At 45.7% G+C, this 57,671-nt stretch carries 49 protein-coding genes (1 of these 49 running past the window's edge); 22 read left to right on the plus strand and 27 right to left on the minus strand.

Annotated elements, in window-relative coordinates; all coding sequences use genetic code 11:
* Positions 1 to 1,048 precede the first annotated feature (1,048 nt).
* The 5 genes from QUB35_RS16420 to QUB35_RS16440 form a co-directional block, all read right to left on the minus strand.
* The gene (locus tag QUB35_RS16420) at positions 1,049 to 1,456 is read right to left on the minus strand and encodes a transcriptional regulator (RefSeq protein ID WP_333142873.1); all 408 of its coding nucleotides are present in this window, start codon (positions 1,454 to 1,456) and stop codon (positions 1,049 to 1,051) included.
* Complete coding sequence (locus QUB35_RS16425; protein WP_333142874.1) at positions 1,431 to 1,739, minus strand: type II toxin-antitoxin system HigB family toxin; 309 nt, start codon at positions 1,737 to 1,739, stop codon at positions 1,431 to 1,433. The genes QUB35_RS16420 and QUB35_RS16425 overlap by 26 nt, the downstream gene beginning before the upstream one ends.
* 460 nt (positions 1,740 to 2,199) lie before the next feature.
* Positions 2,200 to 2,421 (minus strand): hypothetical protein, encoded by a 222-nt coding sequence (locus tag QUB35_RS16430; RefSeq protein WP_333142875.1) that lies wholly within the window; start codon positions 2,419 to 2,421, stop codon positions 2,200 to 2,202.
* Positions 2,418 to 4,187 carry a S8 family peptidase gene (locus tag QUB35_RS16435; protein ID WP_333142876.1) on the minus strand — a complete coding sequence of 590 codons (1,770 nt, stop codon included), beginning with the start codon at positions 4,185 to 4,187 and terminating at the stop codon, positions 2,418 to 2,420. Before QUB35_RS16435 ends, QUB35_RS16430 begins: the two co-directional genes overlap by 4 nt.
* A 49-nt stretch (positions 4,188 to 4,236) precedes the next feature.
* Entirely contained in the window at positions 4,237 to 4,392 is a 156-nt protein-coding gene (locus tag QUB35_RS16440; protein ID WP_333142877.1) for a hypothetical protein, read from the minus strand.
* A gap of 50 nt (positions 4,393 to 4,442) precedes the next feature.
* On the opposite strand from QUB35_RS16440, the gene QUB35_RS16445 reads away from it, so the two are divergent.
* The 3 genes from QUB35_RS16445 (at position 4,443) to QUB35_RS16455 (ending at position 7,179) form a co-directional block, all read left to right on the plus strand.
* Positions 4,443 to 4,859, plus strand: a complete 417-nt coding sequence (locus tag QUB35_RS16445) for a hypothetical protein (RefSeq protein WP_333035636.1) — start codon at positions 4,443 to 4,445, stop codon at positions 4,857 to 4,859.
* 66 nt (positions 4,860 to 4,925) lie between these two features.
* Positions 4,926 to 5,123, plus strand: a complete 198-nt coding sequence (locus QUB35_RS16450; protein WP_333142878.1) for a hypothetical protein — start codon at positions 4,926 to 4,928, stop codon at positions 5,121 to 5,123.
* A 355-nt stretch (positions 5,124 to 5,478) separates the two neighbouring features.
* Positions 5,479 to 7,179, plus strand: coding sequence for a pentapeptide repeat-containing protein (locus tag QUB35_RS16455; protein WP_333142879.1), 1,701 nt, complete (start codon positions 5,479 to 5,481; stop codon positions 7,177 to 7,179).
* Here QUB35_RS16455 and QUB35_RS16460 read toward each other — a convergent pair.
* Positions 7,176 to 7,397 (minus strand): hypothetical protein, encoded by a 222-nt coding sequence (locus tag QUB35_RS16460; protein ID WP_333142880.1) that lies wholly within the window; start codon positions 7,395 to 7,397, stop codon positions 7,176 to 7,178. The genes QUB35_RS16455 and QUB35_RS16460 overlap by 4 nt on opposite strands.
* Positions 7,398 to 7,514: 117 nt before the next feature.
* On the opposite strand from QUB35_RS16460, the gene QUB35_RS16465 reads away from it, so the two are divergent.
* Positions 7,515 to 9,068, plus strand: a complete 1,554-nt coding sequence (locus QUB35_RS16465) for a DUF3696 domain-containing protein (RefSeq protein ID WP_333142881.1) — start codon at positions 7,515 to 7,517, stop codon at positions 9,066 to 9,068.
* A complete protein-coding gene (locus QUB35_RS16470; protein WP_333142882.1) occupies positions 9,065 to 9,952 on the plus strand; it encodes a hypothetical protein in 888 nt (295 codons plus the stop codon). The genes QUB35_RS16465 and QUB35_RS16470 overlap by 4 nt, the downstream gene beginning before the upstream one ends.
* 88 nt (positions 9,953 to 10,040) lie before the next feature.
* Here the strand turns inward: QUB35_RS16470 and QUB35_RS16475 are convergent, their stop codons facing one another.
* From QUB35_RS16475 to QUB35_RS16490, 4 genes are all read right to left on the minus strand, one after another.
* Positions 10,041 to 12,134, minus strand: a complete 2,094-nt coding sequence (locus QUB35_RS16475) for a HEAT repeat domain-containing protein (protein WP_333142883.1) — start codon at positions 12,132 to 12,134, stop codon at positions 10,041 to 10,043.
* Between the two features lie 217 nt (positions 12,135 to 12,351).
* Entirely contained in the window at positions 12,352 to 12,711 is a 360-nt protein-coding gene (gene nirD / locus QUB35_RS16480; protein ID WP_333057424.1) for a nitrite reductase small subunit NirD, read from the minus strand.
* Between the two features lie 222 nt (positions 12,712 to 12,933).
* Positions 12,934 to 15,498: a nitrite reductase large subunit NirB gene (gene nirB / locus QUB35_RS16485; RefSeq protein ID WP_333142884.1), complete on the minus strand. Its 2,565-nt coding sequence runs from the start codon at positions 15,496 to 15,498 to the stop codon at positions 12,934 to 12,936.
* Between the two features lie 432 nt (positions 15,499 to 15,930).
* Positions 15,931 to 16,719 (minus strand): ABC-2 family transporter protein, encoded by a 789-nt coding sequence (locus tag QUB35_RS16490; RefSeq protein WP_333142885.1) that lies wholly within the window; start codon positions 16,717 to 16,719, stop codon positions 15,931 to 15,933.
* Positions 16,720 to 16,761: 42 nt separating this feature from the next.
* On the opposite strand from QUB35_RS16490, the gene QUB35_RS16495 reads away from it, so the two are divergent.
* A complete protein-coding gene (locus QUB35_RS16495; protein WP_333142886.1) occupies positions 16,762 to 17,118 on the plus strand; it encodes a hypothetical protein in 357 nt (118 codons plus the stop codon).
* Here the strand turns inward: QUB35_RS16495 and QUB35_RS16500 are convergent.
* Entirely contained in the window at positions 17,084 to 18,064 is a 981-nt protein-coding gene (locus QUB35_RS16500; RefSeq protein ID WP_333142887.1) for an ATP-binding cassette domain-containing protein, read from the minus strand. The genes QUB35_RS16495 and QUB35_RS16500 overlap by 35 nt on opposite strands.
* 198 nt (positions 18,065 to 18,262) lie before the next feature.
* Between QUB35_RS16500 and QUB35_RS16505 the strand changes: the two genes are divergently transcribed.
* Positions 18,263 to 19,072, plus strand: a complete 810-nt coding sequence (locus QUB35_RS16505; protein ID WP_333142888.1) for a calcium-binding protein — start codon at positions 18,263 to 18,265, stop codon at positions 19,070 to 19,072.
* Positions 19,073 to 19,132: 60 nt separating this feature from the next.
* Here QUB35_RS16505 and QUB35_RS16510 read toward each other — a convergent pair whose 3' ends face one another.
* From QUB35_RS16510 to QUB35_RS16520, 3 genes are all read right to left on the minus strand, one after another.
* Positions 19,133 to 20,140: an NAD(P)-dependent alcohol dehydrogenase gene (locus tag QUB35_RS16510; protein WP_333142889.1), complete on the minus strand. Its 1,008-nt coding sequence runs from the start codon at positions 20,138 to 20,140 to the stop codon at positions 19,133 to 19,135.
* 184 nt (positions 20,141 to 20,324) lie between these two features.
* Positions 20,325 to 21,128, minus strand: coding sequence for an SDR family oxidoreductase (locus QUB35_RS16515; RefSeq protein ID WP_333142890.1), 804 nt, complete (start codon positions 21,126 to 21,128; stop codon positions 20,325 to 20,327).
* Positions 21,110 to 21,319, minus strand: a complete 210-nt coding sequence (locus QUB35_RS16520; RefSeq protein WP_333142891.1) for a hypothetical protein — start codon at positions 21,317 to 21,319, stop codon at positions 21,110 to 21,112. The genes QUB35_RS16515 and QUB35_RS16520 overlap by 19 nt, the downstream gene beginning before the upstream one ends.
* Before the next feature lie 261 nt (positions 21,320 to 21,580).
* Here QUB35_RS16520 and QUB35_RS16525 point away from each other — a divergent pair, with 261 nt between their 5' ends.
* Together QUB35_RS16525 and QUB35_RS16530 are read left to right on the plus strand one after the other, a co-directional pair.
* Positions 21,581 to 22,507: a DMT family transporter gene (locus QUB35_RS16525; RefSeq protein WP_333142892.1), complete on the plus strand. Its 927-nt coding sequence runs from the start codon at positions 21,581 to 21,583 to the stop codon at positions 22,505 to 22,507.
* 198 nt (positions 22,508 to 22,705) lie between these two features.
* Positions 22,706 to 23,563 (plus strand): Hpt domain-containing protein, encoded by an 858-nt coding sequence (locus tag QUB35_RS16530; RefSeq protein ID WP_333142893.1) that lies wholly within the window; start codon positions 22,706 to 22,708, stop codon positions 23,561 to 23,563.
* Between the two features lie 135 nt (positions 23,564 to 23,698).
* On the opposite strand, the gene QUB35_RS16535 is transcribed toward QUB35_RS16530, so the two are convergent.
* Positions 23,699 to 24,073, minus strand: a complete 375-nt coding sequence (locus tag QUB35_RS16535; protein ID WP_333142894.1) for a hypothetical protein — start codon at positions 24,071 to 24,073, stop codon at positions 23,699 to 23,701.
* Between the two features lie 631 nt (positions 24,074 to 24,704).
* Between QUB35_RS16535 and QUB35_RS16540 the strand changes: the two genes are divergently transcribed.
* The 4 genes from QUB35_RS16540 (at position 24,705) to QUB35_RS16555 (ending at position 30,099) form a co-directional block, all read left to right on the plus strand.
* On the plus strand, positions 24,705 to 27,227 hold the full coding sequence (locus QUB35_RS16540) for an ATP-binding protein (protein ID WP_333142895.1): 2,523 nt from the start codon (positions 24,705 to 24,707) through the stop codon (positions 27,225 to 27,227).
* Positions 27,228 to 27,370: 143 nt separating this feature from the next.
* A complete protein-coding gene (locus QUB35_RS16545; protein WP_333142896.1) occupies positions 27,371 to 28,834 on the plus strand; it encodes a CIA30 family protein in 1,464 nt (487 codons plus the stop codon).
* 139 nt (positions 28,835 to 28,973) lie between these two features.
* Entirely contained in the window at positions 28,974 to 29,852 is an 879-nt protein-coding gene (locus tag QUB35_RS16550; protein ID WP_333142897.1) for a sugar ABC transporter permease, read from the plus strand.
* A 103-nt stretch (positions 29,853 to 29,955) separates the two neighbouring features.
* Positions 29,956 to 30,099, plus strand: coding sequence for a hypothetical protein (locus tag QUB35_RS16555; protein ID WP_333142898.1), 144 nt, complete (start codon positions 29,956 to 29,958; stop codon positions 30,097 to 30,099).
* Between the two features lie 33 nt (positions 30,100 to 30,132).
* Here QUB35_RS16555 and QUB35_RS16560 read toward each other — a convergent pair whose 3' ends face one another.
* On the minus strand, positions 30,133 to 30,834 hold the full coding sequence (locus QUB35_RS16560) for a DUF4079 domain-containing protein (protein WP_333142899.1): 702 nt from the start codon (positions 30,832 to 30,834) through the stop codon (positions 30,133 to 30,135).
* Between the two features lie 602 nt (positions 30,835 to 31,436).
* Between QUB35_RS16560 and QUB35_RS16565 the strand changes: the two genes are divergently transcribed.
* Positions 31,437 to 31,517: a hypothetical protein gene (locus QUB35_RS16565; protein WP_333142918.1), complete on the plus strand. Its 81-nt coding sequence runs from the start codon at positions 31,437 to 31,439 to the stop codon at positions 31,515 to 31,517.
* A gap of 239 nt (positions 31,518 to 31,756) precedes the next feature.
* Here the strand turns inward: QUB35_RS16565 and QUB35_RS16570 are convergent, their stop codons facing one another.
* Complete coding sequence (locus tag QUB35_RS16570) at positions 31,757 to 32,179, minus strand: DUF6335 family protein (RefSeq protein ID WP_333142900.1); 423 nt, start codon at positions 32,177 to 32,179, stop codon at positions 31,757 to 31,759.
* Between the two features lie 238 nt (positions 32,180 to 32,417).
* The gene (locus QUB35_RS16575) at positions 32,418 to 32,624 is read right to left on the minus strand and encodes a hypothetical protein (protein WP_333142901.1); all 207 of its coding nucleotides are present in this window, start codon (positions 32,622 to 32,624) and stop codon (positions 32,418 to 32,420) included.
* Positions 32,625 to 32,789: 165 nt separating this feature from the next.
* On the opposite strand from QUB35_RS16575, the gene QUB35_RS16580 reads away from it, so the two are divergent.
* Positions 32,790 to 33,203 (plus strand): peptide chain release factor 1, encoded by a 414-nt coding sequence (locus tag QUB35_RS16580; protein ID WP_333103423.1) that lies wholly within the window; start codon positions 32,790 to 32,792, stop codon positions 33,201 to 33,203.
* Between the two features lie 240 nt (positions 33,204 to 33,443).
* Here the strand turns inward: QUB35_RS16580 and QUB35_RS16585 are convergent, their stop codons facing one another.
* The 3 genes from QUB35_RS16585 to infC form a co-directional block, all read right to left on the minus strand.
* Positions 33,444 to 33,920 carry a Crp/Fnr family transcriptional regulator gene (locus QUB35_RS16585; RefSeq protein WP_333142902.1) on the minus strand — a complete coding sequence of 159 codons (477 nt, stop codon included), beginning with the start codon at positions 33,918 to 33,920 and terminating at the stop codon, positions 33,444 to 33,446.
* Between the two features lie 193 nt (positions 33,921 to 34,113).
* Positions 34,114 to 37,155 carry a HEAT repeat domain-containing protein gene (locus tag QUB35_RS16590; protein ID WP_333142903.1) on the minus strand — a complete coding sequence of 1,014 codons (3,042 nt, stop codon included), beginning with the start codon at positions 37,153 to 37,155 and terminating at the stop codon, positions 34,114 to 34,116.
* Positions 37,156 to 37,261: 106 nt separating this feature from the next.
* Positions 37,262 to 37,798, minus strand: a complete 537-nt coding sequence (gene infC / locus QUB35_RS16595; protein ID WP_006635262.1) for a translation initiation factor IF-3 — start codon at positions 37,796 to 37,798, stop codon at positions 37,262 to 37,264.
* Positions 37,799 to 38,215: 417 nt separating this feature from the next.
* Here infC and QUB35_RS16600 point away from each other — a divergent pair, with 417 nt between their 5' ends.
* Together QUB35_RS16600 and iscB are read left to right on the plus strand one after the other, a co-directional pair.
* Positions 38,216 to 39,238 carry an alpha/beta fold hydrolase gene (locus QUB35_RS16600; protein WP_333142904.1) on the plus strand — a complete coding sequence of 341 codons (1,023 nt, stop codon included), beginning with the start codon at positions 38,216 to 38,218 and terminating at the stop codon, positions 39,236 to 39,238.
* A gap of 255 nt (positions 39,239 to 39,493) precedes the next feature.
* Entirely contained in the window at positions 39,494 to 40,771 is a 1,278-nt protein-coding gene (gene iscB, locus QUB35_RS16605) for an RNA-guided endonuclease IscB (RefSeq protein WP_333142905.1), read from the plus strand.
* A gap of 31 nt (positions 40,772 to 40,802) precedes the next feature.
* Here the strand turns inward: iscB and QUB35_RS16610 are convergent, their stop codons facing one another.
* Positions 40,803 to 41,006, minus strand: a complete 204-nt coding sequence (locus QUB35_RS16610; RefSeq protein ID WP_333142906.1) for a hypothetical protein — start codon at positions 41,004 to 41,006, stop codon at positions 40,803 to 40,805.
* A gap of 49 nt (positions 41,007 to 41,055) precedes the next feature.
* On the opposite strand from QUB35_RS16610, the gene QUB35_RS16615 reads away from it, so the two are divergent.
* The 4 genes from QUB35_RS16615 (at position 41,056) to QUB35_RS16630 (ending at position 45,566) form a co-directional block, all read left to right on the plus strand.
* Positions 41,056 to 41,430 (plus strand): hypothetical protein, encoded by a 375-nt coding sequence (locus tag QUB35_RS16615; RefSeq protein ID WP_333142907.1) that lies wholly within the window; start codon positions 41,056 to 41,058, stop codon positions 41,428 to 41,430.
* A gap of 575 nt (positions 41,431 to 42,005) precedes the next feature.
* A complete protein-coding gene (locus QUB35_RS16620; protein ID WP_333142908.1) occupies positions 42,006 to 43,793 on the plus strand; it encodes an N-acetylmuramoyl-L-alanine amidase in 1,788 nt (595 codons plus the stop codon).
* A 177-nt stretch (positions 43,794 to 43,970) separates the two neighbouring features.
* Complete coding sequence (gene murI, locus QUB35_RS16625; protein WP_333142909.1) at positions 43,971 to 44,831, plus strand: glutamate racemase; 861 nt, start codon at positions 43,971 to 43,973, stop codon at positions 44,829 to 44,831.
* Positions 44,832 to 45,011: 180 nt separating this feature from the next.
* Positions 45,012 to 45,566 (plus strand): NYN domain-containing protein, encoded by a 555-nt coding sequence (locus QUB35_RS16630; RefSeq protein ID WP_333142910.1) that lies wholly within the window; start codon positions 45,012 to 45,014, stop codon positions 45,564 to 45,566.
* A gap of 574 nt (positions 45,567 to 46,140) precedes the next feature.
* On the opposite strand, the gene QUB35_RS16635 is transcribed toward QUB35_RS16630, so the two are convergent.
* The 3 genes from QUB35_RS16635 to QUB35_RS16645 all read right to left on the minus strand — a co-directional run bounded on the left by QUB35_RS16635 (position 46,141) and on the right by QUB35_RS16645 (position 48,985).
* Positions 46,141 to 47,844, minus strand: coding sequence for an NAD(P)/FAD-dependent oxidoreductase (locus QUB35_RS16635; RefSeq protein ID WP_333142911.1), 1,704 nt, complete (start codon positions 47,842 to 47,844; stop codon positions 46,141 to 46,143).
* Positions 47,845 to 47,949: 105 nt separating this feature from the next.
* Entirely contained in the window at positions 47,950 to 48,174 is a 225-nt protein-coding gene (locus QUB35_RS16640) for a hypothetical protein (RefSeq protein WP_333103435.1), read from the minus strand.
* A gap of 67 nt (positions 48,175 to 48,241) precedes the next feature.
* Positions 48,242 to 48,985: a hypothetical protein gene (locus tag QUB35_RS16645; protein WP_333103436.1), complete on the minus strand. Its 744-nt coding sequence runs from the start codon at positions 48,983 to 48,985 to the stop codon at positions 48,242 to 48,244.
* A 493-nt stretch (positions 48,986 to 49,478) separates the two neighbouring features.
* Between QUB35_RS16645 and QUB35_RS16650 the strand changes: the two genes are divergently transcribed.
* On the plus strand, positions 49,479 to 55,409 hold the full coding sequence (locus tag QUB35_RS16650; protein WP_333142912.1) for an AAA family ATPase: 5,931 nt from the start codon (positions 49,479 to 49,481) through the stop codon (positions 55,407 to 55,409).
* A 248-nt stretch (positions 55,410 to 55,657) separates the two neighbouring features.
* Here QUB35_RS16650 and QUB35_RS16655 read toward each other — a convergent pair whose 3' ends face one another.
* A complete protein-coding gene (locus QUB35_RS16655; protein WP_333142913.1) occupies positions 55,658 to 56,845 on the minus strand; it encodes a glycosyltransferase family 2 protein in 1,188 nt (395 codons plus the stop codon).
* Between the two features lie 688 nt (positions 56,846 to 57,533).
* Positions 57,534 to 57,671, minus strand: the 3' end of a protein-coding gene (locus tag QUB35_RS16660) for a polysaccharide biosynthesis protein (protein ID WP_333142914.1). It continues 1,494 nt past the right edge of the window; the window shows 138 of its 1,632 coding nt (coding positions 1,495-1,632); its start codon lies beyond the right edge, outside the window; its stop codon occupies positions 57,534 to 57,536.

Here is a 57,671-nt window from a genome sequence, read left to right on the forward strand (position 1 = left end):
CTCCTAAATTCTGCCAAAGTGTCCTGAAAGAGGTGCTGTGAAGCCGGAGACTAAATTAGTAGATGCACCCTGATTAATTAACTCCCGACCAATTTTGGCCGGGTTTTTTTTTGCGATCGCCCGCCCTCGCCAGAAATTCTCCTAAATTCTGCCAAAGTGTCCTGAAAGAGGTGCTGTGAAGCCGGAGACTAAATTAGTAGATGCACCCTGATTAAATAACTCCCGACCAATTTTGGCCGGGTTTTTTTTTGCGATCGCCCGCCCTCGCCAGAAATTATCGCAAATTCTGCCAAAGTGTCCTGAAAGAGGTGCTGTGAGACGGGAGACTAAATTAGTAGATGCACCCTGATTAAATAACTCCCGACCAATTTTGGTTTGGGGTTTTTTTTTGCGGTATTGACGGTGATGCTGAATAAAGTTTGAGGTTGTCCGGATTGCGCTCGAATTCTCAGGAAGCTTAATTGGTAGATGCACCCTGATTAATTAACTCCCCGCCAATTTTGGTTTGGGGTTTTTTTTGCGGTATCGACGGTGATGCTGAATAAAGTTTGAGGTTGTCCGGATTGCGCTGGAATTCTCAGGAAGCTTAATTGGTAGATGCACCCTGATTAATTAACTCCCCGCCAATTCTGGTTTGGGGTTTTTTTTTGGCGATCGCACCCCAAACCACGAATTTCCCCAAATTTTCCCAAAATGTCCCGAACAGGTGCACCTCGAACCGGAGACTAAATTAGTAGATGCACCCTGATTAATTAACTCCCGACCAATTTTGGCCGGGTTTTTTTTGGCGTATTACACTCAAAATCGCTAATTCTCAAATATTTTCCCAAAATGTCCCGAACAGGTGCACCTCGAACCGGAGACTAAATTAGTAGATGCACCCTGATTAATTAACTCCCGACCAATTTTGGTTTGGGTTTTTTTTTTGTGATCGCACTCTATACCACAAATCAGCACTAAATCAACGCCTGTCAGTGTTAATCTGCGTGTATCGCGGTTAAAAATCAGATTTGTCCTGAAAAAGGTGCTGTGAGGCTGGAGAAAAGTTTTAGTCCACAAAAGCAGATGGCGAGATGTGAAATAACTCTCCGAGTTTTTTTAATTGACCGACAGTTAGTTCTCTCTTGCTCATCATAACTTCGTTGAAAATCTCTTCACTCTCAAAGATTTCTAACAATTTTTCTGGCGAAACGTTATCTTCATGTATTAATGTTTTCACCAGGCCAATTCCTTTCAATGTAGGCCAAACTTCGTGTTCTTCTTCATAGTCATACACCAGTGTACCCAACACTTTTAAATAATCCCGATCGTCCGAGGTGATACTTGCTCGATCGAGAATTTCATTAATGCGAGTTTGCGTGGCGATTAATTCATCATCATTAGTGATTGGACGCGGTGGAAAGGTGGTAATGAGTTCCATATAGTAGTTGCTAGGAGTTTTTAAACCAACTGTCATTTTTCCAATTCTCCTTGTTATATTCGGCATGAGTTAGTACGCGACGGATGAAAATTAGCTGATATTCATAATCGATAAAGGTAATGAGTCGGTAGTTGTTGCCACTGATATTGAAAATTGTAAAATTTCCTACGATATCGGCCCAGAGAAAAACTTGGCGGACTTCGGCTAGGTTTTTCCATGCTGCCTCGGACGTTCGCTGATACCATTGTAATAAATTGGGTTCTGCATTGGGGTGTTTGTCCCAAAAGTCTCTCAGGGTTCTTTTGCTGATAACTCGCATAAATTTAAAAAAACAATCAGGTATCAATTCATCAAAATAAACTCATTGAGTATATTTTAAACTGTTTTATAAATGATCGCTGTAAAAACGAGAACTAGATTAGTAGATGCACCCTGATTAATTAACTCGCGACCTTCTTAAGGCGGGTTTTTTTTTTTGATCTATCGCACCCCAAACCACGAATTTCCCCAAATTTACCCAAACTGTCCCGAACAGGTGCACCTCGAACCGGAGACTAAATTAGTAGATGCACCCTGATTAATTAACTCCCGACCAATTTTGGCCGGGTTTTTTTTGGCGATCGCACCCCAAACCACAAATTCTCGCAAATTCTGCCAAAGTGTCCTGAAAGAGGTGGTGTGAGGCGGGAGATTAAATTAGTAGATGCACCCTGATTAATAAACCCCAGCCAATTAAGGCCGGGGTTTTTTTTGCTCGAAAGCTGGATTAGTCGATCGACCTACAACACCTCAAAAGACTGCACCTCAAGAACCGGGCCGATCATAGCAAAAGTCATCACATCCTTGCGGACTTCACCTTTGACACTTACTTTCAAACCAGCTTTTTTCAAGTCAGAAGAAGCATCCTTAAGTTCGTAAGTTTCGCCATCTTCGCCCACCAAAGCCCAAGTGCCCGGGCCTAATCCTTTGCGTTCAATTTCACCTTTGACAGTAATACTCATGCCGATCGCACCTCTGTTTTAATTGCTAAACGCGCCAGTCCGAAACACAGAAAAGCATTGACTATCAAGAATGTTTGTGCTACTAAACCAGTTCCCAATCCCCAGACGGCGGGAGACACAAAAGCATTCACCGCTAAACTGCTGGCACAACCGATCGAAATTGCGATCGCGATCCACTTCCACTGTTGATGTCCCAACAGCAAAGCAATCAAAATCCCAGGAACCAAAACGCTAGCAAAAAAGGGATTCAGCATACTGCTGCCATTAATTGCGCCGCCGAGTTCGGGAATAGAACTGCCCATCACCCGCAGCGGCCACTGCGGCAAGTCAAATACAAACAAGTTCCGCAGGAAAAAGAACCCAGAACTACCAGCCATCAAGCCGCCGGAAAAGCCCCAAGTCCACTGGAACGGAAAATAATTCCGCAAAAAGAAAGCCAGCAGGTAAGAACCGAGCACCATTGCAATTTTAGGCAACAGGGCGACTGCACCGCCGTCAATCCAAAAGCGGGGGTTGAGATAGCCGTTATCGCGCAGCCAGCGGAAGAAATCGCGGAAGTTGATTTGTCCGCGTTGGGCTAGCTGAACTGCTGCGGCTGCGTCTAGGTGTCCTGAACCAAAATGGTTTAACGGATCTTCAGTGACAGTTCGCGAGGACTGCAAGAGTACGCTGCGAATTTCGTCTGGTTCTGTGATGCCGGAAGCCTTGACAAGGGCTGCAACGGCTGCAACGTGGGGAGAAGCCATGCTAGTGCCTTGGTAGCCTTCAAATACTTCGGCACCAGTTTCCGGGTCGATCGTACTTTGCAGGATTTTGCCCATTTCAGAACCGCCGGGGGCTGCAATGTCAACCCCTGCGCCGAAATTGGAGTAAGAGGCTTTTTCCTCGTCGGGGCCGAGGGCGGAAACGCCGATGACGTGGGGATAGCGGGCGGGATAGGAAGCGGAACTGTCGCCGGAGTTGCCGGCGGCTGCGATGATGACAACGCCTTTAGAGTGGGCGTAGTCGATCGCCTCTTCCATTAACTGACTTTCACCGCCACCGCCAAGACTCATGTTAATCACATCAGCGCCGTTGTCAGCAGCAAATTTAATTGCTTCGGCGATGTCGGAAACCGTGCCACCACCGCTGCCGCTTAACACTTTTAGCGGCATTAAAGCTGCTTCGTAGGCGATGCCCGCAACGCCGTAATTGTTGTTAGTTGATTGGGCGACAGTACCTGCGACGTGAGTACCGTGGCCGTTGTCATCGTAGGCTTGGGCGCGATCGTTTACAAAGTCGTAGCCCGGTACAAATTTGGTTTCTTTTAAGTCAGCGACTGGAGTAATACCCGTGTCAATTATCGCTACTGTTGTGCCGCTGCCTTTGGTTTCGTTCCAGGCAGATTCTACGTTGATGCTGCGGAGATTCCACTGCTTGGTATACATGGGGTCGTTGGGAATCTCGAAAGCGCTGTAGACAAAGTTCGGTTCAATGTATTCGGTATCTTTAGCCAAATTTGATTTTCTCAGGGCGTTTAGCAAAGTGCGATCGCCCTTAACTACATATACATTGTCCCCCGCTGAGAATTCGCTGTTGAGTTGCGGTGCGACTTGGTACTGTTGGGCGATCGCCTTTACTTGCTTGGCGATCGTGGCATTACCGACATCTTCGCGGAAATCCAGCACAATCGAGTCGTAAGTGCCTTGAGTAGCAAGTCCTGGGAAATTAGAAATCGCCCAGCCGAGACCGATTAAAAATAAGCACAGAAGGAAAAACTTTTTCATTGCCGATCGTCCGTTTAGGGAAGGCGTGTTCACCACAATAACCCACTTTTCACCGCCAGCGCCAGTTTTCCTTGCTGCGACTTGTGGGGCTCTCGCACGCGGGCGTTTGGTAGTTTTCGGCGGTGGCTGTTGCTAGATCAAAAATTGCTCTAATTTCTAGTTGAAATTGCAGAGCAAGTTTTAGGACTTCAATTAATTGTATCATTAGAGAAGATGAGAAACAGAACAAGCGAGTATTTTCAACAAGGGTATTGCATGGAAAGAGGTTTAATGTGGCTGCCGCTGCTGGCAATTTTTATTGGGCTAGCTTGGGCTGGATGGAACGAGTATCAAAAGCTGGAAGCGTATCGCGTCTGGGCCGAACAATTCGCTAAAGCCAAGTACGATATTTATGCTGTACTCGGTCAGCAAGAAGACAGTTTAACTTGGGGAAAACCTACTCGCAGCGGGCCTGTGAATTTGCAAACTTTTTCTTTAAAAGATGTGCAGTCGCTGCGGTTGTTAGTCAACTCTCAGGCAGTTGATTTAGAGTCACCGCCGAATTCGGGAAGTCCAATCGCCCTCGAATTTTTGTTGAAAGATGCTGCTGCGGTGCAGGTTCCTTTTACAGAAATTCCTCTAGCGACTAAATGGGGAAAACACTTGCAGCAAGAATTGCAGCGCTTTAGGTAAAAACACTCTCCGGCTGGGCAGCGTATCAGATAGGAACTCGGCTACTTGAAAGGGAGCATCTCACCTTTGCAGCCCTCCGCTAGAAATTGGAGTTTTGAGGCAGGAGGCAGGAGGCAGGAGGCAGAAGGAAAGAGGCAGAAGGAAAGAAGAAGAAGGAAGGAGCCACAAGAAGGAATGAGCCAGAAGAAGTATTTTTACAAATATGAGATGCTCCCACTTGAAATTACAAAAGTCTGTAAAACTGGTAGTAGAAATAGAACTTAGGCAACAAATCCTTTGAACTGCCATCTATAGGGGTAAAGTACGCACGGATCACCCGGAGGACATGAGTTCTTGCAGTAAGTAATAGGAGTAGTGTTCCCGTGCTTAGCCCGCTCGTGTTCCGCGCGTACCTTACAGTTCAAGTTATTGACCCCCTCGCATCCAGGATACAAGCCCCCGGATTCATTCCTTCGGAGACTCAGGACCTGGGAAATAAAAAACCTGTATCCGATGAAACTTGCCGAACGTATTTATCTGTGGGGTCAATGCTTTAATCTAAAATCTAAAATCTAAAATCTAAAATCGATTGACCCGCGCGTCCTAAAACAGCTAAATTGCCAGCCCCCCAATCTGCGGAATGCAAACACAAGAATTTTTACAGCGCTATCAACAGGGAGAGCGCAACTTTGGTCACATTGACCTCAGTGGCGCTAGTTTAAGCGGTGTTAACCTGCGAGAAATAGACCTCACTGGTGCTAACTTGACCGGTGCTAATTTGAGCTGGTCTTTTTTGAGCAATGCCAAGTTGATAGGGGCTTGTTTGCGGCGCGCGGATCTCCGCAGTGCGGGGCTGGCTGGGGCGAATCTGAGCGGGGCAAATTTGAGCGGGGCAAATCTTGCTAAAGCGGATTTGCGCCTTGCTTGTTTGGAAGCAGCAGAACTCAATTGGGCTGCGTTCCCGGAAGCGGATTTGGGGGGTGCTAATCTTCAAAAAGTTAAATCTGACCAAATTAATTTTGCCGGGGCTAAACTCGACGGCGCGAAGTTGATGGCGGCGGAATTGATGGAGGCGAATCTCAACCGCGCCAGTCTTGTTGGTGCTAATTTAACGGGCGCTAATTTGCGGGAAACGCATTTGGTGGAAGCGAATTTGCGATCGGCAATTTTGAGCGGTGTAAATTTGATTGAAGCTGACTTGAATGGCGCTCAAATGCGATCGACAAATCTGACGGGCGCTGACTTGCACCGAGCTGTGCTGGCGGGGGCGGATTTGACTGAGGCGGTGCTGGATAACGCTGATTTGAGTCGAGCTAATCTGGCGGGTTCTTATTTATTGAAAGCGAGTTTTAAGAAGGCGCTTTTGCTGCGAGCTAACTTGCAAGGAGTGTATTTGCTGCGAGCTGATTTGAGCGAAGCTAATTTGCGAAGTGCTGATTTGCGGAAAGCTGATTTGAGTGGCGCTTATTTGATGGATGCGATTTTGGGTGAGGCGGATTTAAGAGAAGCTTGTTTGATTGAGTGCCGTTTGATTCGGACGAATTTGGAGGGGGCGCAGCTTACGGGTTGCTGTATTCAAAATTGGCAAGTTCAAGATGTCGATCTGTCGAGAGTTGAATGCAGCTATGTTTTTACTGGGTTTGATTATACTGCGAAAGTTGCGGCAAATCGCTTTCCGGTCGATCGCGATTTTGAGTCGGGGGAATTGGGGCGGCAGCATCAAGAGGACAGTTCTACTGTGAAGGTGTTTTTTGATGAATCTCCTAATTGGGAGGCTTTGGTTTTTACGCTGCGTCGCGTGGAGTTGGAAAGCCACGAACTCAAATTCAACGTTCAATTTTTTGAGTCTGCCGGAGAACAAAATTTACTGCGGCTGAGCGCGAACCGTTTGGTGAACGGCAAGATTTTGGGCGATCGCATTTTGGAGCTTTATCCAGATATGTTGGAAAAGGTTTTAGCCAAGGGCGCTGAAATTTTGAGTTTGCTCGACTTGGCTGTTCCTAGTAACAATGCGGAGCCGAGTAACAAGGAAGCGTTGCTCAGAAGACAGGAAATCTACCAGCGAATGGTGCGCCAAATTTCGTTTATTTTGATGTCTCAGACGCCGGATAAATTCTCCGAAAGCGTGCAGCGGCTGTTGGATTATTTGAAGCAGCAAGGTATCCCGACAGAGCAGATTCAAAAGAAAGTCATCAGTCAGGCGATCGTGCAGCGGGCCAAGCAAGACCCGGTTTTTCGGGAACAGTTGCTCACGTGGCAGAAAACGGCATCCGATCGCGTTCGTGGTTCGATGATGGGGGAAGCGGTGCGGTATGCCATCACCCTTTTGATCGATTATTAACAGTTAATTGTTAAAACTTGAAGCCGGCGGCCCGCTAAAGCCCGCACTTGCTCTTCTGCGTCGGAAACTGCAAGCCTCGTGCAGCGGGGCAAGCAATACCAAGTTTTTCGGGAACATTTGCTGGCGTGGGAGAAAACGGCTTCGGATTGCGATCGATGTTCGGTAATGGGGGAAGCGGTGCGGTATGCGATCGGCCTTTTGTGGGAATGAATAGACATAGGAGTGAAAAGCCGCTCTAGGGAGGGCTGGATGCCTGTCCCACAAGAATTGTTGGAGATGTCTTAATGTATAGGATATACTAGACTGAACAGCAAAAAAAATTAAAATTAAAAAAAATGTTAGAAAACATTTCTTTAGAGAACTTCAAAGGGTTTAAAAATTTACAGGACTTGAATGTTAAACCAATCACAATTTTATGTGGAACCAATAGCTGTGGCAAAAGCTCCATCCTCCAAAGCATACTTCTGCTCAAACAAACTCTGGAAAGCCAAGATCCCAACCAAATTCTTTTACTAAATGGAAGGTTCGTAAATTTAGGCTCATTTGAAAACATAATTTTCGAGAAAAACTTGGACAATCGCCTAGTATTTGAATTTACTTTTAAACTGCATAACGAAAACGAAGAATCACCTAACTATATAAATACTATTCAACTAAGAAGGTTGCTTATAGATTTCGCACCAAAAATAGGATTACTCCAGACTGAAGATATTTTGATTTATATCAAACTTGTGGTGAAAACGCCTAAACTTAAAATTAAAAACAGAATTAAAAGTAAAAATCATATAAAACGAATTACTGTTGAGCAGCTCCAATTTAGGATTGAGACAATAGACTCAGATAAACAAAAAATTCCAGGTTCTTCTATTGATATACAACTTGTTGTCGATAAGGATTTATATACAGTTAGCTGGCAGAATATAAAAAATAGAATCAGACGAGATGAGGAAAGTAGTCAAGACGGAAGACTGACTGCAAAAGTTGAATTTACAAATTTATTTTCATTTTTATCATTCTCAGTGAGTGAAACTGACTCTACAAGCCTAACAGGTTTATCAGATATTGCATTTTCATTTGACAGGATAAATAATTTATTTAAAAGACTTTTTTCATCCTATAGCTATATAGGTCCATTAAAAAAAGGACCTTCTAGAAGATACATAAACGAACAAGAAAAGACAGAAATTGGTGTAGAAGGTGAAAATGCTGCATATATTTATTCAACAGACAAAGATCAAACTATTTCCAATCATTATTTTTATGATACTAAAAGTAATTCTTTTAAGCAAAAAAAGGAAATGACCTTATCTAATGCTGTCGAAGAATGGCTAGATTTGATGAATATAAAAGGATTCAAGTCTGAGCTTAGTAATGAAATTGTTTATCTAAACCTTAACTCAAACTCTGCATCCAAAACTCGTGTTAGCATCGCTGATGTAGGTTTTGGAGTAAGTCAAATTTTTCCGATCCTTTTAGAAGGATTAAGGATGCCACAACGGCATACGCTCTTACTTGAGCAACCAGAAATCCATCTACACCCCAATCTTCAAATGCAATTATCTGATTATTTTATTGCACTAGCTCTTTCTGGGAAGAAAGTCATGGTTGAAACTCACAGCGATCACATTATCAATAGGTTAGTGAGAAGAATTGTTGAAGATGACACAGGTACGTTAAAAGATTTAATTGGAATCTATTTTATTAGTGCAACCGATTCGGGATCTGTCTACGAAGAAGTTTGCATTGATGAAAATTTTGGAGTTACTAATTGGCCTGTAGACTTTTTTGATCAAACGGCATTGGAGCAAGAAAAGATTTTAAAGGCCGGCCTAAAAAAAAGACAACTTGCCAGAAGCAGTGCTAGTAAGAATGAACAGGAGAAGCAATGAAAGCTGTCTTCGAGCCTGAAATTCTTTTTATATCTGAATCAGATTGGCAAGATTCTGAAAAAAGAGATACTTTTTTAAAGCATTTGTTAGATAATTTGGAAAATATTAATAACTATCAGATTACAAGGGTATATTGGACAGATGACCTCGAGGGATTACTTTGGGATCATCCTCAATTGCCACCTTGGCGTCAAGATAGAGATTGGAAGTTACAAATTGTTCCTATTATATATAAAGCTTTTAATACCGCCAGACAATTTATACAAAGCCAGGAAAATTTATCTTCATGTCTAATGCAGCCAGTTTTGAAGTGTAGCTGCTTTGAAGGTTTAGCTTTGTGTGCTTTTTTGGAGTTAATGCACATAGTTATAGAGCGAGAAGAAAATGTGTACTTGTGTTTGGGCGTTAATAGGATAAGGGAAGAATTTACCTTTCTTTGTGACTGCCATTCTTTTCAAGTTAATCCTGTGGTGATTGCTAAACCAATTGAATGGCTTGACCAGATTGACTTAACAGAAAGTTACTGGCCTAGTAATATTGATGAGGAGGGAAAATTTAATACAGCTTTAGAGATTGCATTTAAGAAGCTGGATAAACAACCGATCTATGAATACGAATTTTCAAAATCTTTCTTAAAGGATATCATTAAAGTTCAAAATCACAGAACGTCTATTATTGAGCGGACTGCAAAAAGACTAACATTAACTAAGCAAGAAGCAGCTAAAGACTCAAATTTACAAGATGAGTGGCTGACGAATAAAAAAGAGTCTCGTTTTAGGATTACCCAACGACCATCCTCAACCAGGATTCATTACAAGTATGTTAATAAAAAAATGAAATTTTTAAGGTACTACGATGAAGGTGAACACGATGACGGCTTGTAGAGCTTTATTACAGAATACCCGCCGTAGCTACCAAAAAACGGGCTGATATCGCCAATTTTTACTCCTATGTCTAAAAGATTGTTTCTGTTTACCAGTCTTGGCTGCGTAGTCGGCGACCCGCTAAGGCACGCACTTGCTCTTCTGCGTCGGAAACTGCAAGCGATCGCAACAACGGCACAACTCCCGGATTTTCGGGATAATGTTCGATAATCGCTTCGAGCGCTGTAAATCTGGGATTGTAAGGAAAAGAACCGTTTTGATTGTCAGGATCGCTCAAAGCTCGATCGCGCAAAAACTCAAACATTCCCGGCTCGTCTTTCCATCCCCGCATTAACTCTACCAGGGCGATCGCCCGCACCTGCGAATCTTCATCCTTTTGAGATCTACTTTTGAGCCACTCGAAAGTTTGAGACTGATTTGTCCGTGCCCGGGCTAACTTTTGCAAAGCGATTTGCCTGACAGCGGGACTCTCATCGCCCTCTGCTTGAGCCTCCAGCAGCATCCAAGTTTCAGGATTGTCTGGCCAGTTGTAAGCTAGTTCAAGCACCACCGCTTGCCGCACCAGCGCTTCCCCAGAATCGAGCTCAATTTTCAGCCAAGGCAAGGTTTCCGGGTGGTCGGGCCACCCCCGCACGATCGATCGCACTAGCACGCTCAGCAGGTGAGAATCATGCTCCAACTCTACCCGGCTTTTGAGGAAAGGCAGCGTCTCGCCCCGGTGAGACCAGCGTTTTGCGATCTCTTCCACCGCAGTTTCTCGGACGTTGAGGTGTCTGTCTGACGCGGCGAGATTTTGCAACCAGCCAAAGACTTCGAGACTTCCTGACGCCACTGCGGCGACAGCCTCCACTACTACTTGCCGCACAGTCCAGTAATCCTCGGAATCAGCTATTTTTTGCAGCAGGGGCAGGGTTTCTGGGTGGTCGGGCCAACCTGCGGCTATCTGTTGTAGGGCTATTTCGCGCAGGTCGGCGTCGCGATCGCCCAATGCTATATTTTTCAAAAAAGTCAGAGTTTCGGGGTTCCCGCGCCAGCCAGAGGCAATTGCTTGCACTGCTGAGCGCCGGACGCTCGAACTCGCGTCGGACTCGGCTTTAGTCTTCAGCAGCGGGTAAATGTCTGGTTCGTCGGGCCAGTGCGAGGCCAATTCTTCTAAGGCTGCTGTCCGCACTTCTTTGCTGCTGTCGGATTCGGCTAGGGTTTTCAGCAGCAGGCAAACGTCGGCTGCAGCAGGCCAGCCCGCTGCCAACTCCCGCACCGCTACGGTTCGCAGGATAGAACTTCCTGTCTGGGCAAGGTTTTTGAGCAGGGAGGCCGTGCCTAAAAGGCTGTGCCAACCTCTGGCTATTTCTTGCCACGCACAGACTCGCACTCCCAAATTTTCGTCGGATTCGGCGGCCTTTCTCAGCAGCAGCAAGGTATCTGTGCGATCGGGCCAATTAGAGGCCAACTGTTCCAGTGCTGCGGTGCGAACTGCGGGACTTTGATCTGACTGAGCCAGGGCAGTCAGCAGCGGCCAGGTATCGCTCGTGTCTGGCCAACCACAAGCCATTTCTCGCACACAGGTCGATCGCACTGCCCAGCTTGGATCGGATTTGGCGAGTTTTTTGAGCATCAGGTAAATTTCTGGCTGGTCTGGCCAACCACGGGCTATTGCTTCGACTGCTGTGGATCGGACTTCGCCACAGTCGGTGGAGTGAGCGAGTATTTTCAGCCAGGGCAGGGTTTGCGGGTCGTTTTTCCAAGTTTGGGCGATCGCGACGATCGATCGATTACGAATTTGATAAGTTTCCTGCAATTCTTGAGCGCTTTGATAAAGAATCAGGAAACCCGTACCGTATTGCGATAACTTTTTTAAAGCGTTTAACAGTTTTTTTTCGGTTTTTTTATTAACATCATTTTTAACTTTTAACAAGCATTGCGCTGCTAAAAACAAATTAATAAATTTTTCTTGTTGACCGTTTTGATCTGTGAGATATTCTATAATTTGGCTCGCTGTTTCTTTGTCGAGCTTAGCTGCAATTTCTCTGAGGACTTCGTGCAAAGATTCGTCCCGCCAGTGCTGGCCGAAAACTTGTATGTTGAGTTCGCCCCAAGTCAGTTGACCGATTTTGAGTTGGGCATGGATTAACTCTGCTACAGTCTGGGGATTATTTTCGGAAACAAGTTTTTTTAACAACATACTGATACCCTGCCCCTGAAGTTTGTTTGCATTGACAATCCTCGCATCAGCTCCGATATTAGTTGAGATTTTTTTGAGCGAGCGTGGAGTATGGAGCCAATCGACTCTATTTTATACGAAAAATACTGAGTCGGGAGGGCCCCAATGCAAAATCCGCCAGCACCCACAGGAATGTTAGGTGGTGGCGGATGGCGATCGAACAATTAAGCCGCTGAATCTAACTAACAGCTACTTGGACGCGATCGGCTACAACCCGAACCGCAAAAGTAGGAATCTTTACCGTTTCATCATCCAGACATTGCCCGGTAGTGAGACTAAAGTTTTGCTTGTAAATGGGAGAAGCAACTTTGAGAGTGCCGTTGCGATCGCCCACAATTCCCCGCGACAAAACAAAAGCTTTACTAAACGGGTCGTAATTGCTAAGCGCATAAACTTCATCCCCGTTTCCCACTCGGAAAATCGCCACTTGTTCGCCTTTAACTAAAGCGCAAACTCCAGTATAAGGGGCGATCGCATCCAGAGAACACACATCTACCCAAGTAGTCACAGTATCTGAAACTTGTAATGATTGAACCATTTTCTTTTCCTGTTATTTTACTTCAATCTCGTTCCCAGTCTCCGGCTGGGAACGTAGGTTTCGAGGCTCTGCCTCGCCTCGCCGAAGGAGGCAGAGCCTCCCGGAATTCATTCCCAGGCAGAGCCTGGGAACGAGATTCTTGCTCCCTCCCCTTAGCAAGGGGAGGGCTGGGGAGGGGTTATCTTGCTCCCTCCCCTTAGCAAGGGGAGGGCTGGGGAGGGGTTATTCCGAAACTCCAGCCAGAGCCTTTTCATGTTCGTTAGCCGGCCGCGTTTGTCCCCGTTCCGCAACACGAACAATACTCGGATCGGGTAAATCGGAATTCACAAAATGCTGGAACCGCTGCACCTTTTGTGGGTCTTCAATCGTCGTTTTCCACTCACATTGATAAGTATTAACTAAATGTTCCATCTGGGCTTCTAATTCAGCACAAATTCCCAGAGAATCCTCAATTATCACCTGTTTCAAGTATTCAATCCCGCCCTCAAGTTTGTTCAACCAAGTAGCAGTGCGTTCCAATCTGTCTGCCGTGCGGATGTAGAAAACCAAGAATCGATCGATATACTTAATCAGCGTTTCCTTATCGATATCCGTCGCCAGCAAAACCGCGTGCTGTGGCTTAATACCACCGTTGCCACACACGTACAAATTCCAACCATTCTCTGTCGCAATGATCCCAAAATCCTTGCTTTGAGCTTCCGCGCATTCGCGAGTGCAACCAGAGACAGCAGATTTGAGCTTGTGGGGCGATCGCAAACCACGATACCGCAATTCAACTTCGATCGCCAAACTCGTTGAATCCTGCACCCCAAAGCGGCACCAAGTGCTACCAACACAAGATTTGACAGTACGCAGAGCCTTACCGTAAGCGTGTCCCGACTCAAATCCCGCATCAATCAACCGACGCCAAATATGCGGCAATTGATCCACGCGAGCTCCAAACAAATCAATCCGTTGCCCGCCAGTAATCTTAGTATAAAGCCCAAAATCCCTGGCAACTTCACCCAAAACAATCAACTTATCCGGCGTAATTTCTCCCCCCGGTATTCGGGGCACCACCGAATAAGTACCGTCGCGCTGAATGTTTGCCAAAAAGTAATCGTTCGTGTCTTGCAAACCGACGTGAGACTTCTCTAAAATATGGTCATTCCAAGTAGAAGCCAACATCGAACTAACAGCAGGCTTGCAAATTTCGCAGCCCTTACCTTTGCCGTGTCTTTCAATCAACTCCTCAAAGGTTTTAATCTCTTGAGAACGCACTAAATGGTACAATTCTTGACGAGAATATTCAAAATGTTCGCAGAGATTATTTTTGACTGCAAACCCAGCTTTCTTCATCTCCGACTTGAAGATATCTGTCACTAAAGGCACGCAGCCACCGCAACCCGTCCCCGCTTGAGTGCATTTCTTGACGCTGGCAACATCGGTTAAATTATGATCGCGAATCGCTGCACAAATCTGCCCTTTGGTAACATTATTGCAAGAACAAATTTGAGCAGAATCCGGCAAACTGTCTACTCCAAAACCTGCCGGAGCTCCCCCTTCTCGCGGTGGCATCAACAAATCTTCGGGATGCGGCGGCAGAGCAATTTCATTTTGCATGAATTGCAGCAAAGTGCCGTAAGCCGAAGCATCTCCTACGAGAATTCCGCCTAAAATCCGGCTGCCGTCTTGATTTAAAACTAATTTTTTGTAAATGCCTTGGAAGGTGTCAGCAACAACAATTTCTTTAGCATCGCCCGACTTGGGAAAAGGCTCTCCAAAACTAGCAACATCCACCCCCAATAATTTGAGTTTAGTGGACATATCTGCACCTGTAAAAGTGCTTGTGGGACGGGCATCTTGCCCGTCATCCGCTACACTGCTCAAAATATCTGCTGCTACGCTTGCCATTGTATACCCAGGCGCAACTAAGCCGTAGATGCGATTTTGATAAAGGGCGCATTCTCCGATCGCATAAATGTCAGGATCGGAGGTTTGGCAGCTATCATTTATGATGATGCCACCGCGTTCTCCTACTTCTATACCGCAACTTCTGGCAATTTCGTCGCGGGGGCGAATGCCAGCAGAAAACACTATCATATCTGTTGCCAATTCCGAACCGTCAGCAAACAGCATTTTAGTAACTTTGCCATCTTCGCTAACAATTTCTGTTGTAGATTTGCTGGTGTGAACCGAAACCCCCAACTCTTCTATTTTGCTACGGAGAATTGCCCCGCCAATTTCGTCAACTTGCACGGGCATCAGCCGCGATGCAAACTCAACCACGTGAGTTTTTAGACCCATATTTTGCAGAGCATTAGCACACTCTAGACCTAACAAACCGCCGCCAATTACTACGCCAATTTTGCAATTTTTAGCGTAATATGACATCGCTTCCAGGTCGTCAATTGTCCGGTAAACAAAAGTTCCTGTAGCGTCTTTGCCTTTAATTGATGGCACAAATGGATAGGAACCGGTCGCGAGAACAATTTTGTCGTAGGGAACTTCTAAACCGTTGGCTGAAGAAACTATTTTTTTTTCCCGGTTGATGGCGACTGCTTTGTCGCCAATGTGAATCTGGATGCCGTTTTGTTGATAAAATCCCGGTGCAACTAAAGATAAATCTCCCGCTGTTTTGCCAGAGAAAAATCCGCTGAGGTTTACGCGATCGTAAGCAACGCGCGGTTCTTCACAAAAAGTAATTAAATTCCAGTGTTTGGTAGCATCCGAGCTCACCATTAACTCCAGGAACTTGTGACCTACCATGCCATTGCCGATTACAATGAGGTTTTTTTTGGCTGTCATTAGAATCTCTTTTATCCCGTTTATCAGTCGTTGGGTTAATTAATATAAGACTTTATTGTAAACTTTTGTACTTATATATACAAAAAATGGAGATTTATGCAATTGTCGAATACTCCCGATTGCATTTTTGCATGATGTCTGCGATCGACTTAAGTAGGTGCGTCAGTCGATTTTAGATTTTAGATTTTAGATTTTAGATTTTAGATTTATATCATGTCAGGTCGATTACCCGAAATCAGGTAGGGGCGGGTTCACCAACAATATCTGCCAATAATTGACAATCTCAAAAACCCGCCCGGCCGGGATATTATGGTCAATCGATCAGACATGATATTACTCGACAGTTAAGTAGGGTGCGTCACGTCTTTTTGACAAAACAATTAACATTTTTACTGTGACGCAGCTTACAGTTTTCTAATTTTTAATTATTATTTAAGCTCCCATGCCCGAATACTGCTTCAAACCCTGCCGCCAAAGCCAGCGATTCCACACAAAAAACACCGCACTCCAACCCAACATTACCAACAAACCACGGCCTACATCTACGGGTAATCCTATCAAGATTGAAGCGGGAAAATGAATCAAATAAGGAAACGGCGTCCACAAAACTACTTCGCGCACGGGTGCGGGAAACACTTGTAGCGGCGCGATAAGTCCCGATAAAAATAGGTAAATTAAAAGCCAGAATTGTTCGATCGCACTTGCCCTTTCCAGCCAAAAAGCAAACAGCGCAAAGGTATACTGTATCAAGAACCGCAAGCAAAAAGCCAAGACGATAACCAACAAAAACAGCAAAAACCTGCCCAAACTCGGCAGCCAAAAAGCCTGCGGGTAAAGTGCAAAAAACAGCAGCACTAATCCGCATATAAACGGCAGCCTCGCAAACCTTTCGGAAACGTGAGATGCAAAGTGATGCCATACGGGATCGAGAGGCTGCAACAATCTATTAGATAGCTCGCCTTTCACTACTTGCTTTTCAAAATCCCAAATCACCCAAACTACATTTGTTTGCCTGACAATGAAAGCCGCTAAAAAATAACGGGCAAAGTCGATCGAATTCAGCCCAAATTGACCAGTTTCGGCCGCCTGCATCCAGACGCCCATCAAGATAAACGGCAAAGCTCCCGACAGCGCCCACAAAAACAACTCTGCCCGATATTCGAGCATATAAGCGTAGTAGGTAACTAGCAAAGTTTTAGCAATTTTGATGGATTTTGTCATATCAATTGTAGATTTAATTTTTCGGTGTTAGCAACGGGCAAGATGCCCGTTCCACAAAACATTGAAACTTTAGTGGAACAGGCATCTTGCCTGTTCAATTTTTCGGTGTTAGCAACGGGCAAGATGCCCGTTCCACAAAACATTGAAACTTTAGTGGAACAGGCATCTTGCCTGTTCAATTTTTCGGTGTTAGCAACGGGCAAGATGCCCGTTCCACACAACATTGAAACTTTAGTGGAACAGGCATCTTGCCTGTTCAATTTTTCGGTATTAGCAACGGGCAAGATGCCCGTTCCACACAACATTGGAACTCTAGTGGAACAGGCATATTGCCTGTTATGGAGAATGAAGCCAGCCAAAAACATTAAACTTTTCCCGTGCGAAAAACTCTACCAATAACCTCTTCAATGGGCGGATCGGTAACAGTCAAATCTATCACGTCCAAGTCCGCCAAAATCTTCGCCACGCTCACCGTCAGCTCTTCCCTTTTCACCAAAAAACGCACCGATTGTCCCTCAATAGATTCTACCTCCCCGTAAGCAAAAGCACTATCTTTGGCCAGCGGCTTAGCTAATTTTACCTGAACTTCCCGATAAGGTGCAAACCTGTCGAGCAATCCGTCTAAACTGCCATCATAAACTAATTGCCCTTCATGGATTAACAAAACGCGCTTGCACAAAGCAGTAATGTCAGCCATGTAATGGCTCGTCAACAACACCGTTGCTTGATAGCGCTCGTTATATTCTCGCAGAAATTGCCTGACGCTAAACTGTGCGTTTATATCCAAACCTAAAGTCGGTTCATCTAAAAATAATACCTCTGGCTGGTGCATTAGTGCGGCCATCAATTCCGCTTTCATGCGTTCGCCTAAAGACAGCTTTCGCACCGCCTGATTTAACTTGCCTTCTAGTGACAGCATTTCGGTCAATTCTCCGACGCGCCGCCGATAATCTGTATCGGGAATGCCGTAGACAGCGGCATTAATTCGGAGAGAGTCAAGCACAGGTAAATCCCAAATTAACTGCTGTTTCTGCCCCATCACTAAGGTGATTTTTTGCAGAAAATCTGCTTCCCGACGGAAAGGAGTACGATCGCACACACTCACCGTACCCGCAGACGGATAAATCAAACCCGTCAGCATTTTCAGCGTAGTAGTTTTGCCCGCACCGTTAGCACCGAGAAACCCCACGACTTCCCCCGGTTCAATACTGAAAGAAACGCCCTCAACTGCTTTGATATTGCGGTAAGTGCGACTAAAAAAGTGTCGCACTGTTCCTTTAAGCCCCGGTTCTTTAATCGCTACCGGATAAACTTTGCTCAAGTCTTCAACTAAGATAATTGGCATCGGCTCAAATTTTAACTTTTATTTTAATCTAGGGTATTTCCATCAGGCTTGTGCCAAGATGGAGCGATCGAGCTATCTAGTAGGGTGCGCCAGCGATTGCTCGATCGCGAGTGAGGAAGTAACTGTGTTCTGGCGCACCCTAATAAGCTGTAGAATATTGCACAATATCCATGCTCACATCGCATCAAGTTTACAAATATGGTACTCACACCAGATAATTCAGGCATCTCTCGTTTGGTAGGAGACAATTCTCCTGAAAATATTACACTTGCACCAGGACAGCTTGCTAGTTTTCCTGGGGGACTTTGGATGCTGGGCGGCAATGATACTGTCAGGGGCTCGTCAGATGTAGAACGGATTTTCGGCAACGATGGTAAAGACAGTCTGTTAGGCGGTGTCGGCAATGATTCTATTTACGCCGGCAAAGATGATGACGATGTTTTGGGAGAAACTGGCGACGATTTCTTGACAGGAGATAGAAATAGCGATTTCCTAGATGGGGGTGCGGGAAATGATTTGTTGCGCGGAGGACAAGGCGTTGATTTGTTAGTGGGCGGTGACGGTAATGATACTTTAATTGGCGACAGAGATGTGGATATTTACCAAGGTGGTGGGGGGAGCGATGTATTTGTTTTTAGAGTCGATCAAGCGGGAATCCGAGTAGTTGGAATTGAAGTTCCTGACGCGGTAATTGTGGATTTTGATAAGTCTAGCGATTCGATTGGAATTAGTGTGGCATTTACCAGCAGCAATATCTCCTTGGAAGAGGTAAGTTATAGCTTGAACGATCCGAGACTGCTGCTGATCGATCCTGCAAGTATAGCCGGTGGAACTAGCTTATTAGCCAAGGGCGGCATCTCCCAGCGAAGTCTCGATCCCGATGGCAACGGCCGTGTGGAAGCTACTAATATTAGATTCGGTTTTACTAATGCTTTGTTGGGTACTGTTTTGAATGTGACCCCAGCCGATTTAAACGGCCGTTTTATTAATGCTAATTCTTTGCTTTAATTCGTTGCTTATATATCTCTAGTAGGGTGCGCTAGGCGCACCTTACCCATTACCCATTATCTAACTCACCGTCAAAACTGCGCGATAGCGCACTTGATTGTCCCGGACTTTCTGAATTGCTTCATTCGCTTGTGCGATCGCAAAAACTTCGACAATCGGCTCAATCTCAAACTTCTCTGCAATTGCCAGCATTTCATTAATCATAGCGCGACCGCCGATGAGAGAACTCACAATTCGGCGTTGCTTCATCAGCAGCGAAAATAACGGAATGCTCAAAGGTTCGTCGGGAACTCCCACAAAAGCAAGCGCACCGTTAGAATCGAGAAAATCAATGTACGGAACCCAATCTAAAGAAGCAGGAACAGTGCTCAACAAAATATCTAATTTGCTGCTGGGGGCTTGAGGAATTTCGCCTTTTCCTACTACAATAGCTTCGTCCGCCCCCATTTTATGTGCAAATTCTGCCTTATCTTGGGAAGTAGTAAAAACTGTAACGCGGTTTCCTAATTTTTTCGCAAATTGCACCGCCATGTGTCCCAAACCGCCGATGCCGAGAATGCCAATTTCTTGCCCGGAACTCATCCCTGCATTTCGCAAACCGGCGTAAACTGTAATTCCGCCGCACAACAGCGGCCCCGCTACGTTGGAATCGATGCCTTTGGGAATAGGAAAAGCAAAGCGGGAATCTACCATCAAATAATCGGCAAAACCGCCCGGGCCTGTAACAATTAATCCCTGGTTTTCATCGCAGAGATTTTCGTTACCGCGCAAGCAGTCGCGGCACTGCAAACAAGACGACCGTTGCCAGCCGACACCAACGCGATCGCCCACTTTTAAATGAGTCACTTGCGGCCCTATTTCTGCCACTTCTCCGATAACTTCGTGGCCCGGAACGAGGGGATATTTTGATTGACCCCAGTCATTGTCAATCATGTGCAAGTCAGAGTGACAAATGCCGCAGCTTAACACTTTTATAATACATTCATGTACTTTTGGAGGGGCGACATCGAATTTGTATTCTTCAAGCAATCCGCCTGTTTTTGTAACTGCAAGTGCTTTGATTTGCATGGTGTATGTCCTGGTTTGTTTGCCATTATTATAGTGTTCGGGCGGCTTTCACAGTCTCTTTCTTTAGTTGTATATATTCAGGTGAACAGATCCCTAGGACTGATGCGCGTTACTAATAATTTGTCTGGTGCTTATGGCGCACCTTACCAATTAGCAATTACCAATTAGCAATTACCAATAAGTCTCACAGCTTGCCCTTTTCCATTGCCCACTGCATCAAACCGGGGAACAAACGATAAGCTTCCGACGCTACAAAAGCAGGGCCGACGGTAACTTCTGCACGCTGATTTTTCACAGCATCCCAGATAGCTTTAGCAATATCTTCGGGCTGAGTTGCCCACTCAGATTTCAGCATTTTGCTCATTTGCTGGCGGCGCGATTCGACTGCGGGTTCGTCTCGATCGCGAAATTGAGCTCTTTCTAAAAAATCGCTGTTAATCAGGCCCGGATGCACGGCGCAAACGTGAATACCTTGAGGCGCTAATTCCAATCGCAAAGTTTCTGTTAAACCGGTTACTGCATATTTGCTGGCGCAATAAGCAGTCATTTGAGGCAAAGGCATTTTGCCGCCAATGGAACCAACATTGACTATTGTCCCTGTTTTTCGTTCCAAAAAATGTGGCAACATTTCTTGAATTGTGTTAACGCAGCCCCAAAAATTGGTATTCATTAATTGCTGCCAGTCTTCGGAGGTAGTGTGCTCGATCGCCCCCGTGAGACAAATGCCAGCATTGTTAACTAAAACATCGATGTGGCCGCAGGCATCTAGGGCTTTTTGGACGATCGCCCGCACTTGTTGAATGTCGCCCACATCCCCCGGAATAGCTACAGCGGAAGTGCCTTCTCGCTGCACTTGGGCCGCTGCTGCTGCCAATCTCTCTGGCTGGCGAGCTACCATAACTACATCGTAACCTTTACTTGCAAATAAAATTGCTGTTGCTTTGCCGCTTCCTTGAGAAGCGCCTGTAATCAAAACTGTCGGAGCCATAGATAGTTATAAATTGTAATATCAATTCCGGCTGAACCGGAATGAGTGTTGACTGTTGACTGTTGACGGTTGACTGTTAACTGTTTGAATAATACCGATGCAACCGGAAACGAGATGATTCGGACTTGTTTGATGTTGAATTTTGTAGGGCGGGTTCGCAAACAATAATTGCCCGTAATATACAATTTCATAAACCCGCCCTGCCCCTACTATACATTAATATTTCTTGGATATGGGAATTTTTTAAGAAGGGCGATCGGTTTTTTTTTAACGAACCACGAAGACGCGAAGGAAGAGAAGGGAAGAGAAGGGAAGAGAAAGTCTTCAGAAAGTGTTCAGCATTATGTAAAAATTGCTATATAAATTTTCCCAATGCCCAATGCCCTGTTTGGCCAATGCCCTGTTTGGCCAATGCCCAATGCCCTGTTTGGCCAATGCCCAATGTCTAAAAAATGAATCTTCCGAAACAAACGCCGAATTGGTCGATCGCCCTAGTGTTAATTATCGGCGTTTTAGCCGTCTCAACTTCCTCCATCTTAATTCGGCTGGCTAACTTTTCAGCAGGGGCGGGCGGTTTGGGTTTCAGTCTGGTGCTCGCGGCCTCTCGTCTGACTTTATCTGCTTTAATTCTGCTTCCGGCTTGGCGGAAAATTCAGTGGAACGCCCTGCAACCGGGAGCTCGGCGCTATGCTGCTACTGCGGGTTTGTGTCTCGCCCTGCACTTTGCCCTCTGGATAACCTCACTTTCTTATACTTCGATCGCCGCCTCGACTGCTCTCGTCACCACTAATCCTGTCTGGGTAGCGCTTTTGTCGCGCTTCTGGTTCGGGGAAAAACTCAGCAAACTGTCGATCGCTGGCATTACTATAGCCCTGATTGGGGGAATGGCGATCGCTCTGGGAAGTGCGGGCGCAGCTAATGCTGGCAGCAGCCAACTGCTAGGCGATTTCCTTGCTCTGGCTGGTTCCTGGGCTGTTAGCTTGTATTTGCTGCTGGGCCGGGAAGCTCAGCGGCGGGGGCTGGGAATTGGCGGCTATATCGCGATCGCCTATACTGTGGCTGCGATCGTCCTGCTCCCTCTCCCCTTCGCCTTCGGCACTACTTATACTAATTACCCCCACATTGTATATTTTTATATTTTGTTAACGGCCGCTGTGCCTCAGTTAGTCGGCCACACCATTTTGAACTGGGCTGTAATGCAGATTTCCCCAACTCTGGTAACTCTTGCTATCCTGTTTGAACCGGTGGCGGCGAGTTGGTTGGGTTATTTGCTGTTTGGGGAAATGCCGGCGCCGGCGGTACTCGTAGGTGCTGCGGTGCTGCTGTTGGGGGTAGCAACCGCTACCGTCGGAGCCAAAAAAATTACTGTCAACAGTTAAGAGTTAACAGTTTTCGACATTGCCACTACAGTTGCCGTGAGTCAGAATAAAACAAATTAGGGCTTAAAAACAAAAATAACTCGTCAGTTAAATATCGGTTCCCAACTATCAAATGTCTGATTAATGACAACAGTCAACTGACAACAGTCAACTGACAACAGTCAACCGCTCCTAGGGTGCCTTTCGGAGAATAAAATTATGCTGCCAGAACAACTACAGCGGATCATCGGCTACTTTATCGAAGAAGCCACAGAACAGATCCAAATTATCGAACCAGGCTTGCAGGACCTGCAAAACACCGTGCCAGCTCCCCAAAGAATACACCAGCTCATCCGAGCCTCGCACTCGATTAAAGGGGGAGCAGCTATGCTCGGATTTAGCAGCATTCAGCGCATTGCTCATCGTTTGGAGGATTATTTAAAGCTGCTGAGAGAATGTCCGATCGCCATTGATAGCAGGCTACAATCGCTCTTAACCGAAGTTTTTGATATTTTAGCAGCCCTCGTGTCCAAGGTTTCTAAGGGTTTTGGGCTCAACCACGAAGACGCAAGCCAAATGCTCTCCCTCGCCGAACCGGTTTTTGACGAACTCGACGCTTACCTGAGAGTCCGAATTCCCACTCGCCTGACGGTGAGAGCTACTACGGACGAACATATTCACGTTTTCTCCGGTTACTGCACCTCCCTGAGCGAATTTTCCTCGGCTATCGCTTCGCGCGTCGGTTTGCTCGGAGGCACTATTACCCGCCACGAACAGGATAGCCAGGGCCTACGCCTTTGTGTTGACATTTACCTGCCGCCTTACACCAGGATCGAAAACATCCGCCAAGCTGTCGAACTATCCGGTGCTATTATCGGGAATGTTCAGACGCAGCGCGACTTTTCGCTGCTGGCAACTGCGGATTATCCGGTTTACCAAAGTGCGATCGAACCTCCCGCAATTTGCATCGGATGCCGCTACTATTACGGCAGAAGCGACGGCGGCTACCTGCTCAACTGCACGATCCATCCCCGCGGCCCGGAAACAGAAGATTGTCGCGATCGCGAACCGGAATAACCGCTGAAAACTCAGCCCTCGGAAGCACGATTGGCCACCCGAAAAACTATTCAGAAACCAATATTTTCCCTGAAACTTTTCACATTACCCCCTCCAAATTCTTTTTGAGTTGCTAGATAACGAGATATTTGTCTCTTAGACAACTAAATCCTTCTTCCTTCTGAAACCTCCCCTAACCACTGATACCGCAACTCGAATTAATTGCATCATGCTTGCAGGATGAGCGATCGCCCAGACATTGATTGTCAGACAAGTGATTGCCATAACTAGCAAGATGTATGTCGGAGGCATTACTACCCCGATCGCGAACCAGGTAAAAACGTGAAATATCATTGCTGTAGCCCAAAGGCTGGCCACACCCACAGACGCCCAAATTTGCATTCGAGGTCGGTTTAGTCCTGTCAAAATCGCTGTCAGCAAAGTATTCAGCAAGTTTGCCGGAACTAAAAAGGCACAGATAGCTATGCAGTAGGTATGAGAAAATTCAGTAACTGTATTGAAGTCGATCATCAGTCTAATTGTCGGGCCTGTTGGGTATACTTAAAGAGCTTAGCGTGACTTGACTTTCAGATATTGTCACCCTTACCTTAACTTAATATTTCAGTAAGTAGGCCGCTCTGGAGACGCATTTCTCTCGGGAGCATCTCATATTTGTACAAACACTTCTTCTGGCGCCTGACTTCTTCCTTCTGACTCTTTTCTCCTGACTCCTGACTCCTGACTCCTAACTCCAATTTCTAGCGGAGGGCTGCTTTCATTGAGATGCTCCCTTTCTCTCCCCCTTTTCCAGCAGGAAAAATTTTACCACAAATATTAAAGTTTGGGGAAATTATTAAACATACTGGAAGAATGGCAAAAATAGCTGTGATAATTAACATCGGGAAGCGATAGTATAGAAGAGCCAAGTCTGTAAAATTTCTAGAAGGCTGAGGCTGCTAGAACAGCAACACATACGGCAGGCTGATTTTCGACTCAATCATTTTTGATTCGCTGATTCTCGGATGATGGATTCTCAGTGTCCGTCAAGGGAGCGAGCCGTTATGCGATCGAACAATATGAGATTATTATGGAAAAGCCAATTTGCTCTCAAATCTCAAATCAATAGAACCCTCTAGAAATTTTACAGCGGAAGACAAAGAAAATGGATCTACAAATCACAATTCCCGCGCTCGAAGAAGTTGACTTGACAAACTGCGACAGAGAACCGATTCACATATCGGGGCACATTCAGCCACACGGGGTGCTACTTGTTGTACGAGAACCTGAACTAGAAATACTGCAAGTCAGTGAAAATACGCAAGATTTGTTAGGAGTAGAGCCGGAAAGTGCGATCGGTCAAGATTTGAGCTTATTATTCGATAGAGTTCAACTAGAAAAACTCAATGCCTGTTTGCGGAATGAAAACTTAAAAACAGTCAATCCCATTAAACTCTCTGTTCATAAAGCAGGTAAATCTTTAGAATTTGACTGCATCCTTCACAGAGTAGAAGGAGTTTTGATTGTCGAGTTAGAATTAGCTACCAGCCAAGAAAATATTTCGGTTTTTAGCTTTTATCATTCAGTAAGAGCCACTGTTAGCAAAATTCAAAGTGCTAAAAATCTCAAAGAATTATGCCAACTGACTGTAGAAGAAGTCAGGAAAATATCTGGTTTTGATAGAGTTATGGTCTATCAATTTGACCACGAAGGCAACGGGGCTGTGATCGCTGAAGACAAAGCAGAAATGCTGAGTCCTTTCTTAGGATTAAACTACCCCAGCTCAGATATTCCCAAACAAGCCAGACAACTGTATGCGTTAAATTGGCTGAGGTTAATCCCAGATATTAATTATCAACCAGTCCCCCTTGTTTCAGGAAACCATGCTCTTACCACCCAGCCCCTCGACCTGAGTTTCAGCGTGTTGAGAAGCGTTTCTCCCATTCACATAGAATACCTGCAAAATATGGGCGTTGCAGCTTCGATGTCAATCTCGTTAATCAAAGACAAAAAACTGTGGGGATTGATTGCTTGCCACAACTATACACCAAAATACCTCAACTATGAATTGCGTGCCGCCTGCGAATTTATCGGGCAAGTAATGTCCTTAGAACTGCAATCAAAAGAAGGAAACGAAGACTACGACTATCAACTACACTTAAAATCTATTCTCACCAAGATTTTTGAAGACATATCCACCTCCGAAAACTTGTCACAAGTCTTAGTTAAATGTCAGCATAATTTGCTAGAAGCAGTCAACGCCCAGGGAGCAGCAATAGTATTTGGAGACAATTGCTATCGAGTCGGGCAAACACCCCAGGGAGAAGCGCTCAAATACTTAACTCAGTGGGTGCAAAATCACCTAAACAAAGAAATTTTTTCTACAGACTCGCTGACCAAATGCTATCCAGAAGCTGAGGAATTTAAAGACACGGCCAGCGGGTGTTTGGCCATAGCAATATCCCCGACTCAGAAAATCTACGTTTTGTGGTTTCGCCCGGAAGTAATTAAGACCGTAAATTGGGCAGGCAACCCCAACAAACCAGTTGAAAAAGATGAAGAGGGCCACCCTCGACTGTCTCCTAGGAAATCCTTCGAGCTGTGGAAGGAAAATGTGAGGTACAAATCGTTGCCTTGGAAACAATGCGAAATAGACGCTGCATTGGAACTGAAAAAAGCAATGATTAATATAGTGCTACGCCAAGCCGACAAACTCGAAAAATTAAATACAGCACTAGAAGCATCAGTCGCCAGAGAACGAGAAAAAACTGCTAATTTAAAAACAGCGATGTCCGAGCTTAAGCGGGCGCAAACTCAATTGGTGCAAAGCGAAAGAATGTCAAGTTTGGGACAGTTGGTGGCGGCGGTAGCTTATGAAGTCACTAACCCGATTAACTTCATCTACGGCAATCTTAGCTATGCTAATGAATACAGTCAAAAAATGATTAATTTATTGCAGCTTTACGAGCAGCACTATCCGTCGCCTTCGCCAGAAGTTCAAGCACAAATAGAAGCAGTAGAATTAGAGTTCATAGTTGAAGACTTACCGAAGTTGCTGGGCTCAATGAAAGTAGGAGCTAACCGCATCCGCGAGATAGTTCAGTCGCTGCGAAATTTCTCTAGAATTGACGAAGCAGAGATTAAACCAGTTGACATTCACGACGGATTGGACAGCGCTTTGTTGATTTTGAGCAACCGACTCAAACCGAAGCCCGATCGCCCAGCAATTCATCTCATCAAAGAATATGGCTCTCTGCCTTTGGTTGAGTGTTACGCAGTTCAAATCAACCAAGTATTTATGAATGTACTGACAAATGCAATTGATGCTCTCGAAGAGGCCTTTGTCAACAATAATTTATCGTCGCACTGCGGGGGCGAAGAAGAGCCAGTGACGTGCGGACAAATTCGGATTGTGACTGAAATTTGTCCGGGAGGAAAAGCCGTAGCAGTTCGGATCAAGGACAACGGTTGGGGCATGGAAGAAAAAGTTTGCCAGAAAATTTTTGAGCCGTTTTTTACCACAAAACAGGTGGGCAAAGGTGCGGGGATAGGTTTGGCGATTAGCCACGAAATTGCGGTAGAACAACACGGTGGCAAATTGACTTGCATTTCCGCCCCCGGAGAGGGAACCGAGTTGATTATTGAGATTCCCTTAAGCCAAACTCATCCCCAACCCATTGTCAAGTGAAAAAAAGTCCGCGCAAGCGAAGCTATCTTCCCGCAGGGGTTCCCGAAGGGTAGGCGAGGAAATCGCCCAAATTCAAAAATCGAAAATTCGATTAAAATACAAAAGCAGCTAAGTAGATTTGAGCCAATTCAGAGGAAGCTAATATGACTGAAAAAAAAACCGCCCAATGGGATGCCGGCCGGTTTCTCCAAACCTTGGCTTATTTCGGCGTCATTCCCTTCATTGGCAGCATTAGCTGGCTGCAACAACTCTTTGGAAGCAGCAGCAAAACTAAAAAAGACCAACCCAAACTAATACTGGTAGCCGGTGCTACCGGCGGCGTCGGGAAGCGAGTTGTCAAGCGGCTGCAACAGCGGGGATATAGAGTGCGAGCTCTCGTCAGAGATACCAAAAGAGCAACAGAAATTCTCGGCCAAAATGTCGAGTTAGTCGAAGGAGATATCACTCTGCCAGAAACCCTAACACCGTTAGTAACCGAGGGCATAGAAGCAGTTATCTGCTGCACCGGCACGAAAGTTCAACCGGTAGAAGGAGACACCCCCACCAGGGAAAAATACTATCAAGGCATCAAATTTTATATGCCGGAAGTTGTCGATGTTCCCGAAATCGTGGAATACAAAGGCCTCAATAATTTAGTGCAAGCTGTTCGCCGCCAGCTAATTCAAGCAGGCGAAAAAATAATTTTTGACTTCACAAAACCCAGCCAAGATTTAAAAGAAACTTGGGGAGCCCTCGACGACATCGTGATGGGCGGCACCAGCGAAAGTTCGATTCGGCTGACAGACAATACTGCTTTATTCACAGGCAATGTTTCTACTGCCAACTCGGGCGGCTTTGCTTCGGTGCGTACCCGCAACTTTGATACTCCGCTCAATCTCGCAGGATTTAGTGGCCTCCAACTACGTGTCAAAGGGGACGGCAAGCGCTACAAGTTGATTGTTCGCAACGAAGCTAAATGGGATGGAATTGGCTATTGCTATTCGTTTGATACTGTTTACAATATCTGGATTACTATCACTGTTCCTTTTGACCAATTAATCCCAGTATTCCGCGCGAAAACTGTTAAGGATGGCTCTAAATTTGATGCCAGCACTATTTTTTCTTTTCAGTTAATGTTGAGCAAGTTTGAATATGATGGCGCGCTCAACCCGAAATTTACACCGGGTCTTTTTCAACTGGAGTTAGAATCTATTAAAGCTGATGGGGGACAGACTTTGCCGCGATTTGTGATGGTGAGTTCGGCAGGAGTTACCCGCCCTGGCCGCCCTGGAATTAACTTGGAAGAAGAACCGCCGGCTGTCAGGATGAATGATATGTTGGGGGGGATTTTGACTTGGAAGTTGAAAGGGGAAGATTGCGTGCGATCGAGCGGCATACCTTATACTGTGGTCAGACCTTGCGCTTTGACTGAAGAACCGGGAGGCAAAGCTTTAATATTTGAGCAAGGAGACAATATTAGGGGCAAAGTCAGTCGGGAAGATATTGCAGAATTGTGCGTGGAGGCTTTGGAACAACCTCAAGCTTGCAACGTTACTTTTGAGGTAAAAGAGGGGGACAATGCTAGTTCTCCCGGAGACTGGCAGGGTTTGTTTTCGGGAGTTAAATAAGTGTTAATCCCTTATTACTCGGCGGTTGAAACCGCGTCTACACAAACCAAGTCTGCCTCCGCAGACTAAGAAATAACTGGTTCCCAGGCTCGGGCTGGGAACGAGTAATAACTAATAACTAATAACTAATAACTAATTTATGCCTTTGACTTTTTTGCGACAAAACCTGACTCCTTATTTGTTTTTACTTCCGGCTTTATTTATTTTGAGTTTGACTGTTTTGTGGCCGGCGGTGCAAGCTTTTTATTTGAGTTTTACCAACTACGAATATGATTTAACTCAAATGCCGCAGTGGGTGGGGTTGAAGAATTTTTACAGGTTGTCGGGCGATCGCACATTCTGGCAAACTTTGACGAATACCCTGCTATATCTGACCTGCGTTGTGCCTGTATTGGTTGTTCTACCGTTGGGAATGGCGATTTTGTGCAATCAAAAACTTAAGGGGATGAACTGGTTTCGTGCAGCCTACTACACGCCGGCGGTGATTTCAATGGTTGTCGCCGGGATTGCTTGGAAGTGGCTGTTTGCTGAGACTGGATTGCTGAATCAGTTGGGGGAATTGTTGGGTTTACCTCCTGTTTCTTGGCTGGCTAATCCGAAGTTAGCAATCTTTAGCGTCATGGCGGTTACTATCTGGAAAGGATTGGGCTATTACATGGTGATTTATTTGGCAGGGCTGCAAGCTATTCCGGCAGAACTTTATGAGGCGGCTGCTATTGATGGTTCTGATGGTTTGGGCAAGCACTGGGATATTACTGTGCCGCTGATGAAGCCTTATTTAGTTTTAGTGGCGGTAATTTCGGCAATTTCTGCTACTAAGGTTTTTGAAGAAGTTTATATTATGACTCAGGGCGGGCCTCGCAATAGTTCTAAGACGGTTGTTTATTATCTTTACGAACGGGCTTTTAAGGATTTGGAAATTGGCTATGCTTGTACGATCGGGCTGGTTTTGTTTTTGCTAATTTTGGGTTTGTCGATTTTGCAAGTTAGCCTTCAGGGTTTGACTCGCAATGATTAAGATTTATGACTGATTAGTAGTGACTGAGATATTGCACCATTCTCATCTCAAGAACAGGCAAGATGCCTGTTCCACAATACATCACATCTCCAGAACAGGCAAGATGCTTGTTCCACAATACATCACATCTCAAGAACAGGCAAGATGCCTGTTCCACAATACATCACCTCTCAAGAACAGGCAAGATGCCTGTTCCACAATACATCAAATTGCTTGTGGGGTGTCCCGCCCTTCTAATTTCTACTAATTTTAGACTTGAATCTCTAAGTAATGCGATCGCTCACGGCTTTGGGCAGGTCTTATTGGTGAAATCACAGGTATAAATATAAGGTTTCTGCCAGTTCAGAGGAATTTCTAATAAATCCCTGGTTCCGGTCATTCCCTGTCCCAGAAAGAGCAGCACAGCGATCGAATTCAATACTACATGGATAGTGCGCCAGCGATTTGAACGGTCTTTGTAAATGTCTTCAATGATGGCAAGGGAGAAAACCATAATTAGCGCAGCGGTGATGCCAATGTAGTAGTGAGACCAATACCATTCATTGGTTCGCCGATAAACGCCATCTTGAGTGCCAAGAATCACCAAACCAGTACCTGTTAGGGTCGCAAATATGCCGCGCCATAAAGCGGGTGTCGCTCGATATAGCATCACCAAAGAGGCGACAGTTGCAACAAACATCAGGGCAATGAAAATGACCTGAAAGGAGTTTTTGCTCCAAACATCCTTGCTCAAAATATGCTCAAAAATCGGGTAGGCTAGACCCACCAACGTCACTCCTACCACAGAACCTGACAGCATTCGACCTGCTTTGACGTGTTCTGAACCGACTACAGGTGGAATTTTGCTCTTGGTGTCGATCGCAATTTGCTTCCGACGCTGCATGGTTTGCCACCCCATATTGAGAACAACACCAAGCATAGGAAAAACAATCGCTACAGCTAAAATAGGATGCAGCAAACCCAGAAAATCTTTAAATTCCATAAATAACCTTTTTGTTGAGGAGGGTTGGCTTCATCAACCCGGTTTTTGCCATACATAATATCATATCCGGCAATCTAACCACAGTAAGTTTGTAGTCAGGACTCATAGTAATTGTTCATCTGCCTAGAGATAACTGAAGTCCTGACTACAAACACGCTTTATGAAGGGTAACTCACCGGAAATGTTGATAAATCAGAAAATATAGCAGTTGTCAATTGGGCGAGCTACAGGTTTCTCAATTACGCAATGGAGCAATTACAATTACCTTGTTCTCAGGTAAACGAAAACTGCTGGTGGTAATGTCCGTGGCGGTTAGCCACTAATTCCCTGCATCGCTTTGAACCTATATCTTACTAGCCTTTCATTATGGAATAACTCTTCGCGAGAGTGAAAACACGTCGGCGCCGAACTCAACCAAATTACCCGGATAAGTTATAATTTGAAGACCTAATTTTTAAGGGTTTAACCCCTTTAATTTATAGAATTAATTAACTAATTGGTACACTAAAAAATAGTTTAATTTGTTATTATTTATGCTACGAAATTACCGGGAAGTCATTACCCGCGAGCCAATTTTATAAAAAATCTGGGGTTACGATTTTATGGGTGAGCCAAACATTATTAAAGTGTATATTCGTGCGTTACGGATTAAGTTAGAAGCAAGTAAGCTGTCGCGCATTTAAATTGTAGGTTCAGGGCGGGCGGGACGCCCACCCCACAATAGTTTGATTATTTTTTGACATCCAATTTAAATGCAGAACAGCTTAACTCAAAACGTCGGCTGCATACTGTTCGGGGAGTTGGATATGTGCTGCGAGAGCAAAAGTGAGGAGGGGCGGATTTACAAATACTTGGGATATGAAGTATGGATACTGGTGAACCCGCTCCTATTATACTACCTATTTTCTGGTAAAAAATTGACCTAAAAATCCGGTCGTTCCTGATAATCTTCCGCAGAACTCGGATCTAATTCCCAGCGACTTTCATCTCGATGTTCAAGCATATTTGTTGTGTTCAAAATAGCGCCATCGGGCATTTCTATGCCCGCAGCGGCTCCGAGTTCGTCAACAATATCCAGGTCGGGAGTAGGCGTGGTTCCGCCCACCGATTGCTCGCCAGTGGCACTTTCTTGTTCCGCAGCAGGATCGCCCTCCTCGCCACCGATTCGGGAACTGGTGGAAGAGTCTTCTGAACTGCTGTCCTGCAAAATTGTTATGTCGTCTTGGCTCAATCCCGGTTGATCGATGACGCCAGTACCGTAAGATTCGGTAATTTCTTGAGGCAATTCGCCCAAATTATCACCATCTCTTGTTGTTTTTGCGTTGCGTTCCTTTTGCTGTGCCACGAGACTTGCTCCTGTTGGTTTTTGAACTCAATTAAATTAAAAGTGTCCGACTTTCGCTTGAGCTGAATTATTTTTAGTTATTGCCAATTGATGTCATTAAGTGGCATCATAATTGCTATTTAAGCTAAAAGCTTCTATCCCAGGAAATATATGGATTACGATCGGCTATTTCATTGGGAATACAAAAAGCGATCGCCCTTTTGCAACGGGCGATCGCTTTTTAATGGGGATGTTAATTCTATTCGGGAAAATCAGGAATTATCCATTTGGGGGGTTCCGTGCGTTTCCTTCTCACCGCTTCCTCTGCTATTTCTAGCATTTTATCCAGAGAAGTATTTTCAATAAACTGGGACGTTGCTTCTGCGTATTCCCGCTTCGGGCACTTGTCGCCCAGAACGCAGCCATTGACGCAAGCTACAGCACAATCGACAGTGTTCTCCACCATAACTTTTTTCCTTTCACGGTTCCAACAACTAATAGGCAGCTACTCTGGGTGAATTTGTCAAGAGACAGCTCTATATCTTTATTTTACTTCACAAATTGTCATCAAAGGTCGATCGTCATGGCAAAAGTGTTATAAAATCAAAGCAACCTACCTAATCTGCCGATCGTGAGTAATTTTCTGCGGCGCTTAAAACTTTTACCTTGGCGAGAAATGCTGCAAATTGCCGCCCTCGTCAATTCAATCGTGATTGGATTGGAGTTATTTTTAGCCTGGGGTTTCACGCAATCCCGACCAATCCGCAACGTCGTGACGCTTCTTTACGGTTCCTCCCTGGGGACATTGATACCTTTCGCTGCTGCACTGGGAATGGGAGCTTTAGCAGTGTACTTTTTAGAGTATTGGCAACAACAATTTTTGCTCAACCGAATTAGTTTGTGGGTTTTAGTTTTCTGCGTACTCTTGGGTTTGGTGTTAAAGTCATTCCTACCCATCCCTCCTTTATTAGCAAGTTTATCGGAAGCTGCACTAATCGGAGTTACGGTGGGAGTTTTTTGGAAGGGCCGGCCTTATTGGCGATAGTCATGCCATTTTAGATTTTAAATTTTAGATTTTAGATTTTAGATTTTAGATTTTAGATTGGCTATGACTGATGAATATTCTGGTTTGGGGGTTGTCTATAGTTACATTTTTTTGTGAATCTAGTATAAGGTGCCAATAGCGGACACTAGCCAGAAAAATTGTGCGCTATTGGCACCTTACAGAAGATAAATTGTGCAGAATTACCGATCGACTAAAAACACAATTCTCAATTCCCCAATTTCATCGCATCTCAGGAACTCTCACAGTCTCTGTAGGCGGCATCATGGCTTCTCTAGCATTCAACTTTTGATTCAACTCCCGAATCCGGCGCGACAGCAAACGAATAATATTCACCGCAATTCCCGGCGTTTCATCAATCGCATCGTATAGCTGCATTTGAGTCAGCATCAAACACTCGGATTGTTCGAGAGTAGAAATAGAAGCCGATCGAGGTTCTGCATCAAACAGCGACATTTCCCCGAAACAAGCCCCCGCTTTCAACTGTGCCAAATCCCGATCGCCTATATGCACGCGCACCGTTCCCGATACCAAAATATAGAGAGACCGCCCTTCTTGTCCTTCCGTAAAAATCCTGTGCTTGGAAGGAAACGAAAGTTCATCCATTACCGATGCTAGACGCACGAGAAAATCATCCCGCAGTTCCTTAAAAATCGGAACCTCCCTCACAAACAATAGGCGTTCGACGCTTGTTAACATAATGAGATGCAGTGATTAATTTAAACTTAAACAAAGGAAGAGGCATTGGGCATTGGCCCGCGCAGGGCATTGGGCATTGGGCAAACAGGGCATAGTTTCTTTTTGTTCCCTCTTCCCTCTTCCCTCTTCCCGACATCCGTTACATCCGTTACATCCGTTACAGAATCCGTTGCCGAACTTCCTTCTTCCTTCTTTACCTTTTTCCCCCAGCACCCAACTCTGCCATCATCTCTTCAACTTGAGCGGATACCAAATTATCGGGGTCATTTTGCAGCCGGGGCAACAATTCGACCAAAGCCCGGGGCGAGGCTATTTTCAAATAGGCTAACACTGCTTCGCGGACAAAACCCGTCGGGTGCTGCAAACAGACGAGAGTTTGTTGAGCCGTAAGACTCCAACGCGCTTCTCTCGCCAAGTGAAAGCAGCAGGCCAAAGCCCAATCCGAAAGGAAGTGGCGCAATTCTAGCAAGCGGCGCAAACGATCGCTAGGGGCTAGAGGTTTGTAAACCATCAATTCCGAGAGGTTGCTCAATTTTTCTCTTTCCGAGTGTTGATCTAACAGATTGATGAGCGATCGCTTCCTAGCTATATCCACAGTATTATCGAGAATTTCCAATCCCCTAGCCACCAAAGAAGGTTGGCCAGAAGCGATGTTGAAAGCAGCGGCTTGTACCGTGTCCAGCGGATAAAGAAACTTCATCAGCAAAAAACACCGCTCCCTAGCATCAGCTTCCAACCCCGCCAGAGCACGCTGCAACAATTGAGCCGTATCGCCCCCATGTGCCCCAGTGCTGTTAGCACCCCCCGACAAATTGCCGTAGCTTGTTACCCCAGACAAATCTACCAGACCTGCATAAATTTGACCGATAAACATTAACTCCTGTTCGATAAGATTTTCCAAGCCGCTACGGCCGATGCGGTCTAGAACCCCTTCTATCCCCGCTTCCGAAGGCATTTTCAACAGGATGCGGAGGATATTGCGCCTCGTCGTTCCCCAAGCCGTCATCAAATTGCTCACCAAAATGTCGATCGCCTCATTTGTCCCAATTTGACCCAGAGCCGTCCAAGCTTGCAACCTGACCAAATCCGACTTGTGGATATCCTCAGCCAAATACACAAGCAAAGGAATGGCATCGTTGTGAAGTTTGACTATAGCCTGCAAAGCCGCTTCCCTAGTCGATTTGTAACCAAGTCCGCGCAGCAGCGAAGGATAATATTCTTCCGAATGAGTAGACGAAATCACGTCTAACAGAGCGCAGCGCACTCGCAGAGATTCATCTTGCAACAGATTGGGGATATGCAGCCGCAGTCCTTGCAAATAATCAGCTTCTCCCAGAGCCCGCGTCCCCATAACACGTTCCCGCTCTTGTTTGTGCGTCAGCATTTGGCGCAGCGTATTAGTAGCCTCTGCCTTTTGCAGGCGATCGCCCCTTCTCATAATTAAAGCAGCCGCCGTACCCCGCACCACCGGATCGACCGTCGGCTGCAAGTACGGCCGCAAGCTCTCAATATTCGGTTCAGCTTCCGTCAGCCAGATGTAGCGCAAAGCCAAGGCCAGAACCTCCGGCGGCAAGGATTGCTGCGAGAGTGCGCGGACAGATTCTAAATATGCGGGGTTCGGGTGTTGCAGCATCGTTTCCAAGCTCTGGCGCTGCAAACCTGCAGACAGCGAATCGAGGAGGGGAGCCAGAACTTCTCCGACATTTTTGGGGTCAATTTGCGTCAGGAGTTCTATGCAAGAGCGCTTTTCATCTTCGCCCCCCGGCTTTTGTAGAGTTTCCACCACTGCGCGCTTGAGAGCTTTGAGGTCAACGTCTGTGACGCCCAAGCGCCCCCGCTCCGCACTTTTGACCAACAAACCCACGTATTGAGAGCGGATCAACCATACGACAAACACCCACAACAGCGCCAATATGACGATCGCGCCAATAAATATCAAGCTTTGCTGGTCGTGAAATACATTTTCGTCTTGCTGGGGGAGTATCTTGCCTGTCACCCACAGCATAATCAGGATGCCTACTCCTGTAGCTCCGCAGGACAAAGGTTCGCCCACACCGTTGACCAAAGTTTGAATTCCCGATCGAATATTGTCGGGAATCGGTTGAAATAACACCGGGCTAACAGTTTCCAACAGCGTGTAGTGCAGCAGTTCGTCTAAAAATCTCAGCAATATCAGCCCGATGAACACAGATACTAGCTGGCCCAGAGATGCTCCTATGGTCAGCACCCCGAGTATAGCGATGCCCGCCGGCAAAATCATCGCCGTCACGAATACACCGATTCTTTCCACCAACCTGCTCGAAGCGAACCACTGAGTCGCCACTTGAAACAGGCCTTGTATGCCTTCATAAATGCCCAGGAAGCTAGCGATCCAGCTAGCTCCGTCCCCCGGATTTTGGTATTCTAACTGGCTGTAGAATTGGAAATCTACCAGCACGTAGACGACTTCTGCGAGGATAAAGAAACTGACTAGAGGTACGGCGTATTTTTGGAGCGGGCCTGTAACTTTGCGGGCGGTAAATTCTTCTTGGTCGTCCTCTTCGTCGTCATCCGTCCAGTGAGCCGTTTCCGGGAATGCTTGGCTGTATTTTTCCGTGAGGTAGTAGAGCAACACCGAGCCTGTCGCCACCATCAACCCCGATATGAGGGTAACGTTTTTGAGTCCGACTACGTACAGCAAAACAGGCAGAGAAAATCCGCTGACTACTCCAGCTACTAGATAACCGCTACTGACTAGCGGATAGGTGCGCTTGATTTCTCTAATATTAAACAGTTGGTTGGAAGTGATAGAAGTATTAAGGTCGTTGAGGACATAGCAAGCTTCTACCCACAGCCACATCAAAAAAATAGTAATAAAAGCGATGCTGACGCCAGCTATCTTAGTATTGTCGTAGCCGATGCCGAATCGAAACAAAAATAGCGGTATCGACATCATTGCCAAAACAACCACTACGGTGCGCCTTAGCGGCAGGATTTTTTGCAGCCACGAGTAGACAAATCCCAAGCCCGAACCGATAAAGGCGCTGGCTATGTAGATAAAGGGCATTTTGTCTGCACCAAATTCATCTAGAAAAAGACCTACTGTGCTGAGTTCCAGCCAGATCAGACCGACGGAGGTTAGAGTGTAGACGAGGAACATCAGTACGGTTCGCTCTACTTCTTCCGATCGCAGGTTAAGCGATCGCAGCACTCCTTGTCTTACTCCCGCCGAACCGCTGATTTGAAAATTTTCCATGCAGCGTTGATTTCCCTGTGTGGTAGCTTATTCCTGACTAACTTCGGAAGTCATCAGCTATCAGTCACCAGTTTATGACTGATGACTGCTACTAATGACTATCTATTTATACTTTCTTTGGCGACAGCAGCATCATCATACTGCGTCCTTCTTTTTTGGGGGCTTGCTGCACTTCTGCGATTTCCTGCAAATCTGTGGCCATGCGCTTAAGCAAGTCCTCTGCTAGGTTGCTGTGTTGGATTTCCCGACCTCTGAACATGATCGTGGCTTTTACTTTGTCCCCAGATTTGATAAAGCGGTCTGCTAGTTTGAGGCGCACTTGGTAGTCGTGTTCTTCAATTTTGTAGCGCATCTTCACTTCTTTAACATCGGCAGTGTGCTGCTTCCGCTTTGCTTCTCGCGCTTTCTTTTCCTGCTCGAATTTGTACTTCCCATAGTCCATTACCCGGCATACGGGCGGGTCAGCTTTGTCGCTGACAAGTACGAGATCGAGTTCTTTTTCTTCTGCGAGGCGCAGCGCTTCTGCAGGCGTCAATATCCCTAGTTGCGCGCCGTCGGTATCGATTACCCGGATTTTGGGGTATCGAATATTTTCGTTAATCTGAGGTAGGTTGCGATTTTGTCTTCTTTCAATCACAGGCATGAATGGTTTTACAAGCAGTAGTTTAATAGCGAAGCTTCTTGATAGTTACAGGTTTGAGCGGTCAATTTTTCACGATTGACGATCGAACTGTTTTATAAGGTGTTACCCTTACCGGACGTACTACCGCGCCCTATGTCCCCTCCGCTAAAGCCTTGGGGAATATTTGGACTGATCGTAAATGAATTCTTACAATACTTGCTATTCTACTCACTCTGGCTGAGTTTCTGCCTAGTTTTATTTTAACTTCACACACGATCGCCCGCCCCCTTGCCCGATCGATGACAAAACCGTCAAAAATTCAGGGTAAAAGCTTAAGGATGAGGTAAAACCGCTTTTCCTAGCCCATCTCGCCCCGTCTGGCAAGTCACCCAAGTCGCCTGATGTGCCTTGTAGAATAGGTATAAGAAGTGTAAATTTATGTTGCGATCTGAGGCAAAATTGACAAATTCTCTGCTGTGGCACCAACGGGTGGGAACTCAACGAGACTGGATGTGGCGGGGTTGGCAAACTCGCTACACTTATTTGCGGCCCGATGGGGGACGAAATCAAGGCGCGATCGAATCTCAAGATTCTGCGGCCGAACCCAGGGCCCCGCGCGCATCGGGAACGCCGATTATTTTACTGCACGGGTTTGGAGCTTCGATCGGTCACTGGCGACAAAATCTCGCCCAACTCGCCGAAAACCAAACGGTTTACGCCTTGGATTTGTTGGGGTTTGGCGCTTCCCAAAAAGCTCCGATCGACTACTCTGTGTCTCTGTGGGTCGATCAAGTTTATGATTTTTGGCTAACTTTTATCAGAGAGCCAGTAATATTGGCAGGAAACTCGATCGGCTCGCTAATTTGTCTGGCCGTAGCCGCAGCTCACCCGGACATGGTGGCCGGCACGGTGATGATTAGCCTCCCAGACCCCTCTGTGCGAGCCGAGGCGGTGCCAGGATGGCTGCTTCCGGCGATCGAAGCGGTTGAAAGTTTGTTTGTTTCTCCGATCGTACTCAGGCCTTTGTTTTATTTTGCCCGCAAGCCTTCCTTTGTCCGTCGCTGGGTTGGCTTTGCCTACTCCAACCCCGAAGCTGTTACCGACGAATTAGTGGAAATTCTAGCAGGGCCTGCGGGCGATCGGGGAGCAGCCCGCGCCTTCTGCGCTTTATTTAAAGCTGTAGGGAGTACACAATTTTGCCCCAGTGTCAAGACTGTGCTGCGAAATTTAAGAATCCCGATGCTATTAATTTGGGGCAAACAAGACCGGATGATTCCCCCTCGGTTCGCCCGACCCCACCAATTTGTCGAATGCAACCCCAATTATTTAGAGCTAGTTGAATTAGACAATGCGGGCCACTGTCCCCAGGATGAATGCCCGGAACAAGTAAATCAAGCCATTTTGAACTGGATGAGCCGGAATTTTGCACCTATGGGCGAGAGCGAATTGCAGCACTGTTGATTAGACGTCAACTACCGCACACCAACCCGAAGGGTCTGGTGTGGGCTTGAAAAAGCCTGTTGACCAGACGGCTAGTTCTTGACTAGCAGGCGTTAAGACCAAGCGTTAAACTTCGTACCTTGAAATGCGTGCCAGTTTCAAGCTCTACAACCGAGCAATTAAACAGGTGATTAAGGGAAAGCCAGTGTTGCTCAGATAGTACCGAGTCTTAACATCGTCGAGGCAAACTTAACCAAGAAATTGAGTGATGCAGTAATGCGTACATTTGTCCTAGATAAAAACTTGAAACCTCTTGACCCATGCCACCGGGCACGGGCAAGAGAACTATTGAAAAAAGGGAGGGCTAAGGTTTTTAAACGCTATCCGTTTACCATTGTTTTACAGGATAGGATTCTCGAAGATTCGGTAACTCACTGTCACCGAATCAAAATTGACCCAGGTAGTAAAACTACGGGTATTGCCGTGGTTCAAGAGCAAACAGGTCGCGTCACGAACGCATTAGAAATTGCTCACCGAGGGCAACAAATTAAAGATACTCTCGAATCTCGCAGAACGCTCAGAAGAGGGCGTCGCAACAGAAAGACCCGTTACCGCCAACCCCGTTTTTTAAACAGAACCCGTAAAACAGGATGGTTGCCACCATCTCTTGATAGCCGTGTTGCCAATATTGAAACCTGGGTTAGGCGAATCAGAAAGGTCTGTCCCGTTACCGCCATTTCTCAAGAATTGGTGCGTTTCGATTTACAACAGTTCCAGAATCCTGAAATTTCTGGAATCGAATATCAAAGGGGCGAATTATTCGGTTTTGAAATTAAGGAATATTTACTGCAAAAATGGAATAGGAAGTGCGCTTATTGCGGTGCGACAAATGTTCCTTTCGAGGTTGAGCATATTCTCGCCAAGTCTAAGGGAGGAAGTAATCGGGTCAGCAATCTGTGTCTTAGTTGCCATTCCTGCAACCAAGCCAAGGGAAGTAAACCCGTTGAAGAATTTCTCAAGAAAAAACCTGAAATCCTTCAGCGGATACTAGCCCAAGCCAAGACACCTCTACTGGATGCAGCAGCCGTCAATGCTACTCGTTGGGAGCTATACAGAAGACTACAGTTAACCGGACTGCCCGTGGAATTGGGTTCAGGGGGACGAACAAAATTCAACCGCCAAACCAGGGGAATAGAAAAACAGCATTGGACTGATGCAGCTTGTGTCGGGGAATCAACTCCCGAAAGACTACTGCTAAATAGCGTGAAACCTTTGCTAATTAAGGCTAAGGGACACGGAAGAAGACAGCGCTGCGGAACCGACAGATTTGGGTTCCCCATTCGTCATGCACCGGCCCAAAAGTTCTTCATGGGTTTTCAAACTGGGGACTTGGTGAAAGCTAACGTCCTCACTGGAAAATATGCAGGAAGCTACACAGGCAGAATTGCAATTCGGTTTAGACCAAGTTTTAAGCTAACCGCAAGAGACAAATGTTTTGACGTGCATCCAAAACATCTGACAACTATTCATAAGGCTGATGGCTATGAATATTAGTCCTAAAAACAAGGATGCCCTGTCGGGCAACTTATTTATTGGCGACAATTTCCCAGACGCTAATCCGTTGGCGGTACTCGCGGAGCTCGATATATCCGCCTCGGTTATAGCGTCCGCCCCCTTGTCGCATTTTAGGTGGACGACTCATGGAGCAAAGTAAGTCTGCGTCTTTCTGTGATGTCATGTATCTACTGTTATTGATGGTTGCTTCTTTGAGAAGCTCAGAGATTGACACAATCACCAAGATAGTGTATCTTCTCTAACTGGTAGTACAGATCCAAGTTATGCAGTTAGTCGAAAGGCAAGTCATTAAACCAAATCACAGGTTTTACCCAGAAGCCGATCGATTGTCTTTGCTGTCCAACAAACTTTACAACTGCGATAACTACTATATCTACGGTCAAAACTTTTTCTCAGGTCAACTAACCAATGCTCTGGGTGTCTATCGAACACTCAAAAAGAGTCTAAAGTACAAAGCATTGCCGGCCCAAGTAACACACAAAACTCTCCCGTTACTGCTGAAAACATGGACTAGCTATCATAGTGTTAAATTGGCGGGCGCGATCGCGATCGCCCCACTAAGTTTCAAGCAGCACCGAAAATCCATGATTAAAAAATTCAGAAAAAAGAGAGCAGGGGCGATATGTAGTTGTATTTAACTGTCAATCTGTTAGCAAAAAAGCTTTACCCAAAGAATATGTCAGTTGGTCTGGGACTAACATTTGGAGGCCTTGAAAAGTTACCTAAATCTTGAAAATCCGGATTGTTCGCGAGGTAAGTTGTTAAGTTATTGAGGTAGTTTAGGAAAAGTTAGAACAAAACGCAAGTGTAAAGCGGATTATAACCCTGGCCGTAACGAGCTTCGCCAACATTAAAGAGCTATGAAACCCCTCCCTGGAAAAACGGTAAAATTCTACCTTCTAACTTGTACCTTCTAACTTGTACCTTCTAGCTTCAAGAAACACCTTGTTTCTTGCTCCTAAAAATAAATACCTTCCCTTGTGCCAACAATCTTTCAGTCTGCTTATAACCGATCGCCCCCAAGTATACGGGAAAGTTCAAAAATGCCGGGATCTGGCATTTTGGAGCCTGTTAACGCATAAAAAAGTCAATTTAGCCAACAACTGACGGCCCCCGTGCCCCCGGTCTGCTGGCGGCTAACTGCTGAAAGCCTCTGAGGGCAAGCAGCGCCCTTCCAGCTTTTGGCAGTAACGCAAACGAGGAAAAAACTGTCGTGAAATTCCACTGGCTACTACCGAGTTTCTTAAGTGTATTTTTGCTCGCCGGAGCCGCCGAAGCAGCTAGACTGCAATCTTGGCGGTTTGATGCTTCAGAGAACCGGCTTTACATTACAACAGAGGGGGGAGTACAACCCAAGGCTCAACTGATTTTCAACCCGATGCGGTTGGTAATCGACTTGCCGGGGACGAGTCTGGGCCGTCCCTCGGTCAGCAGACCGCTCTCAGGGGCGATCGAATCGGTGCGGGTAGGGCAGTTTGACAACAATACGACCAGAATTGTGGTCGAGATCAGAGACGGGTTTACTATAGACCCTCAGCAAGTAAGATTCCGGGGTATTTCTCCGAGCGAGTGGACAGTGGATTTGCCAACGCCGGTGCGGGGAGAAACTCAAAATCCGATTTCAGAGCCAGGGGGAGAAAGGTTATCGGTTGAACCTTCAGCATCCCAAGCCCAGTCTGGCGAGGCGACTGTAGTTCAGAACGTTCAGGTGACGGCGGACGGTTTTTTAGTCCGCACTGCGGGCGGTCGCCCCCAAATTAATTTTGAACAAAGTCGCGCTGGGGACATCGCCACCCTCGATATTGAAGGAGCGAGTTTAGCGCCGGGTCTAAGCAGCCAACAGCCTCAAACGAACGGCCAGCACGGGGTTGACAAGATTGAAGTCCGGCAACTGCCAACAGACCCGCCCGTTACCCGCGTGACTTTGCGGATGAAGAGTCCTAATACTCAGTGGCGGGCGTCTGTGAGCAATTTGGGCGGGGTTGTGCTATTGCCTGGAAGTGTAAGACAGCCCTCGGTTCCCCGCAGCCTGACTGTAGCTCCTCCGGCGAGACAAGCTCAAGGAAATTTAGCGAGAGTTCAGTCAATTGATTTAGCCAGTAACGGCACGCAACTGGTGGTGAGAACTGACCGCCAAGTCTCCTATACCAGCGGGTGGGATCAGGGGTCGAGAGCTTACTGGATCAGGATCGCCTCTAGTGTCCTGACGGGCGAAATTCCTCAGCTCGATGCCAACAGTCCTGTATCGTTTAGTGCCAGCCAAGAAGATGCGGAGACTGTGGTGGTTTGGGTGCAGCCGCGATCGGGGGTAGAGGTCGGCAGGGTGACGAGGCCGAACCCGCAGTTGCTGTCTTTGCAGTTGCGATCGAATGCTAGCGCGCAGCCTTTGACTCGCACTCCCAATTTGCAGCCTTTGCCGAGAAGGACTTTCGGAACCGATGAGTTGCCCCAAGCTTCTAACCGCCGCGCCGTAGTAGTGATCGATGCTGGTCACGGTGGCCGCGATCCGGGGGCAGTCGGGATTCAGGGCATTCAGGAAAAGGAGATTGTTTTGGATATCTCGCTTCAGGTGGCGAGGCTGCTGGAACAGCAAGGGGTGCAGGCGGTGATGACTCGGACTGACGACAGGGAAATCGACCTGGATCCCCGAGTTTCTTTGGCGGAACGGGTGAATGCTAGTGTGTTTGTCAGCATTCACGCTAATGCGATTAATATGAGTCGGCCGGATATCAATGGCATTGAGACTTATTATTTCAATAACGGCCAAGATTTGGCCAGGGTGATTCACGCCAGTATTTTGGAGGGGACGGGGGCGAGTGACCGCCGAGTGCGGCAGGCGAGATTTTATGTTTTGAGGAAGACTTCTATGCCTTCTGTTTTGCTGGAGGTGGGTTTTGTTACGGGTGCTGAAGATGCTGCTAGGCTTTCTGACCCAGCTTACCGCAGTCAAATGGCGGCTTCGATCGCTCGCGGCATTTTGCTTTATCTTCAACAAAGATAATGGGCAGTGGGCAGTTGACTGTTGACTGTTGACTGTTGACTGTTGATTAATGTTATTGGTTATCTGTTATTAGCCACTGCAAACGATTAACAAATGACAACTGCCAACTGCCAACTGCCAACTGCCAACTGCCAACTGCCAACTGCCAACTGCCAACAGATAACTAACTATTAACAAATGACAACAGACTCTGGACAACAAAGAATCGGTATTTTTGACAGCGGCGTGGGCGGTTTGACTGTTTTGACCCAGTTGTACCGACAATTGCCCAACGAATCGATACTTTATTTTGGAGATACGGCGAGGCTGCCTTACGGCACTCGCACGCCGTCGGAAATTGTGGAGTTTGTCCGCGAAATTATGGCCTGGTTGGTGGAACAGGATGTGAAAATGGTCATTATGGCCTGCAACACCAGTTCTGCTTTGGCGATGGAGATGGTGCAGGCTGAATTTGATATCCCGGTGCTGGGAGTAATTCTGCCGGGGGCGCAGGCTGCGGTGCAGCAAGGCAAGCGGATCGGGGTCATCGCAACTCCTGCTACGGCTGCTAGCAATGCTTATCGAAATGCGATTTTGGAGATGGACGATTCTTGCCTAGTTTGGCAGGTTAGCTGTCCGGCTTTTGTGCCGCTGGTGGAGCAAAACCGGATTCACGACCCTTATACTTGTGAGGTGGCTCGGGAATATTTGGCTCCTTTGATTCAGCAGCGCATCGATACGCTGATTTACGGCTGCACTCATTATCCGCTGTTGGCTCCTGTGCTTCGCTCGCTTTTGCCTGCTGGGGTGACATTGATAGATCCTGCGGTACGGGTGGTGGCTGCTGCTGCCAGAGAATTGGAGCTTTTGGGGCTGCGGAATCCTGGTACTGCGCTACCGACTCGTTTTTGCGTGAGCGGCCCCCCGCAGCAGTTTGCCGAGTTGTCGGTGCAGTGGCTCGGTTGTACTCCTGCTGTTGAGAAAATATCCCTGCCGACAGTTGTACGTAGCGAAGCGGGGCGTAAGCCATCGCCCGTATCGCTGGAATCTGCCGAATAAGCCGGAAAATTTATAGGTTAATCAAACCCCCCAAAACTCAGGTAAAGCTGGCTCTGGGGGGTTTAATTATTGCGATGTAACCTAGCCATTACACATCAATAGGTAATATTATTGAACAAAAGCTTTGATGAACAATGCAAATAATGTCCTATACGTGCTGGAGCTCTTCAGCCTTGAACCATGTCACTCTATGTATCACAAGCAGTTTTACTTGTAGACGGCTATAACATAATTGGACTTTGGCCTCGACTCCGAGAGAAGCGCGATCGCGACGAACTCGAAACAGCTCGCCGCGAGTTGATTGAGGTTTTAGTTAACTACAGCGCCGTTCAAGATTTTGAGGCCAGGCTGGTATTTGACGCGCACTATCGAGATACTCCCAGCGTTAAAGAAATTATTACTAAAAATTTATCGGTGCACTACACTGACTTCGGTCAGACAGCAGATACTTATATTGAAAAATCTTGTGCTAGTTTGCGCTACGAGTTGCGATCGGTCAAAGGTAAAGGCCGCATGATTGTCGCCACCTCAGACCGAGCGCAGCAATTGACCGTAGTCGGCTACGGTGCCGAATGGATGTCCGCCGAACAACTAGCGGCTGACGTAGAATCCACTGCCCGCCGCAGCGAGCGCCGGCACAAATCCCGCAAACAAAATTCCAGTCGCTTTCTCGCCAGTTCCCTCGATCCAGAATCCCAGCAGCGCCTCGCCAAGTTGAGAATGGGGCTGCATTAACTGCTGAAACCCGCTCGCTGTCTGATAAAAAAAAAAGTTTCTCAAAGGCCTTGCCAAATCGAGTAAGTTCAGCTATTGTTAGTAAATGTGGGTAACAAAAACCCCTAATCCTCGGTAGCTCAGTGGCAGAGCGGTCGGCTGTAATGAATGCAAGCCTTTGGCATCAACCAAAAGCCCTAGTGACATAGCAGCTCTATCCGGTAACGGATACTGAAAAATCGGGTGAATTCAAGGAAACCGCAGCACTTCGGGTGGCGGCAATCTTGAGCCAAGTCTGGCGAAAGGCAGCGGTTACGATCGCAAGTAGCCGGAAAGGTGCAGAGACTAGAGATGAGGAGCCTAACCAATAAATCTCATAGCGCCCGACATCCGACGACAGATCACAAACATGATTTGTAGGGATGATGAAATAGTCCGCGCCCTTCGGAAACGTTGGGATAAGTGTAACCGATTGGTCGTAGGTTCAAATCCTACCCGGGGAGTTAGTAAAAGTCTGAAGTTGGAATTTTCCCGCTTCAGACTTTTTGTTTTTTAAGATTTGAGATGGTTTGGGGTCAAGCTTTCTGGTAGCGCCTTAATTCACATCGCTGTGAGTGTGAATTAACTCACCTTCCATAGGTATGGAAATATTCAACTTAGACAACTCCGGGTTTAATATCGCCTTGACAATACCAGAACTCACCATCACCTCCAAACAACCAAGGGCTTGATGAAGAGCTAGTCGAGCGTGTTGCACAGAAAAACGCTCCCTAAACACCAGCACCAACTGCCGATAAATTTGTTCAATGTACTGAGTGCGGCTCAAAATTTCAATCAGCAAACCATAGAAACCTGTAACAGGCAACCGCTGACCGTTCTTAACATAACACTTGATCCGGTTAATTTCACCAGCATTATAAACAGCTACAAACTCAACATCAGCCTCCACTAGGTCTAACTGAAACACATTGTACGCCGAAAGTAGCCAAGGAGCCTCCTGCTGCGAGAAGCGCTGCATCACCTGCTTAATTGAACTCAACTCAACTCCAGCAATCACAGCTTGACCCAAAATATCATTAGTAAATCCCCCTTGAGCCAACCACTGAAAAGCTTTTTCCGGGCTTAAATTCAACCCCGAATCCCGCGCAATTTCCCTTGAATGTTCTTGTAAATCAGTGAATTGACCGTTAGCAGCGTACCAGTAATCGGCGAACCGAATGTGCTGTTTAACTCTGCTTCGCTGATTGTGGTCGTATTGAGATTTAAGCCAGTTGCTGTCGTGTTTCTGCTGCTCTAATGCCAAAATCGTGTAAGCCAATTCACGAGCGCCGGTATGAGCTAAAGTCATGCCCGCCGCTAAAATCGGGTCAGCAAAACCCGCAGCTTCACCCACCAAAAACCAATTTTCTCCAACTGTTTTATCAGCCAAAAATGACCAATCTTTTGTAGTTTCAATCTTTCCCGTACTGGTAGCATTAGCGATTAACTTGCTGATGCGGGCTTCGCTGTTGAGGGCTTCGGAATATATCTCCTCTGGCCGCTGTTTCATTTGCTTGTAATGTTCCGCAGGGCAAATAAAGCCGATACTGGTGCGAGTTGCGCCCAAGGGAATAAACCAAATCCACCCGTGACTCAAACTCATCACCTGTACGCGGGTGCCACCAACGCCAATTTCATCGGCCCATTCAGCGTTTGTCCAGTAGTCCCAGATAGCGATATTTTGCAACCGCGTCGGGCAGTGTGTTTCAATGCCTAACACTCGCCGCAGTACGCCGATGTGGCCGGAGGCATCGATGTAGTAGCGGGCTGTTATTTGTTCTTGCCGCAGTTGCAGGGCGGTAATGCGCTCGCCCTCTGTATCTACTTTAACAACGGGTGTTTCTTCTCTTACTAAGCATCCCATTTCTTCCGCGTGACGCAGCAAAATTTCGTCATATTTTGCTCGATCGACTTGGAAAGCAGTTTGCCGTCTCTGTCCCTCAAATTTAGCAGGACGCCGCTCATCTTTAAACTGTTCAGGCTTGATAAAATTAAAATCCCAAGGATGCGGATCTGTTCCCCAGCGATAGGTAGCACCGATTTTAATTGGGAAGTCTGCTGCTTCTACTTTGTCCCAACATCCCATTTCTTGAAGCACATCACTAATTTGAGGCAATTGACTTTCCCCAACGTGATCGCGAGGGAATTTTTCTTTCTCTACGATTAGCACGCTCAGATTGGGATTATATTTCTTTATCAGAGTGCCAGCAGTGCTCCCAGCGGGACCGCCGCCCACAATTACAACGTCGTAATGGCTCATATCCAATAGAGATAGTAGATGCTAATTTTGGGAATTGACGAGACAAAGGTATGACTGTTCAGCCTCGTCGGAATGAGCGAGGCTGAAATTTGTTTGCAACAGGTTTTATCCGACGGCTAGTTTTTCCTCTTCCGGGATATGAGAAGTGTGGGAAATATCCAAATTCTCAGTCCAACTATGAGCAATATCTAAATTCTCAGTCCAAGTATGAGCAATATCCAAATTCTCAGTCCAAGTATGAGCGATGTCCAATTTCTCAGTCCAAGTATGGATAAGAGTCGGTGCGAGTTCATCGAGCGCAGTTGAAGAATTGCTGTTAACTTCTGACATTATGAGTCTCCTTGTAAGTAATAAATTTTGTCTGGTTCTAAGAGTTGAAAATTTTACATCGGGTAAGCTATGCAGCTTTTAAAGGTTGCAAAATCTCGCGAGGTTTGGCAAAAGGTTGCTCAAAGCTATGCGTTTTTGCATAAACCAGAAGCTCAGCCGTCAGTTCTGTGAAAACTTCAAACAAGTTCTCAACTATCTCAAAAGCCTCTTGACGGCTTTCAATAGTCAGTTGTATTGTTTCGCTGAATCGCCTCTGCTGAGGTAAATCCTTACTGTGGTTGTTTTCCACCTCCAAATGAAAGCAGCCAAAATAAAGAAGCTCCTTTTGAGTAATTGTTCGCAGTTCTTCGGCAATTGGTGCTGCCGTTGACAAGAACACATTACCAGTTGCTTCTATCACTTCCAGGATTGCTAACTTAGCGATCGGACTGGCCCCAAAAGCGGAGCGAAAAATTTGATGTGATACCCACCGCGAAGCTTTAGCTTCTTCATTCCAGAGAAAATTTAAAGCATCACTGAACTTAACCGCTTTGTTAATACCCAGTGTTTCCAAATCTTCCAAAAACCACAACCAGTGATGATCGTCTTCATAAGTATGATTGTTAACTATTACCTGAAGAGGATCGTTGGTTGGTTCTTCTCGGAACACATACTTGTTAAATTCACCAAAACTCATCACGAAAGGAGCAATGCAGGGAGCGAAAGCTAGGCGTTGTCTTGGGTTTATACTTTTGTCTCGCATAAACTCAAATAGCCCAGATTTAGCAAATTCGTGCTTCTTCTTTTCAATCAATGCTAGGACTTCTTCCATGGGGATGCACCTGATGATGGCAACATGGTAGCAAGTTGATCATTCTCAATCTATGATCTGAATCATGCTTGTTTATGATGCAGGTCATATTAGATTGTATTGTCGATCGCCTAAACCAATGTTTTCCAGCCCCGGGCGTCCCATTTTTTCTTGGTGACAAGGCTCAAAGCTAGAGCTAAACCTTGAAGTTATAGGGATCAGTCTGTCATGTGTGCGATCGGCATCACAGAATTTGTTACAATATTGCAATCAATTCGGTGAGGTGTCAGACCGTACATGATTAAGTCGGAGTTCAAACCAGATGTTCGGCTGTCCGTCCGGGCACTTTCAAAGTTTAGGCATCACGCTATCTAAAAAATCCCTGAGTAATTACTGATATTTTAAAGTATCCCCAATTACCCCATTTACAAAAAATACTTAAGTACGATCCGCCCGCGCTCCGATCGATATCAAGCGCAATGTTAACCCAAAACTTCGTCACAGAATAAAAACCATGAATGCACTTCCCGGTTACAAAATCACAGAAGTTGTTCAACTTGGTGTGAAGTCCATCATTTATCGCGCAGTCAGGGAATCTGATCGAGCGTCAGTCATTATTAAAACACTCAATACTGAGTACCCCACAATAGAAGAAATTACCCGTTTGAGACATGAATACAAAATTAGCTCGAATCTCCAACTCGAAGGGATTGTCAAACCCCATAGCTTAGAAAAATATAAAAACAGTTTCGCCCTGATCTTAGAAGATTGCGGCGGTCAATCTCTCCGACACCATCTCGCGGGTAAAAATATTAAAATTCAGAAGTTTTTGCCGCTGGCTATTCAAGTGGCTCAAACTCTCGGAGAAGTGCATCAAAACCAGATTATTCATAAAGATATAAAACCATCAAATATTATCATTACCCCAGATTTTCAACAAGTAAAAATCACCGACTTTAGCATGGCAACGCGCCTATCTAGAGAAGTCCACCAAAATAGCAATACCAGCGTGCTAGAAGGCACTCTAGCCTATATATCCCCAGAGCAAACTGGTCGGATGAACCGAGACCTCGACTACCGAACTGACTTGTACTCTCTAGGCATCACCTTTTATGAAATGCTGACCGGAGAGTTGCCCTTTAATTCAACCGACCCGCTAGAATTAATTCACAGCCACATTGCGGTGACGCCAGTTCCTCCCCATCAACTAAACAATGAAGTCCCGCAGATAATTTCATCTCTTGTCATGAAACTATTAGCTAAAAATGCGGAAGACCGATATCAAAGTGCCTTTGGAGTAAAAGCAGACCTGGAAAATTGTCTAACTCAGCTACAAACTACTGGCAAAATAGAAAATTTCATTCCAGGGACACTTGACAAATGCGGTCAATTTTTGATTCCCCAAAAACTCTACGGCCGCACACAAGAAGTCGCTGATTTGATGGCATCATTCGAGCGAGTCAGCTTTGGTAAAACAGAGATGGTGTTGGTAAGCGGTTACTCAGGCATTGGCAAAACCTCAGTTGTCAGTGAAATTCACAAACCAATTGTCAGGCAGCGGGGTTATTTTATAGCTGGCAAGTTTGACCAATTTAAGCGAGATATTCCTTATGCTGCACTGACTCAAGCCTTTGAGTCATTGATGCAGCAGTTATTAACAAAAAGCTCAGACGAGTTGGCAGTTTGGAAAGAAAAGCTTTTGTCGAGGCTAGGTCAAAACGGTCAAATTATTATTGATGTTGTCCCTTCTGTCGAACTAATAATTGGTTCGCAGCCTGGTGTTCCACAATTGGGGCCGACAGAATCTCAAAATCGCTTTAATCGATTGTTCAAAGAATTCTTGAAGGTGTTTGCCCAAACAGAACACCCCTTAGTTCTATTTCTGGATGATTTGCAGTGGGCAGATTTAGCTTCCTTAAAATTGATTCAGGAATTAGTTACTGACCAGGATAGCCGATATTTTTTAGTGATAGGGGCCTATCGAGATAACGAAGTAAATTCGACTCATCCGTTAGTTCAAACTGTCGATAAAATTCAACAGACTGGTGCTGCTGTGCATCACATTATCCTCCCATGTTTAGATTTGAGCAGCGTCACTGAGCTAGTATGCGATACTTTGGGTAATCAAACTGAAAAGTTAAAGTTTTTGAGCGAGTTAATTTTTAATAAAACTGGCGGAAATCCATTTTTTATAACTCAACTTCTTTCAACTATTCACTCAGAACAAATGTTAGTTTTTGATTTCCCTGTTGGTGCATGGCAGTGGGACATCACGGAAATTGAAGCCGCTGGCATTGCAGATTACAGTGTCGTTGAATTAGTTGCTCGGAATCTTCAACAACTGCCGGAGGAGACGCAGCAAGTATTAAAATTAGCGGCTTGTATGGGCAACCGTTTTAATTTAGAAAATTTGGCAATTGTTAGAGAAAAATCCGGTTCTGAAACGGCGGCTGATTTATGGGATGCACTTCAAGCTGGTTTAATTTTGCCAATGAGCGATGCTTACAAAATTCCGATGCTTGATGAGGAAATCGTGAAAACACACGGGAGGGGTGGGAGGCCCATCCCACAAAACAATCAAAATCATCCCGCAATTATGCAACGCTCAATTGATTACAGGTTTTTGCACGATCGCGTACAGCAAGCCGCCTATTCTCTCATCCCTGACTCCCAGAAAAAACAAACCCACTTAAAAATCGGCTCCCTGCTATTGCAGGGCGGGCACGGGGGCACCGCCCCTACGGCATCGGAAATAGCAGAAAATATCTTTGATATTGTCAACCAACTCAATATCGGGGTGGAATTTATCACAAATGATGAACAGCGATATGAACTAGCTAACTTTAATCTCATAGCAGGCAAAAAAGCTAAGAGTTCTGCCGCCTATGAAGCAGCACTCAAATATTTTAATGTAGGTCTAGAACTTCTACCAGAACAAGCTTGGCAGAGTCACTACGATTTAATAATGGAACTCCATACCGAAGCGCTGGAATCGTCCTATATAAATACCGATTTTGAGCTAGCGTTCCAGTTATCAGAAGTTATTATATTACGCGCCACAAATTTGCTCGAAAAAGTCAAGGTTTATGAGCTAAAAGTTAGTTTCTACTTTAATCAAAATCAATCCCAAGCTTCGCTAGATATAGCTCTAAAAGCTTTGAAAATGCTGGGAGTCTATCTCCCTCAAAAACCAACTAAATTAAATATTTTTATGGGGCTAATACGGACAAAATTAGCTGTGGGAAACAAACGGATTGAGGATTTAGCTGAGTTGCCACCAATGACTGACATTCATAAAATTGCGGCTATACGGATTTTAACGAATATGTGTCCGGCTGCTTCTGTAACAGCACCCGATATGTTCCCACTGATCTCCTTTAAGATGGTTATTCTTTCTCTTAAGTACGGGAATGCGCCGCTGTCTAGTCACGGGTATGGAAGTTACGGGCTGATTCACTGTGCAGTATTAGGTGATATGAATTCTGGATACCGATACGGTCAACTAGCCCTGGCACTTTTAGAACGATTCCACACCAACTTGCACAACTCTCAAGTTTCACTAACTTTTAATGGTTTTATCCGTCACTGGTCTGAGCAGGTCAGGGAAAGTCTTATCGGTTTACTTGAGGGTATTCAGAGCGGACTAGAAACGGGAGATATCAGTAATGCTTGTTATTGTGCGAGTTTTTACAGCAATTATATATTTTTGAGTGGCGAACCTCTGGATTCTGTGGAGACTAAGCAGAGTCAATATATTCAAATGTTGGTTAATTATCAGAATGAATCTATGATTTATAAAGCAAAAGTTGGGGCGCAAGTTGTCTTAAATTTGCAAGGTAAAACAAAAAATCCTTGCCTATTGACGGGCGAAAAGTTTAATGAAGAAACTATGCTGCCAGCATTAAGGGAGGGTCAAAATTATTTAGTATTATTTGTAGTGTTTTTGTATAAAACGTGGCTAAATTATATATTTAAAGATTATGCTATATCTGCTGAAAATGCGGTGACAGCATCAAATTATTCTGAGGGGGCGATGTCTACGATGTATGTTCCCATCCACAATTTTTACTATTCCCTAGCGCTCTTAGCTTTGTATCCCACAGCTTCAAAAAGCGAACAGAAAAAACATTTGAAAAAAGTTGCTTCGCTTCAGAAAAAAATGAAGCATTGGGCTTTGAACTCTCCGGGAAATTATCAGCACAAATATGACTTAGTAGAGGCCGAGAAAGCGCGAGTATTGGGACAATATGAAAAAGCGGCTCTGTATTACGATCGAGCGGTGACAGGATCCTCGAAGAATGAATACATCCACGAAGCAGCGCTAGCAAATGAACGGGCGGCAGAATTTTATCTAGCTAACGGTCGAAAAAAAGTGGCTGAGAGTTATCTGATAGATGCTTACTACGGCTATATTTACTGGGGAGCAACCGCCAAGGTAAAACATTTGGAGTCTGAGTATCCGATGTCTTTACCCCCTGCATCGGCGGCAAGACCCAGCGGCGATCGAACTATTACTAGCACTAATTATAGCACTAGCAGCAGTCACAGCAGTTTATTGGATTTGACAACTGTTGTTAAAGCATCTCAAGCACTAGCTAGTGAAATTGTGTTGGACAAGTTGTTAGAAAAGTTAATGAAAATGGCGATCGAGAATGCTGGGGCCCAAAAAGGTTTTCTCCTGATGCCCAAGAAAGGAAAATTGCGGATTAAAGCAGCGGCATCGGTGGAGTCTTCGGATGTTGCAGTTGAACAAGACCCTAGAGTATCTCCTGCAGAGGTTTTGCCAATAACGATGATTAATTATGTTGAAAAAACGCACTCTGATGTAGTTTTAAGTCAGGCTGCTAGGGAAGGTCTATTTACAGATGACCCCTATATTAAAAGGCAGCAAGTGAAATCTGCGCTTTGTACTCCTATTCTGAATCAAAGCAAACTCGTAGGCCTCCTTTATCTGGAAAATAATTTAGCTACTGAAGCGTTTTCTCCAACTAGGTTGGAGGTTTTAAAAATTCTTTCTTCCCAAGCTGCTATCTCTATAGAAAATGCGGTACTTGTTGCTAATTTGTCGGAGGCTAAGGAACAGTTGGAGGATTATTCGCGGACGCTGGAGGTGAGAGTAGAAGAGCGCACGCAGGAATTAAAGACTAAAGAAGCTAAGCTGCAAGAAGCTCAAAAACTGGCGCACCTCGGCAACTGGGAATTTGATTTGGAAGGGGATAAATTAACTTGGTCTGAGGAAGTATTCCGAATTTTTGGTCTTGACCCTAAACTACCAGAACCCACTATTTTAGAACATAGGAAGCAAATTCATCCCGATGACCTACAGTTGTGGTTAGAGGCAGTAGAGCAGATTAGTCGGTTAGGAAATCCTTGCGAGTATGAGATGAAAATTTTGCGCCCTGATGGAGCTGTCAGATATATTTATGTTAAGGCGCAAGCTATTTTTGATGGCAGTAAGGTGATTAAATTATTTGGGACTATACAGGACATTACGGATCGCAAGTTAGCGGAGGATGCTTTGCGACTGTCGGAGGGGCAATTGAGAGAAAAAGCGACACAATTGGAAGTTACTTTGTCCGAATTACGATCGACGCAGACTCAACTAATTCAAACGGAAAAAATGTCTTCTTTGGGGCAGTTGGTGGCGGGGGTTGCTCACGAAATCAATAATCCAATTAATTTCATTTATGGCAATGTTCTCCATGCTAACGATTATAGCTCGGATTTGCTGGGATTGATTGAGCTTTACCAGGAGTCTTATCCGAATGCTAATCCTGAGATTGTTGCTAAAACAGAAGATATTGACCTCGCTTTTATTCAAGAAGATTTGCCCAAAATTCTAAAATCAATGCAGGTTGGGGTCGATCGCGTTCGCAATATTGTGCTGTCGCTGCGGAATTTCTCACGCCTGGATGAAGCCGAGATGAAACCAGTGGATATTCACTCTGGGATTGATTCGACTCTGCTAATTTTGCAGCACAGGTTGAAAAAGGATGCAGTCGGACATGGCATTGAGGTAGTTAAAGAGTACGGTCAACTGCCGAAGGTAAATTGTTATGCTTCGGGGTTAAATCAGGTGTTTATGAATATTTTGAGCAATGCAATTGATGCAGTGGAGTTAGGAGTTGGGCGACCGGAGACAACTGCCAAACTAGAAAATCCTTTGTCTCCAATCTTTGAGCGAAAGATTGAGATTCGGACTGAGGTATGCGACCAAAACAAGGTGAGAATTTATATTGCTGATAATGGTCGGGGGATGACGGAGGAAGTACGATCGCGAATATTTGACCCTTTCTTTACTACAAAACCTGTGGGGCAAGGTACCGGTTTAGGGTTGAGTATCAGTTATCAGATTGTAGTAGAGAAACACGGCGGGAAGCTAATGTGCTTTTCCGCGCCCGGTGAAGGGGCTGAGTTTGTGATTGAAATTCCCGTGAAGCAGTGAACTTTTTTTAAGTTTTTATATAAGTTTTTTAACCGCCGATAAACGCAGATGAACGCAGATAGAATTGTATCTGCGTTCATCTGTGTTTATCGGCTGATATCAAATCCGTTAGCATCGGAATAGTAAATTCGAGTTCACTGTTCACTCTCAACAGTCAACAGTCAACCGTCAACAGTCAACAGTCAACATCATTCCGGTGTAACCGGAAATGATATGATATCTGCGGTTAAAAATTCTCAATCTAAATATTAAACATCGCGTTCTGTCCGCACCCATTTAGTTTGCCGCTTCAGGATAAAACCCAGGTACAAAGGGATTTTCCAAAGGATGTAAAAAGGTACAGATAAAAGAGTTGAGCCAGAAATATTCGCACGCCCAAATTTTGCCCAAGCGGCGACAATGGAAACTAAAATCAGCAATCCTTGTACTGCTAACAAGACGGCTGGAATTGGGGATGTTCCCAAAATGACTGCTAGTAAAGAGGCGGCAAAAGCAGCTAGCCAGATAGCGACTAAAAGCGATAGGGGAGGGACGCATAAGTCGAGGGCGATCGCCAATAAGTCAAAACGTTTTTGCTCGACTGAAGCTGCTGTCAGGCGGGGAGTTTGAGTTAACAATGTTTGTATGTGACCGTGTTCCCATCGGGTTCTTTGACTTGTGGCTGCTTGCTGCTGCTGTGGCAAACACCCGGTGACGTTTGCTTCGGGGCAGAATACTGTTGGATGTCCGGCGATCGCCAAATCCAAACTCATCTGCATATCTTCAACAATATTGCCGCTCGCTAGGGAAACCGATCGAATTATCGACCAGGGAAAAGCCATGCCTGTTCCTGTTAGTAAGGATGGGAATCCTAACTGTTTTAATCCGCTGGGACGGACTAAGTTTTTCACGAGAAAGGCTAAAGCAGAAATGGAATCTTTGGGGGTAGGATTGGGTGGCTGTTCCATTAAATAAGTCGCTTGTACGGGTCTTTGTTCGGCCATTGCCACCCGGGCTAATTTTTCTATAGAGTCTGGCTGACAGATGCAGTCTGCGTCAACCATGATTACTACTTCTGGGGGGTCTGATTCGATCGACTGCAAGCCAAAATCCAGCGCGTATCCTTTGCCCTTGCGTTGTGTGTCTTGGCGCTCGATCGCACTTGCACCGCAGTTACGGGCGATTTCTGCCGTGGCATCCGTGCAGTTGTCAGCAATCACTAACAGGCGGTCTTGAGGTGTTAGCTGTGGCAATATAGTGGAGATGGTGGCGGCAATTCCTGCAGCTTCGTTATAAGCGGGAATTAAAACTGCTACTTTGGGGCGGGGCGCTTTAGTTTCCGCTGTCTCGCCCTGGCCGGACAAAAAAGCTGCACTGCATTCTAGAAATAGAACTGCAACGGGAATTAGAAGGATCAGGGCGATCGCCCATAGCACAACATCAATCAATAGGAACATTAGCTGATTAATTTCCACAATTCTCGTACCTTAATTTAATTTTATTTATTGTGTTCATTGAGTTTATTGAATCTTATTGCACCTTTGTTAACTCACTGCGCCACGCTATCTAAAGTATCATCATATCATGCCCGCAAAAAATCACCCTTCTCACATTTGTTGTGAGAACTTAAGTCCTCCTAAAACTACTAGGACTAGCATCCTCACTACAAATTAATTTGATTGCGGTTGGGTGGCCACCAATAATATCATATCATGTCGATTCTGACAAGGTTAAGTCACTCAATTTAATTAAACATCAAACAAGCCCAGACTGGAGAAACCCGGTTTCTAAAAGAAACCAGGTTTCTGGGTGTTCTATTTTTAATCAACTAAATACTTAGTCGATGTTTAACATCAAATCCGGTTGCATCGGAATAATAAAATCGAGTCAAAAGTTAACACTCAACCATTCAGTTTTTCGACATCGAGTCAACTGTCAACTGTCAACTGTCAACTGTCAACAATCAACTGTCAACTGTCAACTGTCAACTGTCAACTGTCAACTGTCAACTGTCAACTGTCAACTGTCAACAATCAACTGTCAACTGTCAACAATCATTTCCCTCCTGCAACCGGAATTGATATAACTCATCCCCTGTGGGTGGGCACTCAGGAAGCAATCTCCCAACTCAAAACTATGTTCAAGCTACGCTGCATCGGGGATAGCAACAGGTTCAGATTTTTTGGTGGTGAACTGTGCGGGGGCCGCAAATTCTCTGAGATATCTCGACACGGATCGCAAATATCCCACTTCTGCTTGAATCAAATCCAGCGTAGAAAGACT

Origin of the sequence: Microcoleus sp. B13-B6 (genome assembly GCF_036705405.1) — a bacterium.
GTDB lineage: Bacteria > Cyanobacteriota > Cyanobacteriia > Cyanobacteriales > Microcoleaceae > Microcoleus.

Coding starts and splice junctions, on each gene's coding strand:
- QUB35_RS16420 (WP_333142873.1), bottom strand. CDS start 1,456: ATGACAGTTGGTTTAAAAACTCCTAGCAACTACTATATGGAACTCATT.
- QUB35_RS16425 (WP_333142874.1), bottom strand. CDS start 1,739: ATGCGAGTTATCAGCAAAAGAACCCTGAGAGACTTTTGGGACAAACAC.
- QUB35_RS16430 (WP_333142875.1), bottom strand. CDS start 2,421: ATGAGTATTACTGTCAAAGGTGAAATTGAACGCAAAGGATTAGGCCCG.
- QUB35_RS16435 (WP_333142876.1), bottom strand. CDS start 4,187: ATGAAAAAGTTTTTCCTTCTGTGCTTATTTTTAATCGGTCTCGGCTGG.
- QUB35_RS16440 (WP_333142877.1), bottom strand. CDS start 4,392: ATGATACAATTAATTGAAGTCCTAAAACTTGCTCTGCAATTTCAACTA.
- QUB35_RS16445 (WP_333035636.1), top strand. CDS start 4,443: ATGGAAAGAGGTTTAATGTGGCTGCCGCTGCTGGCAATTTTTATTGGG.
- QUB35_RS16455 (WP_333142879.1), top strand. CDS start 5,479: ATGCAAACACAAGAATTTTTACAGCGCTATCAACAGGGAGAGCGCAAC.
- QUB35_RS16460 (WP_333142880.1), bottom strand. CDS start 7,397: ATGTCTATTCATTCCCACAAAAGGCCGATCGCATACCGCACCGCTTCC.
- QUB35_RS16465 (WP_333142881.1), top strand. CDS start 7,515: ATGTTAGAAAACATTTCTTTAGAGAACTTCAAAGGGTTTAAAAATTTA.
- QUB35_RS16470 (WP_333142882.1), top strand. CDS start 9,065: ATGAAAGCTGTCTTCGAGCCTGAAATTCTTTTTATATCTGAATCAGAT.
- QUB35_RS16475 (WP_333142883.1), bottom strand. CDS start 12,134: ATGTTGTTAAAAAAACTTGTTTCCGAAAATAATCCCCAGACTGTAGCA.
- nirD (WP_333057424.1), bottom strand. CDS start 12,711: ATGGTTCAATCATTACAAGTTTCAGATACTGTGACTACTTGGGTAGAT.
- nirB (WP_333142884.1), bottom strand. CDS start 15,498: ATGACAGCCAAAAAAAACCTCATTGTAATCGGCAATGGCATGGTAGGT.
- QUB35_RS16490 (WP_333142885.1), bottom strand. CDS start 16,719: ATGACAAAATCCATCAAAATTGCTAAAACTTTGCTAGTTACCTACTAC.
- QUB35_RS16495 (WP_333142886.1), top strand. CDS start 16,762: ATGCCCGTTCCACAAAACATTGAAACTTTAGTGGAACAGGCATCTTGC.
- QUB35_RS16500 (WP_333142887.1), bottom strand. CDS start 18,064: ATGCCAATTATCTTAGTTGAAGACTTGAGCAAAGTTTATCCGGTAGCG.
- QUB35_RS16505 (WP_333142888.1), top strand. CDS start 18,263: ATGGTACTCACACCAGATAATTCAGGCATCTCTCGTTTGGTAGGAGAC.
- QUB35_RS16510 (WP_333142889.1), bottom strand. CDS start 20,140: ATGCAAATCAAAGCACTTGCAGTTACAAAAACAGGCGGATTGCTTGAA.
- QUB35_RS16515 (WP_333142890.1), bottom strand. CDS start 21,128: ATGGCTCCGACAGTTTTGATTACAGGCGCTTCTCAAGGAAGCGGCAAA.
- QUB35_RS16520 (WP_333142891.1), bottom strand. CDS start 21,319: ATGAAATTGTATATTACGGGCAATTATTGTTTGCGAACCCGCCCTACA.
- QUB35_RS16525 (WP_333142892.1), top strand. CDS start 21,581: ATGAATCTTCCGAAACAAACGCCGAATTGGTCGATCGCCCTAGTGTTA.
- QUB35_RS16530 (WP_333142893.1), top strand. CDS start 22,706: ATGCTGCCAGAACAACTACAGCGGATCATCGGCTACTTTATCGAAGAA.
- QUB35_RS16535 (WP_333142894.1), bottom strand. CDS start 24,073: ATGATCGACTTCAATACAGTTACTGAATTTTCTCATACCTACTGCATA.
- QUB35_RS16540 (WP_333142895.1), top strand. CDS start 24,705: ATGGATCTACAAATCACAATTCCCGCGCTCGAAGAAGTTGACTTGACA.
- QUB35_RS16545 (WP_333142896.1), top strand. CDS start 27,371: ATGACTGAAAAAAAAACCGCCCAATGGGATGCCGGCCGGTTTCTCCAA.
- QUB35_RS16550 (WP_333142897.1), top strand. CDS start 28,974: ATGCCTTTGACTTTTTTGCGACAAAACCTGACTCCTTATTTGTTTTTA.
- QUB35_RS16555 (WP_333142898.1), top strand. CDS start 29,956: ATGCTTGTTCCACAATACATCACATCTCAAGAACAGGCAAGATGCCTG.
- QUB35_RS16560 (WP_333142899.1), bottom strand. CDS start 30,834: ATGGAATTTAAAGATTTTCTGGGTTTGCTGCATCCTATTTTAGCTGTA.
- QUB35_RS16565 (WP_333142918.1), top strand. CDS start 31,437: ATGGGTGAGCCAAACATTATTAAAGTGTATATTCGTGCGTTACGGATT.
- QUB35_RS16575 (WP_333142901.1), bottom strand. CDS start 32,624: ATGGTGGAGAACACTGTCGATTGTGCTGTAGCTTGCGTCAATGGCTGC.
- QUB35_RS16585 (WP_333142902.1), bottom strand. CDS start 33,920: ATGTTAACAAGCGTCGAACGCCTATTGTTTGTGAGGGAGGTTCCGATT.
- QUB35_RS16590 (WP_333142903.1), bottom strand. CDS start 37,155: ATGGAAAATTTTCAAATCAGCGGTTCGGCGGGAGTAAGACAAGGAGTG.
- infC (WP_006635262.1), bottom strand. CDS start 37,798: ATGCCTGTGATTGAAAGAAGACAAAATCGCAACCTACCTCAGATTAAC.
- QUB35_RS16600 (WP_333142904.1), top strand. CDS start 38,216: ATGTTGCGATCTGAGGCAAAATTGACAAATTCTCTGCTGTGGCACCAA.
- iscB (WP_333142905.1), top strand. CDS start 39,494: ATGCGTACATTTGTCCTAGATAAAAACTTGAAACCTCTTGACCCATGC.
- QUB35_RS16615 (WP_333142907.1), top strand. CDS start 41,056: ATGCAGTTAGTCGAAAGGCAAGTCATTAAACCAAATCACAGGTTTTAC.
- murI (WP_333142909.1), top strand. CDS start 43,971: ATGACAACAGACTCTGGACAACAAAGAATCGGTATTTTTGACAGCGGC.
- QUB35_RS16630 (WP_333142910.1), top strand. CDS start 45,012: ATGTCACTCTATGTATCACAAGCAGTTTTACTTGTAGACGGCTATAAC.
- QUB35_RS16635 (WP_333142911.1), bottom strand. CDS start 47,844: ATGAGCCATTACGACGTTGTAATTGTGGGCGGCGGTCCCGCTGGGAGC.
- QUB35_RS16640 (WP_333103435.1), bottom strand. CDS start 48,174: ATGTCAGAAGTTAACAGCAATTCTTCAACTGCGCTCGATGAACTCGCA.
- QUB35_RS16645 (WP_333103436.1), bottom strand. CDS start 48,985: ATGGAAGAAGTCCTAGCATTGATTGAAAAGAAGAAGCACGAATTTGCT.
- QUB35_RS16650 (WP_333142912.1), top strand. CDS start 49,479: ATGAATGCACTTCCCGGTTACAAAATCACAGAAGTTGTTCAACTTGGT.
- QUB35_RS16655 (WP_333142913.1), bottom strand. CDS start 56,845: ATGTTCCTATTGATTGATGTTGTGCTATGGGCGATCGCCCTGATCCTT.